Origin of the sequence: Demequina sp. NBRC 110057 (assembly GCF_002090175.1) — a bacterium.
GTDB lineage: Bacteria > Actinomycetota > Actinomycetes > Actinomycetales > Demequinaceae > Demequina.
Map to the genome: position 1 here is coordinate 398,686 of NZ_BBRN01000006.1, position 41,016 is coordinate 439,701.

General features: G+C 67.3%; 34 protein-coding genes (1 of these 34 only partly in view). 25 read left to right on the forward strand and 9 right to left on the reverse strand.

All coding sequences use genetic code 11. The features are described 5' to 3' along the window. Positions 1-530: the 5' portion of a LacI family DNA-binding transcriptional regulator gene (locus tag B7K26_RS12580; RefSeq protein WP_143340709.1), read on the reverse strand. 508 nt of this gene lie to the left of the window's left edge; 530 of the gene's 1,038 nt are visible here — the first part of the coding sequence; the start codon lies at positions 528-530; its stop codon lies beyond the left edge, outside the window. A gap of 234 nt (positions 531-764) precedes the next feature. Between B7K26_RS12580 and eda the strand changes: the two genes are divergently transcribed. The 13 genes from eda (at position 765) to B7K26_RS12645 (ending at position 17,679) form a co-directional block, all read left to right on the forward strand. Continuing rightward, positions 765-1,412: a bifunctional 4-hydroxy-2-oxoglutarate aldolase/2-dehydro-3-deoxy-phosphogluconate aldolase gene (gene eda / locus B7K26_RS12585; RefSeq protein ID WP_084079597.1), complete on the forward strand. Its 648-nt coding sequence runs from the start codon at positions 765-767 to the stop codon at positions 1,410-1,412. After that, on the forward strand, positions 1,409-2,512 hold the full coding sequence (locus B7K26_RS12590) for a sugar kinase (RefSeq protein WP_084079541.1): 1,104 nt from the start codon (positions 1,409-1,411) through the stop codon (positions 2,510-2,512). The genes eda and B7K26_RS12590 overlap by 4 nt, the downstream gene beginning before the upstream one ends. 39 nt (positions 2,513-2,551) lie before the next feature. Further along, positions 2,552-3,772: a mannonate dehydratase gene (uxuA, locus tag B7K26_RS12595; protein ID WP_084079542.1), complete on the forward strand. Its 1,221-nt coding sequence runs from the start codon at positions 2,552-2,554 to the stop codon at positions 3,770-3,772. A 5-nt stretch (positions 3,773-3,777) separates the two neighbouring features. After that, on the forward strand, positions 3,778-5,247 hold the full coding sequence (locus B7K26_RS12600) for a glycoside hydrolase family 43 protein (RefSeq protein ID WP_084079543.1): 1,470 nt from the start codon (positions 3,778-3,780) through the stop codon (positions 5,245-5,247). Between the two features lie 193 nt (positions 5,248-5,440). Then, positions 5,441-7,030: an ABC transporter substrate-binding protein gene (locus B7K26_RS12605; protein ID WP_084079544.1), complete on the forward strand. Its 1,590-nt coding sequence runs from the start codon at positions 5,441-5,443 to the stop codon at positions 7,028-7,030. Positions 7,031-7,237: 207 nt separating this feature from the next. Then, a complete protein-coding gene (locus tag B7K26_RS12610) occupies positions 7,238-8,179 on the forward strand; it encodes an ABC transporter permease (RefSeq protein WP_084079545.1) in 942 nt (313 codons plus the stop codon). Beyond that, positions 8,179-9,978: a dipeptide/oligopeptide/nickel ABC transporter permease/ATP-binding protein gene (locus B7K26_RS12615; protein WP_084079546.1), complete on the forward strand. Its 1,800-nt coding sequence runs from the start codon at positions 8,179-8,181 to the stop codon at positions 9,976-9,978. The genes B7K26_RS12610 and B7K26_RS12615 overlap by 1 nt, the downstream gene beginning before the upstream one ends. After that, positions 9,975-10,856 carry an ATP-binding cassette domain-containing protein gene (locus tag B7K26_RS12620; protein ID WP_084079547.1) on the forward strand — a complete coding sequence of 294 codons (882 nt, stop codon included), beginning with the start codon at positions 9,975-9,977 and terminating at the stop codon, positions 10,854-10,856. Before B7K26_RS12615 ends, B7K26_RS12620 begins: the two co-directional genes overlap by 4 nt. 57 nt (positions 10,857-10,913) lie before the next feature. Further along, entirely contained in the window at positions 10,914-12,134 is a 1,221-nt protein-coding gene (locus B7K26_RS12625; protein WP_084079548.1) for a glycoside hydrolase family 1 protein, read from the forward strand. An 84-nt stretch (positions 12,135-12,218) separates the two neighbouring features. Further along, the gene (locus tag B7K26_RS12630; protein ID WP_084079598.1) at positions 12,219-13,031 is read left to right on the forward strand and encodes an SDR family NAD(P)-dependent oxidoreductase; all 813 of its coding nucleotides are present in this window, start codon (positions 12,219-12,221) and stop codon (positions 13,029-13,031) included. Between the two features lie 60 nt (positions 13,032-13,091). Continuing rightward, complete coding sequence (uidA, locus tag B7K26_RS12635) at positions 13,092-14,903, forward strand: beta-glucuronidase (protein ID WP_084079549.1); 1,812 nt, start codon at positions 13,092-13,094, stop codon at positions 14,901-14,903. 5 nt (positions 14,904-14,908) lie between these two features. Beyond that, positions 14,909-15,880, forward strand: a complete 972-nt coding sequence (locus tag B7K26_RS12640) for a Gfo/Idh/MocA family protein (protein WP_084079550.1) — start codon at positions 14,909-14,911, stop codon at positions 15,878-15,880. A gap of 11 nt (positions 15,881-15,891) precedes the next feature. Further along, a complete protein-coding gene (locus tag B7K26_RS12645) occupies positions 15,892-17,679 on the forward strand; it encodes a family 43 glycosylhydrolase (RefSeq protein ID WP_143340711.1) in 1,788 nt (595 codons plus the stop codon). A 16-nt stretch (positions 17,680-17,695) separates the two neighbouring features. Here B7K26_RS12645 and B7K26_RS12650 read toward each other — a convergent pair whose 3' ends face one another. Then, positions 17,696-18,883: an AraC family transcriptional regulator gene (locus tag B7K26_RS12650; protein ID WP_084079551.1), complete on the reverse strand. Its 1,188-nt coding sequence runs from the start codon at positions 18,881-18,883 to the stop codon at positions 17,696-17,698. Between the two features lie 220 nt (positions 18,884-19,103). On the opposite strand from B7K26_RS12650, the gene B7K26_RS12655 reads away from it, so the two are divergent. Next, the gene (locus B7K26_RS12655) at positions 19,104-21,341 is read left to right on the forward strand and encodes a glycoside hydrolase family 2 protein (RefSeq protein ID WP_084079552.1); all 2,238 of its coding nucleotides are present in this window, start codon (positions 19,104-19,106) and stop codon (positions 21,339-21,341) included. Positions 21,342-21,400: 59 nt separating this feature from the next. Here B7K26_RS12655 and B7K26_RS12660 read toward each other — a convergent pair whose 3' ends face one another. Further along, positions 21,401-23,809 carry an alpha-L-rhamnosidase gene (locus B7K26_RS12660; protein WP_234998819.1) on the reverse strand — a complete coding sequence of 803 codons (2,409 nt, stop codon included), beginning with the start codon at positions 23,807-23,809 and terminating at the stop codon, positions 21,401-21,403. A gap of 418 nt (positions 23,810-24,227) precedes the next feature. Here B7K26_RS12660 and B7K26_RS12665 point away from each other — a divergent pair, with 418 nt between their 5' ends. Next, positions 24,228-24,833, forward strand: a complete 606-nt coding sequence (locus B7K26_RS12665; protein ID WP_084079554.1) for a TetR/AcrR family transcriptional regulator — start codon at positions 24,228-24,230, stop codon at positions 24,831-24,833. A 1-nt stretch (position 24,834) separates the two neighbouring features. On the opposite strand, the gene B7K26_RS12670 is transcribed toward B7K26_RS12665, so the two are convergent. The 3 genes from B7K26_RS12670 to B7K26_RS12680 form a co-directional block, all read right to left on the reverse strand. Further along, entirely contained in the window at positions 24,835-26,139 is a 1,305-nt protein-coding gene (locus B7K26_RS12670; protein ID WP_084079555.1) for an MFS transporter, read from the reverse strand. Positions 26,140-26,307: 168 nt separating this feature from the next. Then, positions 26,308-28,788, reverse strand: a complete 2,481-nt coding sequence (locus B7K26_RS12675) for a lysylphosphatidylglycerol synthase transmembrane domain-containing protein (protein ID WP_084079556.1) — start codon at positions 28,786-28,788, stop codon at positions 26,308-26,310. A 30-nt stretch (positions 28,789-28,818) separates the two neighbouring features. After that, a complete protein-coding gene (locus tag B7K26_RS12680; protein ID WP_084079557.1) occupies positions 28,819-29,649 on the reverse strand; it encodes a CPBP family intramembrane glutamic endopeptidase in 831 nt (276 codons plus the stop codon). A gap of 130 nt (positions 29,650-29,779) precedes the next feature. On the opposite strand from B7K26_RS12680, the gene B7K26_RS12685 reads away from it, so the two are divergent. From B7K26_RS12685 to B7K26_RS12695, 3 genes are all read left to right on the forward strand, one after another. Beyond that, a complete protein-coding gene (locus B7K26_RS12685; protein WP_084079558.1) occupies positions 29,780-30,319 on the forward strand; it encodes a sigma-70 family RNA polymerase sigma factor in 540 nt (179 codons plus the stop codon). Beyond that, positions 30,316-31,227, forward strand: a complete 912-nt coding sequence (locus tag B7K26_RS12690; protein ID WP_084079559.1) for an RICIN domain-containing protein — start codon at positions 30,316-30,318, stop codon at positions 31,225-31,227. The genes B7K26_RS12685 and B7K26_RS12690 overlap by 4 nt, the downstream gene beginning before the upstream one ends. 77 nt (positions 31,228-31,304) lie before the next feature. Beyond that, positions 31,305-32,000 (forward strand): MOSC domain-containing protein, encoded by a 696-nt coding sequence (locus B7K26_RS12695; protein WP_084079560.1) that lies wholly within the window; start codon positions 31,305-31,307, stop codon positions 31,998-32,000. Here the strand turns inward: B7K26_RS12695 and B7K26_RS12700 are convergent. Then, positions 31,928-32,413, reverse strand: a complete 486-nt coding sequence (locus B7K26_RS12700; protein WP_084079561.1) for an ACT domain-containing protein — start codon at positions 32,411-32,413, stop codon at positions 31,928-31,930. The two genes, B7K26_RS12695 and B7K26_RS12700, sit on opposite strands and share 73 nt — an antisense overlap. Positions 32,414-32,585: 172 nt before the next feature. After that, entirely contained in the window at positions 32,586-34,019 is a 1,434-nt protein-coding gene (gene purB / locus B7K26_RS12705; RefSeq protein ID WP_084079562.1) for an adenylosuccinate lyase, read from the reverse strand. Between the two features lie 94 nt (positions 34,020-34,113). On the opposite strand from purB, the gene B7K26_RS12710 reads away from it, so the two are divergent. Both B7K26_RS12710 and B7K26_RS12715 read left to right on the forward strand, forming a co-directional pair. Next, complete coding sequence (locus tag B7K26_RS12710; protein ID WP_084079563.1) at positions 34,114-34,401, forward strand: hypothetical protein; 288 nt, start codon at positions 34,114-34,116, stop codon at positions 34,399-34,401. Positions 34,402-34,441: 40 nt separating this feature from the next. After that, a complete protein-coding gene (locus tag B7K26_RS12715; RefSeq protein WP_084079564.1) occupies positions 34,442-35,920 on the forward strand; it encodes a hypothetical protein in 1,479 nt (492 codons plus the stop codon). Here B7K26_RS12715 and B7K26_RS12720 read toward each other — a convergent pair. Then, positions 35,898-36,284: a phage holin family protein gene (locus B7K26_RS12720; RefSeq protein WP_084079565.1), complete on the reverse strand. Its 387-nt coding sequence runs from the start codon at positions 36,282-36,284 to the stop codon at positions 35,898-35,900. The two genes, B7K26_RS12715 and B7K26_RS12720, sit on opposite strands and share 23 nt — an antisense overlap. A 53-nt stretch (positions 36,285-36,337) precedes the next feature. Here B7K26_RS12720 and hisC point away from each other — a divergent pair, with 53 nt between their 5' ends. The 5 genes from hisC to B7K26_RS12745 all read left to right on the forward strand — a co-directional run bounded on the left by hisC (position 36,338) and on the right by B7K26_RS12745 (position 40,879). Next, entirely contained in the window at positions 36,338-37,420 is a 1,083-nt protein-coding gene (gene hisC, locus B7K26_RS12725) for a histidinol-phosphate transaminase (RefSeq protein WP_084079600.1), read from the forward strand. An 85-nt stretch (positions 37,421-37,505) separates the two neighbouring features. After that, on the forward strand, positions 37,506-38,372 hold the full coding sequence (locus B7K26_RS12730; RefSeq protein WP_200811122.1) for an ABC transporter permease: 867 nt from the start codon (positions 37,506-37,508) through the stop codon (positions 38,370-38,372). Then, positions 38,365-39,102, forward strand: coding sequence for an ABC transporter ATP-binding protein (locus B7K26_RS12735; protein ID WP_084079566.1), 738 nt, complete (start codon positions 38,365-38,367; stop codon positions 39,100-39,102). Before B7K26_RS12730 ends, B7K26_RS12735 begins: the two co-directional genes overlap by 8 nt. Positions 39,103-39,105: 3 nt before the next feature. Next, entirely contained in the window at positions 39,106-40,065 is a 960-nt protein-coding gene (locus B7K26_RS12740; protein WP_084079567.1) for a glycosyltransferase, read from the forward strand. Beyond that, on the forward strand, positions 40,058-40,879 hold the full coding sequence (locus tag B7K26_RS12745) for a glycosyltransferase (protein ID WP_234998821.1): 822 nt from the start codon (positions 40,058-40,060) through the stop codon (positions 40,877-40,879). Before B7K26_RS12740 ends, B7K26_RS12745 begins: the two co-directional genes overlap by 8 nt. Positions 40,880-41,016: the final 137 nt, after the last annotated feature.

Here is a 41,016-nt window from a genome sequence, read left to right on the forward strand (position 1 = left end):
CCGTGTGAGGGGTCACTCGCCAGGTGGGGAATGCCTTTTACCTCGCGGTTTAGGGTGATCAACGGCTTGCGTTCAGCGAGCCTGACAATTTCCTTATCGGGCAGTCGTGTGGTGCCGAGAATGACTCCATCGACCGCAGGGGTGATGCGCTCGACAGTGTTGGCCTCGACGGCGCCCGATTCTTGAGACTCCGAGATCACAAGGGTGTAGCCCGCGATGCTCGCCGCCCGTTCCGCGCCACGGATGGTCTCGAACACGACGGGGTTGGTGATGTCCGCGACGATGAGTGCGATCGTGTTTGTTCGCCCCGTGGGGAGTGCGCGTGCCAGCGGATTGATCTGGAAATGCAACTCATCCGCCGCCGCACGGATGCGCGCCTCGGTCTTCGCGCTCACTCGACCCGGTTGGTTGAGGGCACGCGAGACGGTGGAGGGATTCACACCCGCGGCTTCCGCGATGTCGTAGATGGTGGCGGCGCCAGACTTCCGGCGGCGGCCAGAAGAGGCAACGCTCTCCGCGGCATCAGTCATGAGTCCTCCTGTCAGCCCGAATGGTAGCCGGTGCGTCTTTGCGACCGCCTACCTGTCCATCCGTGAACGGACCATCACGGCGTGATTAATGCGCCGTGGTGTTGTACGGTTCCACCCTAATGGCATTCGGTTGCCAAACGAGCATCGACGCTTGCTGGCATCGGTGGTCGGTGCGGCGACGGCATGAGATCAACAGCGATGCGGCTGTTGGGGACGCTGATGAGGAGCGAAAGCATGGCGAGTGTGAGTGACGTGCTGTCCGGGTTGGGTGAGCATCGGTTGGTGCCGGTGGTGGTGCTGGATGCCGCGGCCGATGCCTCGGGTCTGGCCGAGGCGTTGGTTTCTGGTGGTTTGCCGGTGGCGGAGGTGACGTTCCGCACGCCTGCTGCAGCGGAGTCGATCCGGGTAATGGCCGCGCGTGGCGACATGATCGTGGGTGCGGGCACGGTGCTCACCGCAGCTCAGGTGGATGAGGCTGCCGATGCCGGTGCTTCCTATGTGGTCTCGCCCGGCCTGTCACGTGCGGTGGTCGAGCGGTGCGGCGAGCGTGGCGTGCTGGCGCTGCCCGGTGCCGTGACGGCGTCCGAGGTGATGGCGGCCCTCGAGCTGGGGGTGACGACGGTGAAGTTCTTCCCCGCGGAGACTTCCGGTGGTGCCGCGGCGGTGAAGGCCTTGGCGGCTCCGTTCAAGGACGTGAGGTTCGTGCCGACTGGGGGGATTGGGCCGAAGAATCTTCACGAGTATCTGTCGATCCCTGCCGTGCATGCGGTCGGGGGCTCGTGGATGGTCCCGCGCGACCTGATCGCCTCGGGTGACTTTGACGAAGTGGAGCGTCTGACGGCCCAGGCCGTGGCGCTGGCGGGCAGGGAGGCCCTGGTATGACCGTGCTGAGTGTGAAGCCCGCATCCGAGTGCCGTTTCGATGCTGTGTCGCTTGGTGAGGTGATGCTGCGCCTGGATCCCGGTGAGGGACGCATCCGCACCGCCAGGTCCTTTACGGCCTGGGAGGGCGGGGGCGAGTACAACGTCTCTCGCGGCCTGGCTCGAGCGTTCGGATACCGCACCGGGATCGTCACGGCGTTGGCGGATAACGAGGTCGGGCATCTAGTGGAGAACCTGATCCTCGCCGGCGGAGTCGACATCAGCAATGTGGTGTGGAAGGCGTATGACGGCATCGGCCGCCAGGTCAGGAATGGCCTGAACTTCACCGAGCGTGGCTTCGGAGTCAGGGGCGCCGTGGGCGTCTCGGACCGCGGCCACACGGCCGCCTCCCAACTCACCGCGCAGGACGTGGACTTCGATCGCCTCTTCGGTGAGCTGGGCGTGCGGTGGCTTCACACCGGCGGTATCTACGCGGCCCTGTCCGACACGGCCGCCGAGACGGTCATCGCGGCCGTCGAGGCCGCCCACCGTCACGGCACCGTCGTCTCGTACGACCTGAACTACAGGCCGAGTCTGTGGAAGGCCATTGGTGGCAAGGAGCGTGCCCAGGAGGTCAACCGCGCGATCGCCCCTCATGTCGACGTGATGATCGGCAACGAGGAGGACTTCACCGCCTCCCTCGGCTTCGAAGTCCCCGGCGTTGACGAGGACCTCGCCGAGCTCGACGTTGCCGGCTTCGAGTCGATGATCGGCGCCGCTGCTGAGGCGTTCCCCAACTTCCAGGTCATCGCCACCACGATGCGTGGCGTGAAGAGCGCGACCGTGAACGACTGGGGAGCCCTGGCCTGGTCCAAGGACACCGGCGTCGTGCGTGCCACCCAAAGGGATGGCCTGGAGATCCTGGACCGTGTGGGCGGAGGCGACTCCTTCGCGTCCGGCCTCATCCACGGCTTGCTCGAGGGCGAAACCCTCGAGTGTGCCGTCAACCTCGGCGCCGCCCACGGCGCCCTGGCCATGACGACCCCGGGCGACACGACCATGGCCACCAAGGCCGAGGTCCACAAGCTCGCCGCCGGCGGCGGCGCCCGCGTCGACCGCTAAACCACAGCATCGGCCACAAGAAAGCAGAAGGATCACCTGATGGAGAAGACCTGGCGTTGGTACGGGCCCGCAGACAGCGTGACGCTGTCGCAGGTGCGTCAGACGGACGCGACCGGGGTCGTGACTGCCCTGCACCACATCGCGAACGGCGAGGTGTGGAGCGTCGACGAGATCAGGAAGCGTCAGCGCGAGTGCGCGGACGCTGGGCTCACATGGTCCATCGTCGAATCCGTCCCCGTCCACGAGGACATTCGCCGCGGTGCCCCCGGCCGCGACGGGTGGATCGACAAGTACTGCCAGACGTTGCGCCACCTCGCGGAGTGCGGCATCGACATGGTCTGCTACAACTTCATGCCCGCGCTGGACTGGACGCGTACCGACCTCGACTGGCCGCTTCCCAACGGCGGTACCGCGCTGCGCTTCGACGCAGACGCCGTTGCTGCCTTCGACATGTGGGTCCTCGAGCGTGAGGGCGCGGAGGCTAGTTACTCTCCAGCGCGACTCGAGAGTGCCCGAGCATGGCTCGATGCCGCCTCGCAGGACGAGGTCGACCGTGTGACCACCACCCTGCTCGCCGGGCTTCCCGGCGCCGAGGAGTCCTACTCGGTGGAGGAGTTCCGCGACGCCCTTGCCGCGTATGCCGGGCAGACTCACGAGTCCATGCGCGACAACCTTGCCTACTTCCTGGAGCGGGTCATCCCTGTCGCCGAGGAGGTCGGCGTGCGGATGGCCATCCATCCCGATGACCCGCCGTTCGACCTCTTCGGCATCCCGCGTGTGGTGTCGACGATGGAGGACGCGCAGTGGATTCTGGACGCCGTCCCCAGCCCCGCGAATGGCCTGACCCTGTGTGTGGGCTCGTACGGAGTGCGTGCCGACAACGATGTGGTCGAGATGGCTCGGCGGTTCGCGGATCGCATCTACTTCTCCCACCTGCGGTCGACCCGCCGCGAGGAGGACCCCGACTCGTTCCACGAGGCCGTCCACATTGACGGCGACATCGACATCGTCGGCGTGGTGCGCGCATTGGTGGTCGAGGAGCGTCGCCGGGGCGCCGACGGCCCACGGATCTCCATCCGCTCGGACCATGGCCACAGGATCTTGGACGACCTGACGCGCGACTCGGCCCCCGGCTATCCGCTCATCGGCCGTATGAAGGGCCTCGCCGAGGTACGTGGGGTGGAGCTCGCCGTCAACCACGCGCTCGACGCGGCATCGGAGCCGGACCCTGCCATCCATGCTCAGCAGACCGGAAGGTGAAACACATGGACACGCCCATCATCGCCGGCTTTCACCCGGACCCTTCCGTCTGTCGCGTAGGTGAGTGGTTTTACCTCGCCAACTCATCGTTCGAATACGTGCCCGGCGTGCCCATCCACCGATCTCGAGACCTCGTATCCTGGGAACTCGTGGGACACGCCCTGCCGGACGCGGCGTCAGTCAACGCGCCCCTCGGTGCGGAGGGCGCAAGCAAGGGGATCTTTGCTCCGACCCTGCGCCATCACGATGGCCGGTTCTGGCTGACCACCACCAGTATCCGTTCGGTGATGAACGGCCAAATGATCACCTGGGCCGACGACCCTGCTGGGCCGTGGTCGTCTCCGGTCTTCGTTCCCGGTACCCCGGGCATCGATCCCGACCTGACGTGGGACGAGGACGGAACGTGCTACCTCACGTACAAGGGATTCATGCCCTCGGGCATCCACCAGGTGGCAATCGATCCGCTCACCGGGACCGTCCTTGGCGACGACACAGTGATCTGGGAGGGGAGCGGACTCGCTGAGTGCGAGGGACCACACGTCTTTCGGCGCGACCGATGGTGGTACTTGCTCGTTGCCGAAGGCGGCACGCACACGGGGCATGGAATCTCGATAGCGCGTTCGCTCGAGATTGGCGGCCCGTACGAATCTTGCCCGCAGACCCCGTTCTATACGCATCGCTCGACCAATGCGCCCGTGCAGGCAACGGGTCACGGCGACATGGTGGAACTCGCCGATGGTCGCTGGGCGATGGTGCACCTCGGCATTCGCCAGCGGGGCTCCTTCCCGCGCTTCCACGTGCTGGGACGAGAGACCTTCGCGGTAGGCATCGACTGGGTCGACGGATGGCCAGTGGTCGACGAAGAGAGCTTTCTGGCGCCCCGGGTCGACGGTTCGTATACCGATGAATTCGACCAAGGAGGCCTCGACCCGCACTGGGTCGCCCCGGGCGAGGCTCCGCGTGACCTCGCAACGCTTCCCCACGACGGCGGGGTGCGCCTGGGTGAAGGCCGTGCGGCCGACGCGGGCGAGCAGGGCCGTGCACTCTGCCGCCGAGTGACCGATCACGACTGGGAAGCCGTGGTGGAGTTGGGTGAAGGGGACCTGTGCGTCTCTGTCCGATTGGACGCCAGCCACTGGTACGGCATCGAGCGCGTGGGGTCCACCATCCGTGCCCGAGCCGTCAGCGCGCCACTCGACCAGATCTTCGCCGGTGTGGAGTCGCTCCCGGGCGACCGTGTGGTGCTGAACGCACGCACGGCCGGGAACTCGGGTTTTGGGCTTGGGCCCGACACCGTCACGCTGGCGGTGGATCGCCAGGGGGAGCGCCTAGTCCTTGCCGAGCTCGACGGTCGTCACCTCTCGACGGAGGTCGCCGGGGGCTTTACCGGTCGCATGCTCGCGCTTGAAGCGCTCGGCGGGTCAGCAACATTTGCGAAGGTGACGTACACGTCGATCGCTGCTCCCGCGGCTTAGGTTCTACTCCCGAGCGACCCGCACTCCCGGGGGGACCGCGCCTCGACACGAGTCGATGACAACGATTCGGTCACGCTCTAGGCAACCGGTTGCTTAAAGAGTAACCACCGTGGTTCACTAAGGGTGCCAGAGAAGGACGGGCGTGACGCCCCCGCACCTCTCGGACCTCTGCATTTACGACAAAGGAGTTCACATGCAGCACATGACGCCACGTGCGCCGTCGACGCGGATGCGCGCCGGTGCGGCCGTAGCCATCGGCGCGCTTGTCGCCCTGGCCGGTTGTTCGAGCAACGAGGGCGCTGCCGAGCCGTCCGGATCCTCCGAGGAGACCACGGCCGCCGTCGCGGGGCCCACCACGCTCCAGATCTCTACGAACCGCGCGCCGTCCCCTTTTGACCCTGTGCAGATGCAGCGCGGAACTGACGCTCTTATCTGGGGCTCGATCTACGACACGATGTTCATCATCGGTCCGGATGGGGAGCTCGTGCCCCACCTCGCCGAGTCGTACGAGTACTCGGACGACGGGCTGCAGCTCACGCTCCATCTTCGCGAGGGCCTGACGTTCTCCAATGGCGGTCCCGCCACGGCCGAGGACTACGCCGCGACGCTGCTGTATGTGCGTGACAACCCGGGCTCCAATCAGACGCTCACCGACCGCATCGAGAGCGTCGAGGCCGTCGATGAGACGACCGTCGAGATCACCTTCAGCCAGCCCGACCCTGGCTTCCTGTTCGATCTGACGAGCAGCATTGGGATCATCGCTGACCCGGAGCTGATGACGGAAGAGTCGTACGGCCTTGAGCCCATCGGTGCGGGCCCGTACGTCCTCGACACCGACGCATCGCTCGCCGGCACCGAGTATGTCCTCACTAAGCGCGACGACTATTGGAACGCCGACGCTTACCCGTTCGAAGAAATCACGGTGAGCGTGATCGCCGATGCGACCGCCATCGAGAACGCGCTGCGTGCGGGTGAGCTTGACATCGCCAACGTGTCGTCCCAGGTAGCGCCGCAGTTTGAGGCAGACGCGAACTTCACCCTTCAGTCGTTGCAGGCGAGCTCGTCGATCTTCATCGATATCGCGGATCGAGACGGAACTGTAGCTCCGGCCCTCGCAGACGTCCGGGTCCGTCAGGCCATCAATATGGCCTTCGACCGTGAGGGTATGGTCACCAACCTGCTGGGCGGCACCGGCATCCCCGCGCACCAGATGTTCTTCCCCTCGACCTCCGGGTACGACCCCGAGCTCGAGGGCTACTATCCCTACGACCTCGAGGGCGCGAAGGCGCTCATGGAGGAGGCGGGGTACGGAGACGGCTTCACCATCGACATGCCGTCCCTCGTGTATACGACGACATTCGAGCCAGCGGTGACTCAGGCGCTGGCTGACATTGGGATCACGGTGAACTGGACCTCGGTTCCGCCGCAGGACACCGTGTCGGCGCTGCTGTCGGGCGAGTACCCCGTGGTCATGTGGTTCGCCTCGACCCTGCCCTCGCCGAATGAAGTCGATGACTACTACGGCACCACAGCGTTGCTCAACCCGTTCCGCACGACGGACCCCGAGCTCGACCCGCTTCTCGCGGAGGCCGACGCCGTCGCTGACGCTTCGACGGCTGGGGACCTGTACCAAGAGATCAACCGCACGGCGACGGAGCTCGCCTGGTATGCCCCGCTGTTCTTCACTGGGCAGCAGTTCGCCTCGCGCACCGGATACGAGTACATCGGTACCGAGAGCCAGCAGTCGGTTCGCATCGAGAGTTACGGCGTCAGCGCAGGCTGACCTCGGCCGGGCCGTCGGGACATCCCGACGGCCCGGCGCACGTCGGCCTCGCGGGTTGGCAATCGGTTGTCAAATATGTTTGAATGGCCGCATCCTCGCCCAGTACTGCCGCGACGATGCGGCAGAGGATATTCGGCGAAACCCTGTCGCAGGGCCCTCGTCGCACTGGCGCATACGTAGGAAGAAAGTCAAAGCAAGGGTGGAGCAATGCTGCTTTTCACATTGAGACGGGTGCTCTTCGGCATCGTCCTTTTCGTCATCGTCTCGTTTACCACCATGTGGCTGCTCAGCTTCTCGTTCGATAGCATCATCGGCAGCAAGCTGGGTGCGGCCGCAAATGTCGATTCGATCGCCGCGATGAAGGCGGATCTTGGCCTCGACAGGCCGGTGCCGGTGCTCTACGTGGAGTGGCTGAACAACCTGGTCCATGGCGATCTCGGTTCGTCGTTCTTCACCGGTCAGCCTGTGATCGAGGCGCTACCAAGCCGACTCGCCGTCACGTTGTCGATCGTGGGGCCGGCGCTCATCATTTCAGCGATCGTGGCGATTGTGCTCGGGACGCTCGCTGCTACGCGAGGTGGCGCCGTCGACAAGGCGGCCCAGGGGCTCATGCTGACGGGGTACCTGATTCCCAACCTGCTCATCGCGATCGTCCTCGTGGTGGTCTTTGCGGTCAATCTCCAGTGGCTCCCCGCGACGGGGTACACGCCACTGAGTGAGGACCCCGGTAAGTGGCTTCAGTCCATCACCTTGCCGGTCATTGCTATGGCGTTCGGCGGCGCGGCAAACATGGCGAACCAGGTGCGCGGCACGATGATCGACGAGCTTCGCAAGGACTACATCCGTACGTTGCGCACGCGCGGCGTGCCCATGCGCGCCATCATCATTCGCCATGCGCTACGCAACGCCGCCGGACCCGCGCTGACCGTCTTTGGTTTGACCTTCATCACTCTTTTCGGCGCTGCGCTCTTTATTGAGCAGGTCTTCGCCCTGCCCGGCTTCGGGACGTACAGCTTCAACGTTGCCCTCCAGGGTGACTTTCCCGTGCTCATGGGCCTCACTGCGTGGGGAGTGGGACTGACCATCGGCGTGAACCTCTTGATCGACGTAGCCAATGGATGGCTGAACCCGAAGGCGAGGCAGTACTAATGGCTACCGAGATCACCTCCGACGTGGTGACATCCGCACTCCCGGCGTCGGCGGAAGAAAACGAAGTGCGCCGCAATGCCTTTCAGCGGCTGCTTCGGGACCCTCAGGCCGTCATCACGGGAAGCATCATCCTCGTCTTCATCGTGCTGGGGCTTCTCGCCAACGTGATCCCGGCCCATGGGCCCAACGAGGTGGTGCTGTCGGCGACCAACGCGCCTCCCGGTACCGAGGGCTACCCCCTCGGCGCGGATGCCACAGGTCGCGACATCCTCTCGAGGCTTCTCCACTCGATCAATACGGCCATGGTCGCCGGCATCATCGGTGCTGGCATCGCGCTCATCATCGGCATGACCCTCGGCCTCATTGGTGGCTACTTCGATCGCTTTCGGACGCCCGTCGAGTGGGGTGCCACGATTATTCAGACCTTCCCCGGTCTGCTCCTGTTGATCGTTCTGATGCCGTTGACGGGCGGTGATTATCGCTGGACGATGGCCATCTTCGGCGTGTTGCTCACCCCTGGCATTTACCGCATCGTCCGCAACCAGACGGTGGGGGTGAGCCGAGAGCTGTACGTCGACGCGGCGCGGGTGTCCGGCGTGACGGATTTCCGCATCCTTGGACGCCACATCCTTTCCGTGGTGCGCGGGCCCGTCATCGTCGCCACGACGTTTCTCTTCGGTTCAGCCATCGGTACGCAGGCGGGACTCGCGTTTCTCGGTGTCGGTTCCAAGGAGATCCCCAGTTTCGGATCGATGATCAGCGACGGCTTCCGCAACCTCTACATCGCACCGTCCCAGTACATCTGGCCCGCTGTCGCCCTTGGTGTGCTGAACGGCGCGTTCGTCCTGTTCGGAAATGCGCTGCGAGACACGTTCGAGGGAGCGAGGCCGAAGGCCGAGAAGATCGAGGCCACCGCTGTGGTCGAGGGCTTTGCGGCCGACGACGTCGCCGATTCTGGGCAGCTCGTGCAGGTGCGTGACCTTGGCATCGCGTATCGCTCGCCGGGTGGTCACCTCAACGAGGTGGTCCGTGGTGTGGATCTCGAGATTCGCATGGGCGAGACGCTTGGACTTGTGGGCGAATCCGGCTCAGGTAAGACTCAAACTGCCTTTGGTGTGCTGGGAGTCCTTCCCGCCGAGGCCATCGTGACCAGGGGGTCAGTGCGTCTCGAGGGCCGCGAGCTTCTCGGCATGTCTCAGGCCGACCTGAATCGTTTGCGCGGCTCCTCCATCGCGTACATCCCGCAGGAGCCGATGGCGAACCTGGACCCCGTTTATACGGTGGGGCGGCAGTTGGTCGAGGGGATCATGGCCTCCACGCAGGTGTCGAAGGCCGCTGCGAAGGAGCGGGCACTCGAGTTGTTGGGTCGTGTAGGGATTCCCGACCCGGCGCGCACGTTCGGTGCGTATCCTCACGAGATTTCCGGCGGCATGGCTCAACGTGTGCTGATTGCGGGAGCCATCGCTCCCAAGCCCAAGCTCTTGATTGCCGACGAGCCGACCACCGCGTTGGACGTCACAGTCCAGGCAGACATTCTCGATTTGCTGCGCGACCTGCAGGCTGAGATGGGAATGGGCATCATCCTCGTCACCCACAACTTCGGCGTGGTGGCGGACATCTGTGATCGGCTCGCGGTCATGCAGCAGGGCGAGATCGTCGAGTCCGGAACGACGGTGGAGGTCTTCGCGAATCCGCAGCACTCGTACACGAAGATGCTGCTGAACTCGATCCTCGACGAAGAGACGATTCGTACCGATCCGCCGATGGCGGCGGCGGGTGCGCGAGAGGGGGCACGATGAACACGCCGTTGCTGGAAGCCAAGGGCCTGAAGGTGGCATACCCCGTCAAGGGCTTTCGCAAGCCCCCCGTGGAGATCGTGCACGGCGTCGATTTCACTATTCGCCGGGGTGAGACGCTCGGCATCGTCGGTGAGTCAGGGTCGGGGAAGACCACCATCGGACGAGCCATTCTCGGGCTAGCGCCGATTTCTGGTGGGACTTTAACGTACGACGGCCACGACCTCGCGAGCATGAATGCCCAGCAGCGGAGGAAGCTGTCGCGTGAGATCCAGGTCGTCTTCCAGGACCCGTACAGCTCACTAAATCCGTCCCTGACGATTGGCGCCACGCTTGCCGAGCCGTTGATTGTCCAGGGTTGGGACAAGGCGAAGGCGACGCGGCGAGTGCTCGACCTCCTCGACCGCGTGGGCCTCCCGAAGAACGCCGCCCAACGTCTCCCGAGAGAGTTCTCGGGAGGTCAGCGTCAACGCGTGGCTATCGCCCGCGCCTTGGCCCCCGGTCCCAGGCTGATTGTGTGTGACGAACCGGTATCAGCGCTCGACCTGTCGACGCAGGCGACCGTCATGGACCTCTTCATCGAGATTCAGCGTGAGACGGGAGTGGCGTACCTGTTTGTCTCGCACGACCTCGCGGTGGTTCGCCACATTAGCCATCGCGTCGGCGTGGTGTACGCCGGTGACATCGTCGAGCAGGGCCGCACGGGTGACGTCACGGTGACGCCCCAGCACCCCTATACCCAACGCCTGCTCCTCGCCGCGCCGATTGCGGACCCGGGCCTCCAAGCGCAGCGGCGTACCGAGCGTCGCGAGTTGCGAGCAGCTCAAGAGCACCTCAGCGCGACGGAGGCATCCTCTGCGTCCCGACCTGACGCCGCGTAAGCACGCCTCCACATTCCCGCGGCCCCGCGGCCGCAACACGACTACTAAGGACATCGCATGACTACATTTCCCGACGGATTTCTCTGGGGTGCCGCGACCGCCGGGCACCAGATCGAGGGCAACAACGTCAACAGCGACTGGTGGGCTCGCGAGCAGATGATGCCAGGCATGGAGCTGTCGGGTGACGCCGTCGACAGCTACCACCGCTATCGCGAAGACATCGCGCTGCTTGCCGAGGCGGGCCTCACCTCGTACCGCTTCAGCCTCGAGTGGTCCCGCATCGAACCGGTGCGCGGATACTTCTCGAAGGCGGAACTCGCGCACTATCGCCGCATGATCGACTTCTGCCTCGACAACGGCGTCACCCCCGTGGTGACCCTGCAGCACTTCACCACCCCTCAGTGGTTCGCAGCGCTCGGGGGCTGGGACGGCCCCGAGGCCGAGGAACTCTTCTGCGCCTACGTGGAGCAGGCGTGCACCATCCTTGACGGCGTCGAGTGGGTCGTCACCATGAACGAGCCGAATATGCAGGCGGCGATCATGACGATGATGCGCCACCTTGGCGCTGGGGGCGGCGAGTGGACCAGCCCCACCGTCGAGGCGGAAGGTGACGAGGACAAGAAGCAGTCTCACAGCGAGTTCCTTACCTACGCGGACCCCGAGATCGGCAAGTTGTTCGGGCGCATCCACCACGCCGCGCGCGCGATCGTGCGCGAGCGCACGGGTGCCAAGGTGGGATGGACCATCGCTGCCGGCGCGCTCACTGCTGCGCCAGGCGGCGAGGAGAAGCTCCTCCAGATCCGTTACGGCAAGGAGGATGTGTACTGGGAGGGCAGTCGCGGCGACGACTTCGTGGGAGTGCAGGCTTACTCGAGCCAGGAGGTCGACGCGAACGGTCTCGTGCCACACCCGCCGCATCCCGACAACACGCTCGTCGGCACGGCGTTCCGTCCTGACTCGCTCGCGATGGCCGTGCGCCACGCCTGGGAGGTGAGCGAGCACACGCCGATCATGATCACCGAGAACGGGATCGCCACCGCGGACGACTCGCAGCGCGTGCGCTACACCCGCGAAGCACTCGAGGGACTGCACGCGACGATAGAGGACGGGATCGACGTGCGTGGCTATCTCCACTGGAGCCTTCTCGACAATTTCGAGTGGGGTCACTGGGAGCCCACCTTCGGCCTCATCGCGGTTGACCGCGAGACCTTCGAGCGCACCCCCAAGCCGAGCCTCGCGTGGCTGGGCCGGGTCGCCAAAGCAAACGCGCTCGCGTGATCCCCAGGGCGCCGGCCGTTGTGGCCGGCGCCCTGCCCCGATTTCCCCCTCACCCCGATTCCAGGAGTACCCGTGAACTTCGCCATGCCCGACGTCGTCGTGCCCCCACTGTCAGACCTCACCTCGCTGCGTGGCCGCGTCGCGGTGGTCACCGGGGGCGCGCAGGGAATCGGCCGGGCCATCGCGAACCGCCTTGCCGAGGCGGGTGCGTCGGTCGCCATCGCAGACCGCAACGGTGACGCCGCGTCAAGCGTTGCGCGCGCGATCGCCGAGGAGCATGGTGTACGCGCGCACGGCATCGCTGTGGACGTCGCGGATGGTGAGTCCGTCGACCGCGCTGCCACGCTGGTGGTTTCCGAGCTCGGTGGCCTGGACGTGTGGGTTAACAACGCGGGCTTGTTCCCGTCTGCGCCACTCGATGTCATGTCCGACGATGACTGGGACAGGGTCTTCGCCGTGAACGTCCGCGGGGTTCGCAACGGCATTAAGGCTGCTGCCGCGCGGATGGGTGAGAGCGGCGGTGTCGTGGTGAACATCGCGTCGCTCGCCGCTTTCGAGGGGACGGCGCCGGGACTGTCCGCGTACGTGAGTTCGAAGCACGCGGTGCGTGGACTGACGCGTCAGGCGGCCATCGAGCTCGCGCCGCGCGGGATCCGTGTGCTCGGCGTGGCGCCCACGTTTGTCATGACCGAGGGCACCATGGCGGCCGGTGCTGCCACTATGCAGGCGGCACAAGCCGCGGGTGAAGGCGTGCCCTCCATGCCCGCGCCCGCCACCCTCATCGGCCGGCAGGGAACCGCCGACGACATCGCGCGGGTCGCGCTCTTTTGTGCATCGAATCTCTCCGCGGTCATGACCGGAAGCACCCTTCTCGCCGACGCCGGAGCCACGGCATAGCCGAGCGCATCCGGCGCGAGCAGCATACGAGAGCAACGCGACTAAGACGAAGGATCACCCATGCTGAAGCCCAAGATGACGCCCACCCGTGAGCTGGTGAGCCTGGACGGGACATGGCGGTTCGACCTTGACTCCAGACTTGGGCAGCGTCCGTGGGAGGCTCCCCTCGACACTTCGCTCGAGGCGGCGGTGCCGGCGAGCTACAACGACCTGTTCGTGGACGAGGAGATCCGCAACCACGTGGGTTGGGCCTATTACCAGCGCATGGTTCAGGTGCCGCGCGGCTGGGGCGCGGAGCGCATCTATCTTCGCTTCGATGCCGCGACCCACGCCGCGAAGGTATACGTAGACGACGTGTTCGTCGGAGAGCACGTGGGCGGCTACACGCCCTTCGCGATCGACGTCACCGACCATGTGGACGCCGGACAGCCATTCCGGCTCACCGTCGCCGTGTCAGGCGACCTCACCAACGAGACGATCCCCCCAGGCAAGATCGAGGTGGGAATGACCGGCAGGCAGAGCCAGACCTACTTCCACGACTTCTACAACTACGCGGGCCTCGCACGTTCGGTGTGGCTGTGCACCACACCCCATGACCGCATCGAGGACGTGGTCGTCACGACGGACTACGAGGGGGCCGACGGGGCGGTGACCTATCGCGCGGACGTCGCCGGCTCCGGCTCCGGCGCCGTCCGCGTCAGCCTTGCCGATGCGGACGGTGCCGTGGTCGCGGAGGCGACTGGAGCATCGGGCGTCCTCAGTGTCACCGACGTGACCCTGTGGAAGCCGGGATCTGCCTACCTTTACGACCTGACCGTCGAGTTACTCGACGGCGACGCTGTCATCGACTCCTACACGCTTCCCGTTGGCGTGCGCACTGTGGAGGTGCGCGGGACCCAGTTCCTGATCAACGGAGAGCGGTTCTACTTCACGGGCTTTGGCAAGCACGAGGACACCCCCGTCCGCGGCAAGGGGCACGACGACGCGTACATGGTGCACGACTTCCACCTCATGGACTGGATCGGCGCCAACTCGTTCCGCACCTCCCACTACCCGTATGCCGAGGAGGTGCTGGAGTTCGCCGACCGCCACGGCATCGTCGTCATTGATGAGACAGCGGCGGTGGGTCTCAACATGGGAGTCGTCGGCGGCATGTCCGGTACGCCGCCGTTTCCCACTTTCTCCGAGCAGTACGCGAACGACATCACCCAGGCGGCGCACGCGCAACACATTCGCGAGCTGATCACTCGCGACCGCAACCACCCGTCGGTCGTGATGTGGTGCCTCGCCAACGAGCCTGCCTCGAACGAGGACGGCGCACGCGAGTACTTTGAGCCTCTCGTGACGCTGGCACGGGAGCTCGATCCGACCCGACCGATGGCCTATGCGCTGGTGATGTTTGCGACCTTCGAGAACGACCAGTGCATAGACCTCTTCGACGTCGTGTGTATGAACAGGTATTACGGCTGGTATGTCGCATCCGGCGACCTCGCGACCGCAGAGATGTACCTGGCGGGGGACATCAAGGGGTGGATTGAGCGCACCGGCAAACCGATCATGATGACCGAGTACGGCGCAGACACGATGGAGGGCCTCCATTCCGTACATACGCAGGTGTGGACCGAGGAGTACCAGCGGGACTACCTGGAGATGAACCACCGCGTCTTCGACCGGTTCCCCGAGTTCGTGGGCGAGCAGATCTGGAACTTCGCCGACTTCGCCACCACCAACGCCATTCACCGCGTCGGCGGAAACAAGAAGGGAGTCTTCACGCGTGACCGTCGCCCCAAGTCGGTCGCCTTCGACCTCCGCAAGCGCTGGACGGGTCTCGCGGGACGCAAGCCCGGCACCGACGCCTCAGGGCAGGGCTGACGCCGATGGCGCGCTGGGGAATCATCGGAACGGGCGACATCTCCGCACGAGTTCTCGCCGACCTCAAGCGCACGCCCGGCGCCGAGGTCACCGCCGTCTGGGGGCGCGACGAGGCGCGCACCCAGGCGTTCGCTGCCGCGCACGGTATCGAGGCGAGCACCGTCGATCGGGAGGCAGTGTTCGCACGCGACGACGTGGACATCGTTTACATCGCGACGCCTGCACACACCCACCGCGACATCGCGGTAGTGGCTCTTGAGGCGGGCAAGGACGTGCTTGTCGAGAAGCCGATGGCTACCTCAGCGCGTGAGGTGCAGGACATCTTCGAGGCTGCGGCGCGCGCCGACCGTTTCGCGATGGAAGCGATGTGGATGCGCTTCAATCCACTCCACGTCGACGTCCGTCAACGGGTCGAGTCCGGCGAGATCGGTACGCCGAGCAGCGTGCGTGCGAGCTTCGGCACGCCCTTCTTTCCACGTCCGCGCGTGCAGCGGCCGGAGCAGGGTGGCAGCTCCCTGCTCGATCGCGGCATCTACGCGGTGACGCTCGCGCACTGGTTCCTCGGCGAACCGAACGCGGTGCACGCTCAGGCCACCTTCGTTGACGGCGTCGATGTCCGTGGCCATGCGACGCTTGAGCACGAGCGGGGCTTCTCGCAGATCTCATGGTCGAGCATGGAGTTCCTCGATCTCTCCGCGGCCGTCGCGGGCGAGCGTGGATGGATCTCGATCGATCCGATGTTCTGGGCGGGCTCGTCGGCCAAGGTGCATGCCGGCTCGATGGAGCGCATCTTCCAGTCTCCTGGGCCCGTCAGCCATCCGCGCGTCGGCAATGGGTACGGCCCGATGCTCGCCTCGGTGGAGGACGCGCTCGCGGCTGGTCTGAGGCAGCACCCTGCGCACGACGGCGAAACCACCGTCGCTGTGGCGCGCACCCTTGACATGATCCTGGGCGCCGCGACGCGCCCCACACCTTGAACGGAGCACGCGTGACCGACTACTACTGCAACCCGCTCGACCTCGAGTACCGCTACCAGGAAACACGCTTCTCCGGCATGGTCCAGGGCATGCAGATCGCGCCCGCGCGCCGCAGCGTGCATCGCGAAGCGGCCGACCCCTCGATAGTGCGCTACCAGGGTCGATACTTCATGTTCGTGTCGATGTCCCGGGGGTTTTGGCACTCCGCGGACCTTGCTTCATGGACGTACCAGCCCACGGAAAAGCTGCCTGCGTACGACTACGCCCCGGACGTGCGTGTGGTCAACGGTTCACTCCTCATCAGCGCCTCGCGCAAGGGCAAGGAGTGCCCGTTTTTCCGTAGCGACAACCCGCTATCCGACGATTTCATCGAGGTCAGCCCCGGCAGCTTCGCCTTCTGGGACCCGGCGGTGTTCCAGGACGATGACGGCCGAGTCTTCCTGTACTGGGGTTGTGACGCAGTGCTCCCCATCTACGGCGTCGAACTCGACGACCAGCTGCGTCCGATCGGAGATCCAGCTGAACTCATACACGCGGACGTGGAGACTCGCGGCTGGGAGCGCCCCGGTGAGAACCACGTGGTGCCCGAGCCCACGACCGACCTCGAGCGCAAGATCGCACAGTTCTCCGCGGCGGGCCCGTTTCTCGAAGGTGCGTGGATGACCCGCGTCGGCGAGCGTTACTACCTCCAATACGCGGGACCTGGCACCCAGTGGAACACGTACGCGGATGGCTACTTCGTGTCCGATTCCCCGCTAGGTCCGTTCACGTACTCCGACGAAAGTCCGTTCTCCTATAAGCCGGGAGGGTTCATCACGGGCGCTGGCCACGGCAGCACCTTCGAGGATGAGCACGGCAACTGGTGGCACGCGGCGACGATGCGGATTAGCGTGAACGACATCTTTGAGCGTCGGGTCGGGATCTTTCCGGCCGGTTTCGACGATGACGGCGTCTTGTACTGCAATCAGGAGTTTGCCGACTACCCGACGGCGGTTCCCCGCACCACGGTGGATCCCCGGGACGTCACCGAGCCCGAGTGGATGCTGCTGTCCTACAAGGCCACGACGTCTGCGTCGTCCGCCAAGGAGGGGTTCACGTCCGACAAGGCGACCGACGAGGACATCAGGACCTGGTGGGCAGCGGGTTCCTCGGGCGAGGGTGAGTGGATAGCCGTCGACCTGGGCGAGGAGATGCGCGTCTCCGCACTGCAGATCAACCTCGCCGACGAGAACCTCGCATCGAGCGCTCCCGAAAACACCGACGGCGCCGACATGGGCCACACCTGGCGAAGCATCTACAGCGAGCACGATGCGGCACTGATCCGGATCGAGGGCTCCGTGGACGGTGAGACCTGGGACGTGCTGCACGACGGCGCCGCTGAAGGCCGCGATCGTCCTCACGCGCTCATCGTGCTCGACGCGGCCACGCCATTGCGCCACGTGCGGGTCATCGGCCTTCAGGTCCCGTTCTCAGGGACCTTCGCCGTCAGCGGCCTGCGAGTGTTCGGGCGTGCGCCTGGAGAACGGCCAAGCGCCGTGGATGCGCCTAGGGCTGTCCGCGCCGAGGGCCGCACCGCCGTCGTCGAATGGGACGGTGTCGCGGGCGCTCTCGGCTACAACGTGCGGTTCGGCAGTCGCGCCGACAAGCTCTATCGCAGCTGGATGGTGTACGGATCGACCCGCCTCGACATCCCTGCCCTCAATGCCGGCACGGATGTGTGGGTGGCAGTGGACGCCTTCAACGGTAGTGGCGTCTCGCGAGGCGAGCCGGTGCGAGCGGTCGCGGCCGAGGTGGAGTGACGTCAACGGTCAGCGGTCAGCGGTCAGCGGACTGCCGCGTCGTGGTGCGACGTTCGGGCAAGTCCGGTGCATGTGCGTGCGCTGAGCGGTAGGAGGTTGGCGTGACGCCGTGTACCTGGCGGAACACCTTCACGAAGTAGTTCGCGTCGTCGTAACCGACATACGCGGCGATGTCGCGAACGGTTCTCGAGGTGGTCGCGAGCAGCCGCGTCGCACGGTGAACGCGACGCTCCGCAACGTACTTCGCGATGGTGGTGCCCGTGGCGTCCTTGAACCGTCGTGTGAGGGTTGAGGTCGACACGCCGATCCGTGCCGCTAGTGCGGTGGGGGACACCGGCTGACTGAGGTGGAGCTCGATCTCATCGAGAGCCCGCCTGACGATCGGCGGGTAGCCGGCCCGCTGGTGCCGGCGTACTGCGCGACTGAACGCGGAGATCATCTGCGCGTTGAACTCGGCAGAACGGCGAGCATCGGCGGTGTGGCCAATCCGATGCAGGCGCTGGGCATACTCCTGCGAGATCGCGTCGATCGTGACTCCAGGTACCCCGCCGCGCTGCGCTGCCACACGCGCCATGATCCTCAGAATCGTGGTGCCGAGGTAGGGGGTAGTGAGATAGGTGATGGTCGAAGGGGTGCTCGACAGGCGCGCGAGGGTGTCCAGGGCCTCGTGTGTCGACCCGTCCGCGATTGCGTCCATGAAGCGCTGCTCGAGTCGGTATCTCTCCTCGACGACCTCGAGCGATGCCGACTGCCGCGCCTCGTCCGCGTCTGGGTCGAGGCGGCCACCCGCTGCCATGATCCGTTGAAGAGCTCCGATCGAGTCGCGTACGCCTGCAGCGCGGAGGGCGGCGGAAGCGCCGCGATGGGCATACTCCGCGTCGACGATCGCGTAGCGCGTCCGGTAGAGGCGGTACAGCGCGGCGTGTGATCGCGGCAGGGCATTCGCCCTCACCAGTTCGGGCACGGTTTCTGGGTAGATCGCCTCGTGCGTGTACGGACCGACGATCAGTACATGCGTTCCCCACCGTGCCAATGCCACCGCCATCCCCAGTGGCTCGCAGAGTTCGTGGATCACCTGTGTCGGCATATCCTCGATCGTTTGTCGCAGTACAGAAGCCGTCAAGGCGGGCTGGAGTTCGGGATCGAAACAGTGGTCGGCCTCGAACACGGTCAAGGTGGAGGCGAGGGCGGTCGTGATCTGCACGGAGCAGCCGAGGACCTCTTCAATCGCCTCAATCGCGGCCCTGGCCGGGGCATCGTTGCCAGTTCGCCGTGAGCCGTGCACCGTTGCTCCCCACCTAGTCTCGCAGTTCTGCAGAATTCATTCTAGTTCTGCATGATGAGTCCTATCACCTGCGGGCACATGACTCCTACCGTGAGCACAGGCCGACGAGTGTCGGCCCCATGCGCCAAAGGAGCCCGCCATGACCACCCGTTTCGCCCCTGCCCACCGGCGAGAGGCCCTCATCCTCGACGGTTGGGCCTTCGCCCCCGCGGAGATGCCCCTCGATTCGACCTGGGAACAGGTGGCGGCAGAGGGCGCCGCGACGACCGTTCCGCACACGTGGAACGCGGTCGATGGGCAAGCGGGCGGCGAGTACCGCCGTGGCCGCTCGACCTACGCGCGCAAGATCGTCGCAAATGCGGGTGCGGCCGAGACCTGGATCGAGTTCGAGGGCGTGAACTCCACCGCCCTCGTCTCCATGGGAGGGCGCGTGCTACGTCAGCACGACGGCGGCTATTCGACGTTTCGCGTCAACCTCACCGACGCGCTTGTCGATGGCGAGGGCACCGTCATCGTGATCGTCGACAATGCCGCGAACGAGACGGTGTACCCCCAGCGGGCGGACTTCACGTTCTATGGCGGCATCTATCGCGACGTGCGCCTCATCGAGGTGCCCGCTACCCACCTCGTACTCCACGACGACGGCCCGGGTCTGCAGGTGACGCCCGCGCTCGCGGGTGACCGCGCGGACGTCGCGCTGAGCGCGCGCGTTGCTGGTGCCGCCGAGGCCCGGGTCCGGTTCACGATCGACGGTGAGGCAGACGTCACGGTTCCTGTCGTCGCGGGCGCCGCCGAGGCCGTTCTCGTCATCGATCATGTGCGCCGCTGGCACGGTCTTCGTGACCCGCACCTGTACACGGCGCGGGCCGAGGTCCTCGTCGGCGAAGAGATCGTCGATGGTGTGGAGCTGCGCTTTGGGTGCCGCGAATTCAGTATCGACGCTGATCGTGGGTTCCTGCTCAACGGCGAGGAGTACCCCCTGCGTGGAGTGTCGCGCCACCAGGATCTCCAGGGTGTGGGCAACGCGATCACCGAGGAGATGAAGCAGCAGGATCTCGCTCTGATCAAGGAGATTGGCGCGACCACGGTCCGCCTTGCGCACTATCAGCACGATCAGCGCTTCTACGATCTTTGCGACGAGGCGGGTCTCGTTGTCTGGGCGGAGATTCCGCAGATCACGGTGTTCCTGCCCGGTGCGGTCCAGAACGCCCGCGATCAGCTCACCGAGCTCATTGTGCAGAACCGCCATCACGCGAGCATTGTCTGCTGGGGCCTGTCGAACGAGATCACGCTTGCCGGTGCTGGCGAGGATGTGCAGGCCGCCCATCACGACCTCAATGACCTCGCCCACGAGCTCGACGGCACTCGCCCCACGGTCATGGCAAACCTTTTCCTGCTCGAGACGGACCACCCGCTCGTGACGCTGCCAGACGTGATGTCCTACAACCTCTACTTCGGTTGGTATGTGGGCGAGGCCCCGGACAACGACACGTGGCTCGACGACTTCCACACGGCGAACCCGACGACGCCTATCGGCCTGTCGGAGTATGGCGCCGATGCCAACCCGCTGTACCAATCCGCAAACCCCACCAAGGGCGACTACACGGAGACCTACCAGGCGCTCTATCACGAGCACATGGTGGAGATGATCGAAGCGCGTCCCTGGCTGTGGGCGACCCACGTGTGGAACCTCGCGGACTTCGGCTCCGCCGGCCGTGACGAGGGTGGTGCGACTGGCCGCAACCAGAAGGGCCTCGTCTCGTTCGATCGCACCCTCAAGAAGGATGCGTTCTACGTCTATAAGGCGGCATGGTCGACTGAACCGTTCGTGCACGTCGCGGGTCGTCGCCGCCCTGATCGCGCAGAGGCGAACACCGAGGTGGTCGTGTACTCCAATCAGCGCGAGGTCACCCTCGAGGTCGACGGCAAGGTACATGGTGTCGCCACTGGCGACCGGGTATTCCGTTTCGATGTGCCGATCACGGGCGAGCACCGGATCACCGCGCGCGCCGACGGGGTGTCGGACACGATCGAGGTGCGCAAGGTGGAGAGTGTGCCCGAAGCGCAGGTGATGCCGACCACGACTATCGCCAACTGGTTTGACGACGCGGACCTTCCCGCGCCCGAGGGTTACTTCTCGATCCGCGACAGCCTTGGTGATATCAAGCAGACCGAGGCGGGCGCGCAGCTCCTCGCGACGGTCATGGAGGCGATGGCTACCAGCCGCGGAGAGGTGGGCCGCGGGGTCGAGATTCCGCCTGCGATGCAGGCGATCGTTGACCGCATGAGCGTGGAGAAGCTCCTGAGCCAGGCCGGCAGCGTGCCGCCCGAGCAGGTGGCGGCGCTCAACGCGCAATTGAACCTGATCGCCAAGTAACGGGGCCGTTAAACGGCCGTGCAAGCGGGCCCGCCATGTGGCGGGCCCGCTTCGTCGTGTCAGGCCGTGGCCGCGGCCAAAGGGACTCGCACCACGGTGCCGCCGGCGTCGACGGCGATGGACTCGCCCAGGGGACCGACGATTGTCCCGGACGTGGACGCCGGGGCATCGACGCTGATTTCAAGCTGATCGCCCTCGACGCGCCATGCCACCGTGATCCGACCACGCGGAGTGTCGTGATGGCCCTTCGCCCAGGTGAGGTTCGCATGCGGGTGGGGCCGCACGGTGAACCGCTCCCAGCCCACAGAATCCGCCGGTTGACGCAACCCCAGGGTGTGGGTGTGGAGGAACCGGACGACTGCGCCCTTGCTGTAATGGTTCAGGGACTCGTGCGGCTCGCCCTCGAGGTCGACGCCGTCCCAGTCTTCCCAGATGGTCGTCGCGCCGCGGCCCACCATGTTCAGCCAGGAGGGCTCGGTGCGCTGGTAGAGCAGGGAGTACGCGACATCGGCATGACCGGCATCGGACAGGGTCGGCAGCAGGTGCCCGGTAGCGAGGAAGCCTGTGGTGAGGTGATCGTCAGCCTCGTGCACGAGCTCGACGAGGCGCGCCGCGGCGTCATCGGTCTGGTCGTGGGGGATAAGGCCGAACGACAGGGCTCGCGCGTAGCCCGCCTGGGAGTCGCCCGCCGTGCGGCCGTCGCCCATGAGGTACTCGGTCCGCCAGGCGTCCAGGACCTTCGCCGCTAGTTCCTCATAGCGTCGAGCTTCCTCTCCCTTACCCAGCACCACGGCGATGCTCGCGAGCGTAGACGAGGAGAGGTAGAGGTAAGCGGTGCCCACCTCCCCCTTGTCCGCCATGAACCATTCCATGGGGTTGTCCTGCAACGGATTCGCGCGCGAGCCGTCCGCGTTGCGAGGCACTGGCTCAGTCCACTCTCCCCAGTGAAATGAGCCGTCCCACAGGTACTGCTCATGAGGCGCGGCTTCGGGCTGGGTGCGCTGGCGCGCGATGTGGCGCGCGGACCGAGCGTTGCTTGCAGCCCAGTCGACCCACTGGACCATCGCGTCCCAGTTCTCTGTGAGGACCGTCTCGTCGCCGTAGGACTTGTACATCTCCCACGGCACCAGCACGATGGCATCGCCCCAGCCTGCCGAGCCGGTCATCATCGCGAACTGGTCGTTGAGCTTGAGCTTGATGCGGCGCCCGTCCGGCGAGAAGTTGGCGACACGTCCGTCGGGAAGTTGGTCGTCCCGCACGGACCTCAGCCACTTGCGCGAGAAGCCGAGCACGTCGTAGAGGCGTGTCGCCGTGGGTGCGAACACTTGGTAGTCGCCGGTCCAGGCGAGGCGTTCGCGCGTGGGGCAATCGGTCGGCACGTCGACGGCGTTACCGCGAAAGCTCCAGTCGGCGATCTCATGGAGGCGGTTGAGTGCCGCGTCGCTGCATGAGAAGGATCCCGTGCGCTCGAGATCCGTATGGACCACTCGCATCGACACCGAAGCGGGATCGAACGGCGCGCCGTCGCGCGTCACGCGCGCGAACTGGAAGCCATGGATGGTGTGCCGGGGCTCAAACGTCGTGCCCGAGCCATCGGAGATGACTTCGTCGCGTTGCACGAACTGCTTGGTCGGTTCACCCGGCCGATGCGAGTCGAGGTGGCGCGTTTGCAGATCCCCACCGTCGTACGCGAACTCTCCGTACTCAATTGTCGTGCGCGTGCCGCGTGTCCCGAGGTCTGACATCGCAATCCAGCCCGAGGCGTTCTGGCCAAAATCGATGACCCATGTGGAGTCGGAGACTTGCCACGCCGAGGCCGCCCTCAAGGTGGCGGTGGCCCGTACTGGCGGCGCCGGCGACCACGAGACAGGGGGTGCTTGGACGGCGGGGAGAGTCACGGGCATGGGCTCTGACTCGGCGGTGAGGTCGACCTTTTGACCCTCCATGAGGTCGGCCGCGACGATGCGTGAGCGGCAAACGGTCCACGAATGATCCGTACGGATCACGCGCCGTGAGCCGTCACGGAGGTCGAGGTGGACCTCCGCGCGTACTCCGGGGGTGTCGCCCCATTCGGCGGGGATGCGAAAAGCCCCCACGAGCCCCTGGTACCACCCGGCGGACACGGTGAGCTCGAGTCTGTTGGCTCCCGCGACGATCAGGTCCGTGACGTCGTACGCCTGGGCGTACAGGGTGATGTCGTAGGAGGACGTTCCTGGCGCGAGCTCGGTGGAGCCCACGCGCGCCCCGTTGACTGTGGCGTCGTAAACTCCGAGCGCCGTGGCGTAGAGGCGCGCCCGCACGACGTCGGCGTCGACGGTGAATGCCTGGCTGAAGGTGTGGGCGGGAAGGTGTCCGCGGGAGGCCTCGGCCGACGCTGGCAGGGCAAGCCATGCGGCGCTCCAATCCTCATCAAGCAGACCACATTCGAACGAATGTGGGACGCTCCACTCGCCTCCGGTGGCACGCACGCGCCATGCGACGCGTTGGCGGCTCGCAAGGGGCTCATAAGGCCACGGCACCTCAAATGTGCCCTGGGCAACGCGGTGAATGCTCGTTGGGCCATCGTCGATGCGCGTTTCAATCTCGTACACGGCGGCGCTGTCCGCGCCGGGGCCGGGTGTCCACGTGAGCCGAGGCTCGCTCCCCGTCACCGTCACGGTGTCTCCGCCTGCATCGACGCGGAGGCGGCTCGGGGTGATGGAGCATGGAGCGTTCATGAGACTCCTTCGTCTGGGTGGGCTCGGCCGTAAGGGTGGCGGTTTGAGTGGTCCCCTACGCGCCACGATCGTGAAGAAACAGTAACCAACGTGGTTACTTTAAACAAGCGATAGGCTCTGACGGCGACGCGCAGAAGCGCGGCGGCGTCCGGTGACGGGAGGCGGCGCGATGGCAGACGAAGGAGCCGGCGCGGAGGTGCGCAGGCGAGGGCCAAACTCCTCGACCCCCGCCAGGCGAGCCCAGTTGGCGCGAGCGGCACTGGAGAGTTTCGCGGAGCACGGCTACGAGCGCGCGTCGCTGCGTGACATCGCCGCACGTGCGGGCGTCACTCACGCGGCAGTACTGCGCCACTATGCGGACAAGGACGAACTGCTGGTCGCGGCGCTTGAACTGCGCGATCAAGAGGACGCCGCCGTGAGCGAGCGTTTGCAAGATGCGCACGCCACGCGGTCGGAGATCATTGATGCGATTTTCCGGCAGGAGTTCGCGGACCCAGGATTGCAACGGAACTGGTTGGCGCTGACCATTGCGGCCACCCACCCCGATCACCCCGCCCATGACTTCTTCGTGCGCCGGCGTGAGCGCATGCGGGCGAACTTCCGCGACACCGTCCTCGTCGGCACAGGTGAAGAAGTCCTGACGGCGTCGGACAAGGTCACTCTCTTGCAGGCGCTGGTCGATGGCGCGCGGATTCAATCCCTGCTCGATCCCGAACGCGACGTCCTCCACTTGGTCGAGGTGGTGCTGGGGCTGGTGGCGGGACCGTCAGATTGACCTAGCGGACGCCCCGGATGGGCGCGACGAGCAGGCCACCGACGAGCGCCAACCCCGCGGCGACGAAGTACACAGGTTGGTAGTTGTCGTCACCTGCGAGGAGCACGATCCCGGCGGCGAGTGCGGGCGCGACGGCCTTCGGGATTTCGTTTGCCAGCTGCATGATGGCGACCCAGCGACCGGCGGCCGTACGGTCGGGGAGGACATCGAGCATCAGTGCTTGGTCGACCGCGCCGAAGATCCCGCTCGCGAGCCCGAAGATGACGGTGCCCACGATGTACATCATGTTCGAGGTCACCAGGCCCACCGTCAGCAAGCCGGCCGCCATGATCAGGCCGCTCGCCATCACGAGGGGCTTGCGGCGCCCGATGCGGTCGGAGACGACGCCCGAGCCGAGTGCGCCTGCCATGGTGAAGATCATGCTGACCCCGCCCGCGGTGGCGGTCAGTGCTGCGACGGCGGCGTCGTCGAGTCCGAGCCGCGAGCCGAGGAAATAGACCGAGTAGATCGACATCATGTACAGCGCGATGAACACCGCAAGCTTGCTGATCCATGCCCATGCAAAGTCGCGATGGTCGCGGGGGTCGAACACCATGTGCCGGAAGACGGTGGTGATCTTGACCCGCGTCGCGTCGAGGTAGAGGCTCGAGGGGTCATCCATGCGGACCATGAAGATCAGGGACCCGATGCATGCGAGGACTGCCGGCACGACAAACATCGCGACGGGCATCGTGACCAAGGCTCCGGCGAGCACGATGCCCGCGATCGATGCGACTTGAGTCACAGCCCCATTGATTCCCGCAACGATCCCTCGCTGAGACTCGGGCAGCTTGTCGCCCATGTGGGTAAGGATCATCGAGCCGGTCGTGACGAGCCCGAGGTATCCCACGAGCCAGCCTGTCAGCACCACGGCGAAGTTGTCGCTCACGCCAATCATCGTGTAGCCGGCCAGGCCCGCGACGAGTCCGCCCAGCATCCACGGGCGACGTCGCCCCATGCGAGAACGGGTGGTGTCGCTGAGGATGCCAATGACGGGGTTCACGAAGATGAGAGCGACCGCCGCAGTGGTCAGCACGATCGCGAGCAGCGAGTTCTTGGCGTCCGGGTTGATCTCTTCGACCTTGATGGCGAGAGAAAACGTTCCGGGTGCAATGGTGGCGATCGGGATGGCGAACTGCGCCGCAAACATGAGTGCCATGTATCGCTTGGGCCAACGTGGCGGCTCGCTCGCGAGCTGCGGGGCCGCCTTCTCTGGTGCGGCGGTGGCCATGGCCGTGGCAACGGCGTCGGGTTCGGGGTGACTCATAAGAACCTCGTTGTTCGGAATCGATCTAGGCGACTACGGTGCCGCCGACGCTGTATTTGAGCATCGGATCGCACTATTTGTCAACCGGTTGCCAAACAAGGCGGGTGACCTGTCCTCTGACGTCGGCCAGGCGCGTGATCGACGGGAGTGCCCGTCAGGGACCAATCCCTACATCTCACCCTTGCGCGTGAGCCAGTTCATGGCGAGGTACCCCAGCGGAATGCGGATCCAGTACGTGATCACGCGGTAGATCAGCACCACGGGGGTCGCGACGGCGGTCGGCACTCCCGCGCCCACGAGGCCCGCGATGAGCGACGCCTCGACGGCGCCCAGTCCACCGGGGGTCGGCACCACGGCGCCGACGGCGTTGGACAGGAAGAACAGGATCGTGACGTCGATGATCGCGAGGTCCTGGCCGAACGCCTCGAGCGTGCAGAAGAACGTCCCCACGAAGGCGACGGTCTGCACCAGGTTGCCCGCGAGGCCCACGGCCAGGCGCCAGGGCTGGCCGAGGATCTGCACCAGGCGCGGCCAGGTCTGGCGCAGCGTCGGCATGATCTTGGCGAGCGTCCAGCGCCGCACCTTGGGGATCAGCATGAAAGCCGTGATGACGACGGCAGCGACGCCGATGCCGATGAGCACCGCCGTCGACGGCAGCGCCGCGAGCGTTCCCTGCGACCCCGTCACCAGGGTGAGGGTCAGGAGGCCGATGACGGTGACGACCACCGCGGAGACCTGCACCAGGGCGACGGTCGCCACGGCCAGGGGCCCGGTGACCTTGCGCTTGGTGAGCAGGCGCAGGTTGAGCGCCGCGGGACCGACGCCGGCGGGCACGGCGACCGCGATGTACCCCGCGGCAACCTGCGCGAGCAGCACCCGCATCCACGGCAGCCGCACGGGAGAGAAGGCGAGCATGGCGAGCGCGGCACCCACGTACGTGACGAAGGACCACAGCAGCGCGCCAAGGATCCACCACGGGTTCGCGGTGCTGAGGGCGCCCACCACGTTCTGGGTGTTGAACGAGGTGAGGATGACGGTGCCGATGAGGACGGCGGCGCCGAAGAGCACCACGGTGCGCCATCCGAAACGGGCGATGTTCTGCTGCTCGATCTCCGCATCGGGCACCCGCGTGACGATGGCCGCACGCGTGTCCTTGAGCACGTCACCCTGCGCCTTGAGCGTGCGCTGGGTGGAGCGGGGAAGCACGATGGCCTGCAGCAGCGGCGCGACCTGCTCGACGATTCCCTCGCCCAGCGCCCGGAACGCGGCGTCGACGGCACGGTCGGGCCCCACGATGGTGGCCGTCGCGGCGAGGACCTGCACGTTGTCGAGGCGCCTGGCGAGCGTCGACGTGGCGACCTCGCCCATGTCCCAGCTGGTGATCCACACGAGCGGGGCGCCGGTGTCCTCGCCGTCGCTCACCAGGATGGTGTCGGACGTGATCTGGCGGTGCGAGACACCTGCGGCGTGCGCCTGCGCGAACTGCTCCCACACGGCGTCCAGCAGTGCGTCGTCCACCTCATCGGCCGTCATGTCGGACAGCGCGCGGGCGGCGACGGGGCGCTGGTAGACCACCAGCATGGTGTCCCGTGCCTGGCTCATGCCGAGGACGCGGGCGGTGCGCACCCCGGCGGCGCGCGCGGCGTGCGAGACCAGCGCGGTGGACTCGGCGGCGTGGCGCAGGCTGACCTCGGCGCGCGGGTCGATGCCGCGGAAGCGCAGCGTGCGCCACCACTTGGTGAGGAAGCCGGCGGTGTGCTGATCACCGTCGAGCGCGAGCACGATGAGGTGGTGGCCCTCGACGGTGGTGACGGCGTAGATGCGGCCGGAGCGGGTGCGGCCGATCGCGGCGGCGACGTCGTCCTGGGTCTCGGGAACGTCGGTATCGCGGTGGTCGGCGCGGACGATGCGGCGAGGCTCGAACCCGGCCCGCCGAATGCCGTCGGCAAGCGTGGCCCCGTAGGCGCGGTCGGCGGTGGAGCCCACGGCCCAGCGCAGGATGAGGCCCGAGGCACGGCCGATCAGCACCACGGTTACCGCGGCGGGAAGCGTGACGATGCCGGAGATCACGCCGACAGCGGCGGCGATCCATACGAAAGGCCACGACACGGACAGCACGCGCCTCGTCGAGCGCAGGCCGGCCGCGGTGAGCATCGCGGCGACGGCGGCGAGGTAGGCGGGAAGCTGCACCACCATGTCCCCGTCGGAGCCGCGCACCGACAGCGAGGTGATGAGCTCATCGGCCCCGAACTCGAGGGTGGTGATCGCGGCGATGACGGTGACGATGAACGCCAGCACTCCCGCGCCGATCACCTCGAGGATGCGGCGAGGCTCGCGCCGGAAGCCAAGGTCGAGCACCACAGCGAGCGGCACCACGATGGTGACGATGCCGGAGAAGATGTTGACCGGTGCGACAAGCAGTCGCTGCAGGACGCGGGCGAAGCCCTGGACGTCCTCGGTCAGGCCCTCCGTGGTGGCGGTGCCGTAGGCGCCCAGCAGCAGCACGAGCACGATGCCGAGCACCGTGAGGCTCGCCGCGAGGATGTCGGAGACGCGGTGCACGCGCGTCTCGGGGGCGTCCACCACCGTCACGCCGCGAAGCGGATCGACGCTGGCAGAGTCCTCCTGCGTCGCTCCGGGGCCGGCCATGGCTCCGAGTGTAGGAGGTACAGGCCCCGGTCAGCTCACCCCGAGCGCGTCGAGCCACTCGGCGGGCACCACCTCGGGCCCGATGAACGACACCGCGTCCAGGGTCCAATGCGCCAGGATCAGCGGCCCCAGGCGCCCCGTCCGGTGGAACCAGTACGCGAAGACGAGGCCCATGACGACGTTGCCCAGCGCCATCGGCCACCCCTGATACAGGTGATAGGCGCCGCGCAGCAGCGCCGACGCGAGGATGGCCGCGTACGGCGACCACCGCAGCTCCTTGAGCCGCGTCACCAGGTAGCCGACGGCGATCGTCTCCTCCAGCACGCCCGCCACGGCGGCCGAGAGCAGGAGGATGGTCGCGGCCCACCAGGCATCGGGCAGCCCCGAGGTGTCGATGCGGACCGTCTGGCCCAGCGCGCGCGACACGGCGTACAGCGCGAGACCGGGGATGCCGATGCAGGCCGCCAGCGCGAGCGCCCCGAGCGCGTCGCGTCGCAGGCCGTGCCTGCCGCCCGTGAGGCCCAGGCGCCTGTGGGCCGAGCGCCCACCCATGCTCAGCAGGTATAGCGCGAGCGCAACCGGCATGAGCAAATACGCCTGGCGCACCACCTGCGAGGCAAGGTCCACCCAGTCGATCGAGGAGCGTGACGGGTTGAGCGTCGTGGACTGGTCGCCGATCGCCGGCTCGGCAAGGTAGCGCTCGATGAGCGTGAGCGCCGCCGTGATCGCGTAATAGCCGAGCGACAGCCCCAGGACGATGCCGATCTCGGCCTTGAGGCGGCGCGGGCTGGGGTTGGCGGGGCCGGTGGCGACAGCCGATGCCGCGGCCGGCTGGGTGCCGGCGTCCGGGGAGGAGCTCATGGTCACGCCACCCTAACGAGCGGCGGGGGCGGGCCGTCACCAGGGTGACGGCGGCATCGGCCCCCAACGATTCGCGGCCCGAGCCGCGTTGTGTGGGCGACAATGCCAGCCAGGCCAGGGGAGGCAAGCGATGGCGCGATGGGAGCCGATGCTCGACACGCTCATGAGGGAGCGTGCGGGAGGGCTGCTGGCCTATGCGCGCCTGCTCGCCGGCGACGACGCGGAGGACGTCCTCCAGGACGCTCTCGTGAAGGCGTTCTCAAGGGGACGTCGGTTCCCCAATGTGCCGATGGCGGAGGCGTACGTGCGCCGCACCATTCCGAGCGTCTTCATCGACCGTGTGCGCCGCGCCGGGGCCGCCCGCCGTGCCCACGACAAGCTCCGCGAGGTCCCGCCGCACCGGCCGGACAGCGCCGAGGTGCTCGACGTGCGCGCCGCGCTCGCGCGCCTCAGTCCCCGCGAGCGGGCGTGCATCGTGCTGCGGTTCTACGACGACCTCACGGTGCCGGGGATCGCGGACCGGCTCGGCATCGCCGAGGGCACGGTCAAGAGGTACCTGTCCGATGCGTCGGCGCGGCTGGCGCAGGAGCTCGACACGGTCGCCGACTGGCGTGCCGATCCGACCACGGTGCCGGTGGTGGCACCCCAGATGAAGGGAGCAGGGCGATGAATGATCTGAGGGATCTGCTGCATGACGAGGCGCGCGGCGGGCACACGGGCGACGACTTCGCCCGGCGGTTCGGGGCGCAGGTGCGGGGGCGCGTGCGGCGTCGTCGCGCGGTGCACGCCGCCGGGGTGGGGTCGGCGGCGGCGGTGTCCGCCGGGGTCCTCGCCTTCGGCGGGATGGCGCTGGCGCAGGGGCGGACCGCGTCGGTAGCGCCGGCGGGGCAGTCGGCGAGCCCCTCCGCGGGGGCATGCCTCGACGTTCCCACCGGCAGCGCCGACGAGGAGGTCACGATCAGCCTCGGCCCGGAGACGTCCCTTCCCGCCAGCACGGCCGCGCCGGATCAGTGGTCTGTCATCGACGGCGATACCGGGCTCACCACGCTGCAGGACGCCGCGAGCGGGGCAGTGCTGGCTGTCATCTCCACGGGCGCCGACGGCGACCTGGTGGTGCAGACCGCCGCCGATGCAGCGGTGACGGTGACGCCCGACGAGGACGGCCTCGCGGTGTTCAGCATCGCCGACGGCACCTGGGTGACCTGGGATGCGAACCTCAACGTGCAGCTCGACCGCACGAAGTCGATGCCGGACGGGGTCAGCGAGGCCGTCCCTGCCGAGCCCGCCGCCTACCCCGAGGCGGCCTTCGCGTGCGCACCCGAGCCGGCACTCGCGCCCGACGAGGCGCTCTACGCGTCCCTCGAGGCCGGCAGCGACCGGGTCCTGACGCTTCTCATGCCCAGGGCCGACGGCACCGCGGTGCTCACGCGTGAGGACGGCACCACCGAGGTCCTCCAGCCCACCGAGGACGGCACCTTCACCTTCGACGACATCGACGCCGACGGCGTCGCCACCCACGTCACCGTGGACCCCGATCCCGCGCAGGGCGAGAGCTCGGTCACCGTCGAGTTCGACTAGCCGCCATCCGGTGTGACCAGTACGGCCGATGCGCCCGTCGCCCCAGGTGACGGGAGCATCGGCCGTAGTCTCGAGGCATGACCGTCGTCACCGCGATCCGCCGCTATCCCGTGAAGTCGATGGGAGGCGAGGCGCTCGACCGCGTCGACCTCGACCCGCGCGGCCTGGTGGGCGACCGCGGCTGGGCGGTGCGTGACGGCGACTCGAGGCTCGCCTCAGGAAAGAACACCAAGCGCATGGTGCGCCGCGATGGCGTCTTCGCGTTCCGCGCGGCGACGACCGCCGAGGGCGTCGTGGTGAGCGGGCCCGGCGGCAGGCACGGCCTCGCGGGAGACCCGACCGTCGACGCGTGGCTCACTGACGCGCTCGCGGCCGAGGTGGCCCTCGCGCCCGAGACCGACGTTCCCCACTTCGACGACGGCGCGGTGTCGCTGGTGGGCACAGCCACCCTCGACTGGTGCGCGCGAGAGCTCGGCGCCGACGCTGACGCCCGCCGCCTGCGCGCCAACCTCGTGGTCGCGACCACGGAGCCCTTCGAGGAGGAGTCCTGGGAGGGCGAGGTGCGCATCGGCACGGCCGTGCTGCGGCCCGTCGGGCGCATCGAACGCTGCCGGACGATTGACCTGCCGCAGGACGGGCTTGCCGAGAAGACCCGCTGGCTGCAGCCGCTGGGAAAGTCCCGCGACCTGCGCGTGGCGATCTACCTCGACGTGGTCACTCCCGGCGAGGTGGCCGTGGGTGACCTGGTGACGGGCGCCTCCGCGAGCCACTGAGCGTCGTCGGTACTGGCGTCGAGCGTGTGTCCCGCCCCGCGGAGCGCTCGCGTCGCCTCGTCGTGGCGGTCGCTGGGCGTCATCAGGACGTCGCCGTCGAAGGTGGAGATCACGAAGACCGGGCAGCCGATCGCCGCGAGAGGGTCCACCAGCCATGCCACCACGCCAGTCAGGCCGAACGGGATCGGCCCGCCGGCGTACAGCGCCCGCCACGGGCCGTCGAGTTCTGCTCCCGAGGGCGCCGCATCGGATCCGCAGACGATAGAGATCTCCTGGTCGGTCCGGGTGTAAGACACCAGGGACTCGGCGCGAACCAGGTCGGCGAGCACTGGAGCGACGTCCGTGTCGACGGGGAACCGCGCGATGACGTACTCGCCTGGCAGCGAGCGGAGGGGGACAGCAGGAAGAGGCATGGATGCACCCCGATCAGAAAACGCGGAAGGCAACCACACGGTGCCACGGCAATCGCGTTGCTACGACTGTAGCGAGTGGCACGCCTTCGCCCGCGCCGTGCTGCTGGCGGGACATGAGGGTCGATTCTCGAGCGAAAACGACGCTCATGTCCCGCCAGGAAGCAGCCCGAACTCAGCGTAGGCAGGAATCCACCAGCTGCTCGGCGAGGCCCACGTACGTGCCGGGGGTCAGCGCGGCAAGGCGCGACTTGGTTTCGGCCGGCAGCTCGAGCCCGTCCACGAAGCTCCGGATCGCGTCGGCGTCGATGACGTGTCCGCGGGTGAGGTCCTTGAGGCGCTCGTAGGGGTTCTCCATGCCGGGCACGCCCGCGATCGCGGCGGCACGCATCGCCGACTGGATGGGCTCGGCGAGCACCTCCCACGACCCGTCGAGGTCGGCGGCGAGCGCCGCCTCGTTCACGGATAGGGCGCCAAGCCCGCGACGCACGTTGTCGATCGCGAGCAGCGAGTGGCCGAACGCGACGCCGATGTTGCGCTGCGTGGTCGAGTCGGTGAGGTCTCGCTGGAGCCGCGAGGTGACCAGCGTGGACGCGAGAGTGTCGAGCAGCGCCGCAGAGATCTCGAGGTTGGCCTCGGCGTTCTCGAAGCGGATGGGGTTGATCTTGTGCGGCATCGCGGAGGATCCGATCGCGCCGGCCACGGCGGCCTGCGCGAAGTAGCCCAGTGAGATGTACGTCCAGACGTCGGTCGCCAAGTTATGCAGAATGCGGCCGAAGCGGGCGACGTCCGCGTACAGCTCGGCCTGCCAGTCGTGGCTCTCGATCTGGGTGGTGAGCGGGTTCCAGGTGAGGCCGATGCCCTCGACGAACGTGCGCGACACCTCCACCCAGTCGGTGCCGGGGACGGCGGCGGTGTGGGCGCCGAAGGTGCCGGTGGCGCCGTTGATCTTGCCCAGGTACTCCTGGCGCTCGATGCGGCTCAGCTGGCGGCCCAGGCGGTGCGCGAGCACCGCGAGCTCCTTGCCCAGCGTGGTGGGGGTGGCGGTCTGGCCGTGGGTGCGCGACAGCATCGGCACGGACTTGGTCTCGCGCGCGAGGTCGGCGACCTGCGAGACAAGCGACGACGCGGCGGGCAGCCACGCCTGCTCGACGGCGCCCTTCACCATGAGCGCGTAGGACAGGTTGTTGATGTCCTCCGAGGTGCACGCGAAGTGCACCAGCTCGGCGAGCGGCTCGAGCGACGTGCCCTCGATGCGGCGCTTGATGTAGTACTCGACGGCCTTGACGTCGTGGACCGTGACCTTCTCGATCTCGGCGTGCTCGCGGATGCCCTCGGCGCCGAACTCGGCGGGGATGGCGCGCAGCAGCTCCACCTCGTCCGCGGTGAGCTCGCGCGTGCCGGGCACGGCGGCGGTCGCGCACAGGTGGATGAACCACTCGACCTCGACGAACAGGCGCGCGCGGTTCAGCGCGGGCTCGCTCAGGTGGTCCACGAGCGGCGCGGCCGCGGAGCGGTAGCGGCCGTCCAGCGGGGTGAGCGCGATGGCGGGCTCGACGTCGGCGAGGGTCACATACGAGGCGGGGTTCCACTCAGTCACGGGCCTCATTGTTCCATGCACAGGCCCAGGCGCCGGGGCGGCGCCTCCACACGCTGACGCGGGGCCGATGCTGCGGCCGGGTGGGCGAGCCTACGGTCGCCACATGAGTGACCTGGGAGGCGCGTTCGACCTCTGGAGCCCCGTGGACGGGGTCCTGCCGGATCTGTGGCTGCCGACGGGGGAGATCGACCGCGCCGTCGAGCAGGCACGGGCAGCGTGCGACCGCCTCGACAGGGCGGACGACGTCACGTGGGCGTCCGCCGCCGGTGACCTTTACCGGGCCGAGCTCTCTGCCTTGCGGGGGCGCGTGGCAGCGATGACCGCCGCCGTGGAGGACGCGCGCGACGCGTGGTGGAGCCTGCAGGCCGTGGCGCGCGGGGCGGGTCAGTGACAGGGCCGGTGACCGGGACAGTGACCGGGCGGGAGATCGCATGACGCGGGAGGCGGACCCGATTCCGGTGGGCGTCGCCGGGGGCGCGGGCGGTACCGAGGCGGTCACGGAGGACCTGGAGGCGGCGAGCGCGGTGCTCGCGGATGCGGGGGAGGCCCTCGAGGAGTGCCGTCGCGCGCTCGACGCGTGCCTCGCGCTGCTGGACGACGCCCAGCGCCACGCCGGGCCCGCCGTGGTGGGGGCCGTGACCAGGGCCGATGCCGCGGCCGGCCTGGCGCGGTGGGGCACCTCCGGCGCTGGCGCCCTGGAGCGAGACGCCCACGACCTTGCCGTGCGCGTCGCCGACGTGGCGCGCACCTACGCCGACGCGGAGGAGCGGGCGCGCGGCGGCATCGGCCTCGTCACCGCGGTGCAGCGCTATGCCGCGGACACACTGGACACTGGCGCGTGGCTCACGCGGGCGGTCGTGGGCCTGGGGTGGGCGTTGTCGGTGCCGGGGACGATCGCGCGGCTGACGGGAGACGATCCCGTCGGCGGAGCCCTCGCTCCGGACGAGGCCCCCGGCATGACCGGCTACCTCAACCGCGGCACGGTGGGCGCGCTCACCGCGACTCTCGGTGCCACTCCGGTGATGGGTCCGAGCACCTACGACGCCATCCTCACGGTGCTGCGAGGCATGCTCGGCGCGCTCGATACGGCCTTCGAGGCCTCCTACGACGGCGCGAGCCCGCGCGGACCCCGCACGTCATCGGACGTGCCGCGGTCCATGGCCGACCTCGCCGCGGGGCTGGAGAGCTTCACGTATGTCGAGGAGGGTGTGGTCGCGGTCGACGAGCTGGTGGGCGCCGACGGCGTGCGCCGCTACGTGGTGACGATCCCCGGCACCTACGACAACGGGTTCTCCTCCGTGAACCCCTTCGACTGGCACGGCAACGGCACCGTGGAGGCTGGTGGCGTCTCGGACGCGATGCGGCTGACCGTCGACGCGATGGAGCGGATGGGCATCCCGCCGGGCGCCGAGGTGATGCTCGTAGGACACAGTCAGGGAGGCATGGTCGCCACGGCCGTGGCCGGGGCGCGGGGCATCCGTGAGCGCTTCAGGATCACCGATGTGGTGACATTCGGCTCACCCGTGGCGGACCTTCCCCACGTCGAGGGCGTCACGTACGCGCATGTCGAGGACGTCTCCGACTCGGTGCCCGCCCTGGACAAGGGCGGTAGGGACGAGGGCGCGAACGTCACCACCTGGTCGGCCGACGCCCGCGCCTCGAGCGACCCGGCCATCGCCGCCGCGGCCACCGGGGTGCTGTCGGTTCACGCCATGTCCACGTACCGCGCGACGGCTGGCGCCATCGACGCCCTGACGGACCCGTCGACGCAGGCGTGGAAGCGGCAGGTGAGCGGCTACACCACGTCGTTGAGCGCGACCCGGACGCTCTTCAGTCCCACGGCGCCGCGGGACCCGGAGCAGCCGGTGGAGGGGAGGGTGAGCCTCGTCAGTCCCGCGCCGAGCCGGTGATGCCGCGCACGATCGACGAGATGATCGTGATGACCAGCGCGCCCACCAGCGCGAGCCAGAAGTCGCCGATCACCAGTTCGATGCCGCCGAACCACGTGGTGACCCACGCCGCGAGCCACAGCACGAACCAGTTCACCACCAGGGCGAACAGCCCGAGCGTGAGGATGGTGATGGGGAGCGCGAGGATCTGCAGCACGGGCTTGATGACCTGGTTCAGCAGCTGCAGGATCACTCCCACGGCGCCGAACACCAGGACGCGCGTCCACCATTCGCCCTCGCCGCCGGTGACGGCGATGTCGAGCGGCAGCAGCGTCGCGAACCACACGCCCACGGCCATGGCCATCACATTCAGCACGAACCTCATGCCCAGGAGTGTTCCACACTGGGGGGTCCTCGCCACCTGGCACCATGGTCGTCATGAGCCTTCCCCAGCCGCGTCCCGCGGTCGCCGGCCTACCCGCCTACGTCCCCGGCGCGCGCGGCGCCGCGGACCGCCTGCCCCCCGTGAAGCTGTCGTCGAACGAGACGCCCTTCGACCCGCTTCCCTCGGTGGCGGCGGCGATCGCGCGCGCAGGCGACGGCATTCACCGCTACCCGGACATGTTCGCGGTGGAGCTTCACGAGCGCCTCGCCGCGCGCTTCGGCGTCGGCGCCGACCAGGTGGCCGTCGGCGGCGGATCGGTGGCGGTGCTCCAGCACATCCTCACCGCCTACTGCGCGCCCGGCGACGAAGTGCTGTTCGCGTGGCGCTCGTTCGAGGCCTACCCCATCCTCACCCACATCGCCGGCGCGACCCCGGTCATGGTCCCCGTCACGGCAGACGGCCGCCACGACCTCGACGCGATGATCGCCGCGGTGAGCGACCGCACCAAGGTCGCCATGCTGTGTTCGCCCAACAACCCCACCGGGCCCGCCCTCACGCGCGACGAGTTCGCACGCTTCATGGCCGCGGTGCCGACATCGGTGCTCGTGGTCCTCGACGAGGCCTACGTGGAGTTCGTCACCGAGGCCGATGCGGTGGCGGGGCTGGAGGAGCTTCCCCGCCACGACAACCTGCTGGTGCTGCGCACCTTCTCGAAGGCGTATGGCCTGGCGGGAGCCCGCGTGGGCTTCGCGCTCGGTTCCGCTTCGCTCATCGCGCCGGTGCGGGCGTGCGTGACGCCCTTCTCGGTGTCGTCGGCGGCCCAGGCCGCGGCGCTCGCCTCGCTTGAGCCCGTCGCCGAGCAGGAGCTGCTCGAGCGGGTGCAGCAGGTGGTGGCCGAGCGCCCGCGCCTGCGTGACGGCCTGCGCGCGCTGGGCTGGGACGTCCCCGAGGCCCAGGGCAACTTCGTGTGGATCCCCGCGGGCGACCGCACCGTGGAGATCGCGGTGGCGCTCGCGGCGCTCGAGCCAGCGGTGCTGGTGCGGCCGTTCGCCGGCGAGGGCATCCGCGTCACGGTCGGCTCGCGCGTGGAGAACGATGCCGTGCTGGCCGCGATGGAGGGGCACGGGGCCCGGTGAGGTGTCTGGGGTAATCTGTTCGCGTGTTTCGCCGCCGTCGCGCCACGTCCGGCGCTGAGAATGGCGTAGCGAACCTAGGAGACACGTGACCCCCACCGATTACGAGGCGATCGCGCGCGACGCGGGCCTGGAGCGCGTCGGAGCGCGCCCGCCGCTCGGCGCCTACCTCGCCGAAATGTGGCAGCGTCGTGCCTTCGCGACGTCGCTCGCCATGTTCCGACTTCAGGCACAGGTGAGCGAGAACCGCCTTGGTCTGGCGTGGATCGTGCTGCGACCGCTCCTCAACGCTGCTCTCTACGGCACGATCTTCGGCATCATCCTGCCGCGGGACACGCGCCCGGACGGGGTGGCGTTCGTCCCCTTCGTCGTCGTGGGCGTCTTCATCTTTGAGTTCTTCTCTAAGTCCTTCGCGGAAGGTGCCCGGTCGATCGTCGGCAACGCATCGCTGGTGCGTTCGTTGGCTTTCCCCAGGATGTTGCTGCCGGTCTCGCACATCGTCCAGCAGGTCCTCGAGCTCATCCCCATGATGCTGATCTTGGCGATCATTGTCATCGGCTTTGGTCAACCCATCACGTGGTGGTGGCTCCTGATCATTCCGGCGCTGATCCTCATGACGATGTTCAACCTCGGCATCGCACTCCTGGCGGCACGCCTCACCGTTCACGTCCGCGACCTCACCCAAGTGATCCCGCTCGTGACGCGCCTCTTCTTCTATGCATCGGGCATTTTTTACTCGCTTGAGGAGGTCCTTGCTGATCAGGCGGACTGGATGCTCAAAGCCGCCCAACTGAATCCCGTCCACGACTACATCACCATCGTGCGCGACCTGATGCTTGAGGGCATCAATGCGCCGGGATGGATGTGGATGGTGGCGACCGGCGCCGCGGTGGCGACGATGGTGGTCGGCATCGTGTTCTTCTGGCTCGCGGAGGAGAGGTACGGCCATGACTGATGACCTCGGCAAGCCGACAGTGGTGGTCGACAACCTCCACATCAAGTACAAGACCTTCACCTCCGGCAAGACGGCGGCACAGAACCGCTCGTTGCTGACTCGGCAACGGGGAATCAAGGTGGTCCACGCGCTCAAGGGAGTGTCCTTCGTGGCGCGCGAGGGCGAGTCGATCGGCGTTATCGGCCACAACGGGTCGGGCAAGTCGACGCTGATGCGGTCGATCTCCGGCCTCATCGCGCCCGCAGAGGGACGTGTGTTCGCCTCCAGCCGTCCCGCGCTGCTCGGTGTGAACGCCGCGCTCATTCCCCGGTTGTCCGGCGAGAAGAATGTGCTGCTGGGCGGGCTTGCGCTGGGCATGACGCCCGCAGAGATCAACGACAAGTTCGACGAGATTGTGGGCTTCGCGGACCTCGAGGAATTCATCGACCTCCCGATGAAGAACTACTCGTCCGGAATGTCATCACGGCTGCGCTTCTCCATCGCGATGTCCCGTGACCACCAGATCCTCCTCGTCGACGAGGCGCTGGCAGTGGGCGACAAGGAATTCCGAGCGAAGAGCGAGGCGAGGATTCGCGCGATGCGCGAGGAGGCGGGCACCGTGTTCCTCGTGAGTCACTCCATGAAGTCCATCCTCGATACGTGCAACCGGGTGATCTGGATCGACCACGGCGAGCTCAAGATGGATGGTGATCCGCGCGAGGTGGTCGCGGCGTACACGGAGTCGAAGTAGTCCATGTGTGCACTGAGCCCCTCAGAAGCACACTCTCAGGAGGCGCGTGTCGTCGCCGTTGTCGTGTCGTACAACCGGCGCGACCTGCTGCTGGAGGCACTCGACGCGCTCGCCGCTCAGACTCTCCCGCTGGCCGGGGTCGTCGTGGTCGACAATGCGTCGACCGATGGTTCCGCCGAAGCCGCGCGGGGAGCGCATGCCGAAGCTGACGTCGTCACCCTCACGACTAACATCGGCGGCGCGGGGGGCTTCGCTGCCGGCATTCAACGTGCGCTCACCGAGCATCGGCCGGAGTGGATCTGGCTCATGGACGACGACACCATTGCGCGCCCCGACGCCGCACAGAACCTTGTTGCCGCGGCCACCGCAGCTGGTGCCGTCGTCGCAGGCTCGCGCGTGGTGTGGACCGACGGTTCGGACCACCCGATGAACACACCGCGGCGTCGACCTTGTGACTCTCGCGAGCGTCGAGGGGCCGCGGCTAGCGTAGGAGCCATGAGCGTCCGCTCGTCGTCCTTCGTGTCCATGCTGGTGGACGCCGATGCTGCGCGGGCCGAGGCGCCGCCGGTACCCGACTACTTCATCTGGAACGACGACTTCGAGTACTCCACCCGGCTGCTACGTCACCGGCTGGGGATCTTCGTGCCTGCCAGCGTCGTGGTTCACAAGACCGCCAAGCTCGGCTCGACCGACGTCGACCCCGGGCCGCGCTTCTACTACGAGGTGCGAAACAAGGTATGGATGTGGCGCCTGTCGACCTCGTTGTCACCCGCGGAAAAGGTCGTTTATGGTGCATCGTCCGCCGTGCGGTGGGCGCGCACCTTTGCGCGATCTCAGCAGCGCGGCGTCCTCGCCGACGGCCTCAGGCGTGGCTGGCGGGATGGATGGCGTGAGCGTCCCCGTCCCGCGGACCCCGTGCTCGCCGACGCCGGCCTCCCGGGGGAGGGGTGGCCGCGTGACTAAGACGGAATTCTCGCTGCTGATGCCTGTCTACGGCGGGGATCACGCCGCATTCCTGCGCTCCGCGTTCGAGTCCAGCGTGCAAGAGCAGACGCTGCGGCCGTCCGAGGTAGTGCTGGTGCAAGACGGCCCTGTGGGCCAGGAACTCACGGCCCAGCTCGATGCCCTCGTGCGGGAGTCGCCCATCCCTGTTGTCCGCGTCGAGCTCGCGGAGAACCAAGGCCTCGCCGCCGCGCTCACGGCAGGTATAGCAGCCTGCAGCCACGACATCGTCGCGCGCATGGACGCAGACGACGTGTCGTTTCCGGACCGATTTGAGCGCCAGTTGGCACTCATCGAGCAGGGCTTTGACCTGGTCGGGACTGGACTCGTGGAGTTCGAGGGGTCCGCTGAGGAGTTGGGCCGTGCGCGGGTGACGCCGCACGGCGACCAGATCGCCCATGACGCGCAGTTCCGATCGCCCTTCAACCACCCCACCGTCGTCTTTCGCCGCGACGCCGTCGTCCGAGCCGGCGGCTATCAGCCGCTGGGGATGATGGAGGACTACTGGCTGTGGGCGCGCATGATCGCCGATGGCGCACGGGTGGAGAACCTCACCGACCCCCTGGTTGCCTACCGCGTCGATGCGGGCGCCTACCGGCGACGTGGGGGATGGGAGCAGCTGCGCACCGAGTTCGCGCTCCAACGGGCGATGCGTCGCATTGGATTCATCTCGCGGCGCCAGTACGTGCGCAACATTGTGGTGCGTGGCGCGTATCGCCTCACGCCCACCTTCGTCAGGCGCGGCGCGTACCGCCTCGCCTTCCTCTCGAGGTGAGCTTCACGGCCTCGAGTCGAGCGACCGTAGGGCACGCCGATATGATTGGCCTGTCTGTCCTGTCAGTGCCCGCGCGCCCGCGCAGCGGCCAGATAGGGCCCTAGCATCCGATCCATGTGAGGAAACAACGCTGATGA

Coding starts and splice junctions, on each gene's coding strand:
- B7K26_RS12615 (WP_084079546.1), top strand. CDS start 8,179: ATGGCTACCGAGATCACCTCCGACGTGGTGACATCCGCACTCCCGGCG.
- B7K26_RS12680 (WP_084079557.1), bottom strand. CDS start 29,649: ATGAGCTCCTCCCCGGACGCCGGCACCCAGCCGGCCGCGGCATCGGCT.
- B7K26_RS12605 (WP_084079544.1), top strand. CDS start 5,441: ATGCAGCACATGACGCCACGTGCGCCGTCGACGCGGATGCGCGCCGGT.
- uxuA (WP_084079542.1), top strand. CDS start 2,552: ATGGAGAAGACCTGGCGTTGGTACGGGCCCGCAGACAGCGTGACGCTG.
- B7K26_RS12620 (WP_084079547.1), top strand. CDS start 9,975: ATGAACACGCCGTTGCTGGAAGCCAAGGGCCTGAAGGTGGCATACCCC.
- B7K26_RS12640 (WP_084079550.1), top strand. CDS start 14,909: ATGGCGCGCTGGGGAATCATCGGAACGGGCGACATCTCCGCACGAGTT.
- B7K26_RS12630 (WP_084079598.1), top strand. CDS start 12,219: ATGCCCGACGTCGTCGTGCCCCCACTGTCAGACCTCACCTCGCTGCGT.
- B7K26_RS12715 (WP_084079564.1), top strand. CDS start 34,442: ATGACGCGGGAGGCGGACCCGATTCCGGTGGGCGTCGCCGGGGGCGCG.
- B7K26_RS12720 (WP_084079565.1), bottom strand. CDS start 36,284: ATGAGGTTCGTGCTGAATGTGATGGCCATGGCCGTGGGCGTGTGGTTC.
- B7K26_RS12655 (WP_084079552.1), top strand. CDS start 19,104: ATGACCACCCGTTTCGCCCCTGCCCACCGGCGAGAGGCCCTCATCCTC.
- purB (WP_084079562.1), bottom strand. CDS start 34,019: ATGAGGCCCGTGACTGAGTGGAACCCCGCCTCGTATGTGACCCTCGCC.
- uidA (WP_084079549.1), top strand. CDS start 13,092: ATGCTGAAGCCCAAGATGACGCCCACCCGTGAGCTGGTGAGCCTGGAC.
- B7K26_RS12665 (WP_084079554.1), top strand. CDS start 24,228: ATGGCAGACGAAGGAGCCGGCGCGGAGGTGCGCAGGCGAGGGCCAAAC.
- B7K26_RS12600 (WP_084079543.1), top strand. CDS start 3,778: ATGGACACGCCCATCATCGCCGGCTTTCACCCGGACCCTTCCGTCTGT.
- B7K26_RS12695 (WP_084079560.1), top strand. CDS start 31,305: ATGACCGTCGTCACCGCGATCCGCCGCTATCCCGTGAAGTCGATGGGA.
- hisC (WP_084079600.1), top strand. CDS start 36,338: ATGAGCCTTCCCCAGCCGCGTCCCGCGGTCGCCGGCCTACCCGCCTAC.
- B7K26_RS12685 (WP_084079558.1), top strand. CDS start 29,780: ATGGCGCGATGGGAGCCGATGCTCGACACGCTCATGAGGGAGCGTGCG.
- B7K26_RS12700 (WP_084079561.1), bottom strand. CDS start 32,413: ATGCCTCTTCCTGCTGTCCCCCTCCGCTCGCTGCCAGGCGAGTACGTC.
- eda (WP_084079597.1), top strand. CDS start 765: ATGGCGAGTGTGAGTGACGTGCTGTCCGGGTTGGGTGAGCATCGGTTG.
- B7K26_RS12675 (WP_084079556.1), bottom strand. CDS start 28,788: ATGGCCGGCCCCGGAGCGACGCAGGAGGACTCTGCCAGCGTCGATCCG.
- B7K26_RS12670 (WP_084079555.1), bottom strand. CDS start 26,139: ATGAGTCACCCCGAACCCGACGCCGTTGCCACGGCCATGGCCACCGCC.
- B7K26_RS12590 (WP_084079541.1), top strand. CDS start 1,409: ATGACCGTGCTGAGTGTGAAGCCCGCATCCGAGTGCCGTTTCGATGCT.
- B7K26_RS12740 (WP_084079567.1), top strand. CDS start 39,106: ATGTGTGCACTGAGCCCCTCAGAAGCACACTCTCAGGAGGCGCGTGTC.
- B7K26_RS12690 (WP_084079559.1), top strand. CDS start 30,316: ATGAATGATCTGAGGGATCTGCTGCATGACGAGGCGCGCGGCGGGCAC.
- B7K26_RS12735 (WP_084079566.1), top strand. CDS start 38,365: ATGACTGATGACCTCGGCAAGCCGACAGTGGTGGTCGACAACCTCCAC.
- B7K26_RS12625 (WP_084079548.1), top strand. CDS start 10,914: ATGACTACATTTCCCGACGGATTTCTCTGGGGTGCCGCGACCGCCGGG.
- B7K26_RS12610 (WP_084079545.1), top strand. CDS start 7,238: ATGCTGCTTTTCACATTGAGACGGGTGCTCTTCGGCATCGTCCTTTTC.
- B7K26_RS12710 (WP_084079563.1), top strand. CDS start 34,114: ATGAGTGACCTGGGAGGCGCGTTCGACCTCTGGAGCCCCGTGGACGGG.